At 65.4% G+C, this 55,565-nt stretch carries 57 protein-coding genes, 1 tRNA gene and 1 riboswitch (2 of these 59 running past the window's edge); of the genes, 24 read left to right on the top strand and 34 right to left on the bottom strand.

What is annotated here, in order from left to right:
- From RCH21_RS10290 to RCH21_RS10300, 3 genes are all read left to right on the top strand, one after another.
- A protein-coding gene (locus tag RCH21_RS10290) for a hypothetical protein (RefSeq protein ID WP_326964300.1) crosses the window boundary here: on the top strand, window positions 1–47 show its 3' end. Its footprint begins 322 nt before the window's first position; only the last 47 of its 369 coding nucleotides appear in the window; its start codon lies beyond the left edge, outside the window; its stop codon occupies window positions 45–47.
- 765 nt (window positions 48–812) lie between these two features.
- Window positions 813–929, top strand: coding sequence for a hypothetical protein (locus tag RCH21_RS10295; protein WP_326964301.1), 117 nt, complete (start codon window positions 813–815; stop codon window positions 927–929).
- A gap of 198 nt (window positions 930–1,127) precedes the next feature.
- Window positions 1,128–1,313, top strand: coding sequence for a helix-hairpin-helix domain-containing protein (locus RCH21_RS10300; RefSeq protein WP_326964302.1), 186 nt, complete (start codon window positions 1,128–1,130; stop codon window positions 1,311–1,313).
- Between the two features lie 68 nt (window positions 1,314–1,381).
- Here the strand turns inward: RCH21_RS10300 and RCH21_RS10305 are convergent, their stop codons facing one another.
- Together RCH21_RS10305 and RCH21_RS10310 are read right to left on the bottom strand one after the other, a co-directional pair.
- A complete protein-coding gene (locus RCH21_RS10305; protein WP_326964303.1) occupies window positions 1,382–1,957 on the bottom strand; it encodes a dihydrofolate reductase family protein in 576 nt (191 codons plus the stop codon).
- A 30-nt stretch (window positions 1,958–1,987) separates the two neighbouring features.
- Window positions 1,988–2,113, bottom strand: coding sequence for a hypothetical protein (locus tag RCH21_RS10310; RefSeq protein WP_326964304.1), 126 nt, complete (start codon window positions 2,111–2,113; stop codon window positions 1,988–1,990).
- Window positions 2,114–2,234: 121 nt separating this feature from the next.
- Between RCH21_RS10310 and RCH21_RS10315 the strand changes: the two genes are divergently transcribed.
- From RCH21_RS10315 to RCH21_RS10335, 5 genes are all read left to right on the top strand, one after another.
- On the top strand, window positions 2,235–2,399 hold the full coding sequence (locus RCH21_RS10315; RefSeq protein WP_147394355.1) for a transmembrane 9 family protein: 165 nt from the start codon (window positions 2,235–2,237) through the stop codon (window positions 2,397–2,399).
- A 225-nt stretch (window positions 2,400–2,624) separates the two neighbouring features.
- Window positions 2,625–2,879: a hypothetical protein gene (locus RCH21_RS10320; protein ID WP_120149121.1), complete on the top strand. Its 255-nt coding sequence runs from the start codon at window positions 2,625–2,627 to the stop codon at window positions 2,877–2,879.
- Between the two features lie 160 nt (window positions 2,880–3,039).
- Window positions 3,040–3,768 carry a GAF and ANTAR domain-containing protein gene (locus tag RCH21_RS10325; RefSeq protein ID WP_326964305.1) on the top strand — a complete coding sequence of 243 codons (729 nt, stop codon included), beginning with the start codon at window positions 3,040–3,042 and terminating at the stop codon, window positions 3,766–3,768.
- A 202-nt stretch (window positions 3,769–3,970) separates the two neighbouring features.
- The gene (locus RCH21_RS10330; protein ID WP_326964306.1) at window positions 3,971–4,621 is read left to right on the top strand and encodes a GAF domain-containing protein; all 651 of its coding nucleotides are present in this window, start codon (window positions 3,971–3,973) and stop codon (window positions 4,619–4,621) included.
- Entirely contained in the window at window positions 4,585–4,725 is a 141-nt protein-coding gene (locus RCH21_RS10335; protein ID WP_326964307.1) for a hypothetical protein, read from the top strand. Before RCH21_RS10330 ends, RCH21_RS10335 begins: the two co-directional genes overlap by 37 nt.
- 173 nt (window positions 4,726–4,898) lie before the next feature.
- On the opposite strand, the gene RCH21_RS10340 is transcribed toward RCH21_RS10335, so the two are convergent.
- Entirely contained in the window at window positions 4,899–6,143 is a 1,245-nt protein-coding gene (locus tag RCH21_RS10340) for an acyl-CoA dehydrogenase family protein (protein WP_442784697.1), read from the bottom strand.
- Window positions 6,144–7,664: 1,521 nt separating this feature from the next.
- On the opposite strand from RCH21_RS10340, the gene RCH21_RS10345 reads away from it, so the two are divergent.
- A complete protein-coding gene (locus RCH21_RS10345; protein ID WP_326964308.1) occupies window positions 7,665–8,699 on the top strand; it encodes an AAA family ATPase in 1,035 nt (344 codons plus the stop codon).
- Between the two features lie 305 nt (window positions 8,700–9,004).
- Here RCH21_RS10345 and RCH21_RS10350 read toward each other — a convergent pair whose 3' ends face one another.
- Window positions 9,005–9,181 carry a helix-turn-helix domain-containing protein gene (locus RCH21_RS10350; RefSeq protein WP_326964423.1) on the bottom strand — a complete coding sequence of 59 codons (177 nt, stop codon included), beginning with the start codon at window positions 9,179–9,181 and terminating at the stop codon, window positions 9,005–9,007.
- 998 nt (window positions 9,182–10,179) lie between these two features.
- On the opposite strand from RCH21_RS10350, the gene RCH21_RS10355 reads away from it, so the two are divergent.
- Window positions 10,180–10,995, top strand: a complete 816-nt coding sequence (locus RCH21_RS10355; RefSeq protein ID WP_326964309.1) for a slipin family protein — start codon at window positions 10,180–10,182, stop codon at window positions 10,993–10,995.
- Between the two features lie 201 nt (window positions 10,996–11,196).
- Here the strand turns inward: RCH21_RS10355 and nrdF are convergent, their stop codons facing one another.
- From nrdF to nrdH, 4 genes are all read right to left on the bottom strand, one after another.
- Window positions 11,197–12,171, bottom strand: coding sequence for a class 1b ribonucleoside-diphosphate reductase subunit beta (gene nrdF, locus RCH21_RS10360; protein WP_120149132.1), 975 nt, complete (start codon window positions 12,169–12,171; stop codon window positions 11,197–11,199).
- 85 nt (window positions 12,172–12,256) lie between these two features.
- A complete protein-coding gene (nrdE, locus tag RCH21_RS10365; RefSeq protein WP_326964310.1) occupies window positions 12,257–14,416 on the bottom strand; it encodes a class 1b ribonucleoside-diphosphate reductase subunit alpha in 2,160 nt (719 codons plus the stop codon).
- Entirely contained in the window at window positions 14,413–14,886 is a 474-nt protein-coding gene (nrdI, locus tag RCH21_RS10370; RefSeq protein WP_120149134.1) for a class Ib ribonucleoside-diphosphate reductase assembly flavoprotein NrdI, read from the bottom strand. Before nrdI ends, nrdE begins: the two co-directional genes overlap by 4 nt.
- A gap of 37 nt (window positions 14,887–14,923) precedes the next feature.
- A complete protein-coding gene (nrdH, locus tag RCH21_RS10375; RefSeq protein ID WP_120149135.1) occupies window positions 14,924–15,169 on the bottom strand; it encodes a glutaredoxin-like protein NrdH in 246 nt (81 codons plus the stop codon).
- Between the two features lie 411 nt (window positions 15,170–15,580).
- On the opposite strand from nrdH, the gene RCH21_RS10380 reads away from it, so the two are divergent.
- Together RCH21_RS10380 and RCH21_RS10385 are read left to right on the top strand one after the other, a co-directional pair.
- On the top strand, window positions 15,581–16,534 hold the full coding sequence (locus RCH21_RS10380; RefSeq protein WP_326964311.1) for a LysR family transcriptional regulator: 954 nt from the start codon (window positions 15,581–15,583) through the stop codon (window positions 16,532–16,534).
- 86 nt (window positions 16,535–16,620) lie between these two features.
- The gene (locus RCH21_RS10385; RefSeq protein ID WP_120149136.1) at window positions 16,621–17,664 is read left to right on the top strand and encodes an SDR family oxidoreductase; all 1,044 of its coding nucleotides are present in this window, start codon (window positions 16,621–16,623) and stop codon (window positions 17,662–17,664) included.
- Between the two features lie 64 nt (window positions 17,665–17,728).
- Here RCH21_RS10385 and RCH21_RS10390 read toward each other — a convergent pair whose 3' ends face one another.
- Both RCH21_RS10390 and RCH21_RS10395 read right to left on the bottom strand, forming a co-directional pair.
- Window positions 17,729–18,631 (bottom strand): methylenetetrahydrofolate reductase, encoded by a 903-nt coding sequence (locus RCH21_RS10390; RefSeq protein WP_326964312.1) that lies wholly within the window; start codon window positions 18,629–18,631, stop codon window positions 17,729–17,731.
- A 143-nt stretch (window positions 18,632–18,774) separates the two neighbouring features.
- Window positions 18,775–19,821 (bottom strand): App1 family protein, encoded by a 1,047-nt coding sequence (locus RCH21_RS10395; RefSeq protein WP_326964313.1) that lies wholly within the window; start codon window positions 19,819–19,821, stop codon window positions 18,775–18,777.
- Between RCH21_RS10395 and RCH21_RS10400 the strand changes: the two genes are divergently transcribed.
- The 9 genes from RCH21_RS10400 to RCH21_RS10440 all read left to right on the top strand — a co-directional run bounded on the left by RCH21_RS10400 (window position 19,820) and on the right by RCH21_RS10440 (window position 28,561).
- Complete coding sequence (locus RCH21_RS10400; RefSeq protein WP_326964314.1) at window positions 19,820–20,056, top strand: hypothetical protein; 237 nt, start codon at window positions 19,820–19,822, stop codon at window positions 20,054–20,056. The two genes, RCH21_RS10395 and RCH21_RS10400, sit on opposite strands and share 2 nt — an antisense overlap.
- Before the next feature lie 165 nt (window positions 20,057–20,221).
- Window positions 20,222–20,575, top strand: coding sequence for a hypothetical protein (locus RCH21_RS10405; RefSeq protein WP_120149140.1), 354 nt, complete (start codon window positions 20,222–20,224; stop codon window positions 20,573–20,575).
- A gap of 136 nt (window positions 20,576–20,711) precedes the next feature.
- Complete coding sequence (locus RCH21_RS10410; protein WP_326964315.1) at window positions 20,712–21,554, top strand: HNH endonuclease; 843 nt, start codon at window positions 20,712–20,714, stop codon at window positions 21,552–21,554.
- Window positions 21,555–22,632: 1,078 nt separating this feature from the next.
- The gene (locus RCH21_RS10415) at window positions 22,633–25,332 is read left to right on the top strand and encodes a LuxR C-terminal-related transcriptional regulator (RefSeq protein ID WP_326964316.1); all 2,700 of its coding nucleotides are present in this window, start codon (window positions 22,633–22,635) and stop codon (window positions 25,330–25,332) included.
- 124 nt (window positions 25,333–25,456) lie between these two features.
- A complete protein-coding gene (locus tag RCH21_RS10420; protein WP_326964317.1) occupies window positions 25,457–26,146 on the top strand; it encodes a hypothetical protein in 690 nt (229 codons plus the stop codon).
- A complete protein-coding gene (locus RCH21_RS10425; RefSeq protein WP_326964318.1) occupies window positions 26,143–26,415 on the top strand; it encodes a hypothetical protein in 273 nt (90 codons plus the stop codon). Before RCH21_RS10420 ends, RCH21_RS10425 begins: the two co-directional genes overlap by 4 nt.
- A 105-nt stretch (window positions 26,416–26,520) precedes the next feature.
- The gene (locus RCH21_RS10430) at window positions 26,521–27,108 is read left to right on the top strand and encodes a GNAT family N-acetyltransferase (protein ID WP_326964319.1); all 588 of its coding nucleotides are present in this window, start codon (window positions 26,521–26,523) and stop codon (window positions 27,106–27,108) included.
- Between the two features lie 518 nt (window positions 27,109–27,626).
- Window positions 27,627–27,998, top strand: a complete 372-nt coding sequence (locus RCH21_RS10435) for an arsenic metallochaperone ArsD family protein (RefSeq protein WP_326964320.1) — start codon at window positions 27,627–27,629, stop codon at window positions 27,996–27,998.
- 242 nt (window positions 27,999–28,240) lie between these two features.
- Window positions 28,241–28,561, top strand: coding sequence for a hypothetical protein (locus tag RCH21_RS10440; RefSeq protein WP_326964321.1), 321 nt, complete (start codon window positions 28,241–28,243; stop codon window positions 28,559–28,561).
- A 160-nt stretch (window positions 28,562–28,721) separates the two neighbouring features.
- Here the strand turns inward: RCH21_RS10440 and RCH21_RS10445 are convergent, their stop codons facing one another.
- The 5 genes from RCH21_RS10445 to RCH21_RS10465 all read right to left on the bottom strand — a co-directional run bounded on the left by RCH21_RS10445 (window position 28,722) and on the right by RCH21_RS10465 (window position 31,627).
- Window positions 28,722–29,279 (bottom strand): PadR family transcriptional regulator, encoded by a 558-nt coding sequence (locus RCH21_RS10445; RefSeq protein ID WP_326964322.1) that lies wholly within the window; start codon window positions 29,277–29,279, stop codon window positions 28,722–28,724.
- Between the two features lie 166 nt (window positions 29,280–29,445).
- On the bottom strand, window positions 29,446–29,895 hold the full coding sequence (locus RCH21_RS10450) for a hypothetical protein (RefSeq protein WP_326964323.1): 450 nt from the start codon (window positions 29,893–29,895) through the stop codon (window positions 29,446–29,448).
- Window positions 29,896–30,332: 437 nt separating this feature from the next.
- Window positions 30,333–30,530, bottom strand: coding sequence for a hypothetical protein (locus tag RCH21_RS10455; protein WP_326964324.1), 198 nt, complete (start codon window positions 30,528–30,530; stop codon window positions 30,333–30,335).
- Window positions 30,531–30,631: 101 nt separating this feature from the next.
- Window positions 30,632–31,222 carry a hypothetical protein gene (locus tag RCH21_RS10460; protein ID WP_326964325.1) on the bottom strand — a complete coding sequence of 197 codons (591 nt, stop codon included), beginning with the start codon at window positions 31,220–31,222 and terminating at the stop codon, window positions 30,632–30,634.
- 126 nt (window positions 31,223–31,348) lie between these two features.
- Window positions 31,349–31,627: a helix-turn-helix domain-containing protein gene (locus tag RCH21_RS10465; RefSeq protein ID WP_326964326.1), complete on the bottom strand. Its 279-nt coding sequence runs from the start codon at window positions 31,625–31,627 to the stop codon at window positions 31,349–31,351.
- A 25-nt stretch (window positions 31,628–31,652) separates the two neighbouring features.
- Between RCH21_RS10465 and RCH21_RS10470 the strand changes: the two genes are divergently transcribed.
- Complete coding sequence (locus RCH21_RS10470) at window positions 31,653–31,988, top strand: hypothetical protein (protein WP_326964327.1); 336 nt, start codon at window positions 31,653–31,655, stop codon at window positions 31,986–31,988.
- A gap of 313 nt (window positions 31,989–32,301) precedes the next feature.
- Here RCH21_RS10470 and RCH21_RS10475 read toward each other — a convergent pair.
- The 16 genes from RCH21_RS10475 to RCH21_RS10550 all read right to left on the bottom strand — a co-directional run bounded on the left by RCH21_RS10475 (window position 32,302) and on the right by RCH21_RS10550 (window position 52,014).
- Window positions 32,302–32,374: transfer RNA gene (locus RCH21_RS10475), tRNA-Ala, on the bottom strand.
- An 86-nt stretch (window positions 32,375–32,460) separates the two neighbouring features.
- Window positions 32,461–33,141, bottom strand: a complete 681-nt coding sequence (locus RCH21_RS10480) for a histidine phosphatase family protein (RefSeq protein ID WP_326964328.1) — start codon at window positions 33,139–33,141, stop codon at window positions 32,461–32,463.
- The gene (gene rsfS / locus RCH21_RS10485; protein WP_120149151.1) at window positions 33,138–33,548 is read right to left on the bottom strand and encodes a ribosome silencing factor; all 411 of its coding nucleotides are present in this window, start codon (window positions 33,546–33,548) and stop codon (window positions 33,138–33,140) included. The genes RCH21_RS10480 and rsfS overlap by 4 nt, the downstream gene beginning before the upstream one ends.
- Window positions 33,549–33,575: 27 nt before the next feature.
- Window positions 33,576–34,718 (bottom strand): hypothetical protein, encoded by a 1,143-nt coding sequence (locus tag RCH21_RS10490; RefSeq protein ID WP_326964329.1) that lies wholly within the window; start codon window positions 34,716–34,718, stop codon window positions 33,576–33,578.
- A 7-nt stretch (window positions 34,719–34,725) separates the two neighbouring features.
- Entirely contained in the window at window positions 34,726–35,388 is a 663-nt protein-coding gene (gene nadD, locus RCH21_RS10495) for a nicotinate-nucleotide adenylyltransferase (RefSeq protein WP_120149285.1), read from the bottom strand.
- A gap of 93 nt (window positions 35,389–35,481) precedes the next feature.
- Complete coding sequence (locus RCH21_RS10500; protein WP_120149153.1) at window positions 35,482–35,718, bottom strand: hypothetical protein; 237 nt, start codon at window positions 35,716–35,718, stop codon at window positions 35,482–35,484.
- Between the two features lie 109 nt (window positions 35,719–35,827).
- Window positions 35,828–37,150: a glutamate-5-semialdehyde dehydrogenase gene (locus RCH21_RS10505; protein WP_326964330.1), complete on the bottom strand. Its 1,323-nt coding sequence runs from the start codon at window positions 37,148–37,150 to the stop codon at window positions 35,828–35,830.
- A gap of 71 nt (window positions 37,151–37,221) precedes the next feature.
- The gene (gene proB, locus RCH21_RS10510) at window positions 37,222–38,352 is read right to left on the bottom strand and encodes a glutamate 5-kinase (protein ID WP_120149155.1); all 1,131 of its coding nucleotides are present in this window, start codon (window positions 38,350–38,352) and stop codon (window positions 37,222–37,224) included.
- Window positions 38,349–39,944 (bottom strand): GTPase ObgE, encoded by a 1,596-nt coding sequence (gene obgE, locus RCH21_RS10515; protein WP_120149156.1) that lies wholly within the window; start codon window positions 39,942–39,944, stop codon window positions 38,349–38,351. The genes proB and obgE overlap by 4 nt, the downstream gene beginning before the upstream one ends.
- 118 nt (window positions 39,945–40,062) lie before the next feature.
- Window positions 40,063–40,323: a 50S ribosomal protein L27 gene (gene rpmA, locus RCH21_RS10520; protein WP_028280075.1), complete on the bottom strand. Its 261-nt coding sequence runs from the start codon at window positions 40,321–40,323 to the stop codon at window positions 40,063–40,065.
- 57 nt (window positions 40,324–40,380) lie between these two features.
- Complete coding sequence (rplU, locus tag RCH21_RS10525; RefSeq protein ID WP_120149157.1) at window positions 40,381–40,689, bottom strand: 50S ribosomal protein L21; 309 nt, start codon at window positions 40,687–40,689, stop codon at window positions 40,381–40,383.
- A 219-nt stretch (window positions 40,690–40,908) separates the two neighbouring features.
- Window positions 40,909–42,498, bottom strand: a complete 1,590-nt coding sequence (gene thiD, locus RCH21_RS10530) for a bifunctional hydroxymethylpyrimidine kinase/phosphomethylpyrimidine kinase (RefSeq protein WP_326964331.1) — start codon at window positions 42,496–42,498, stop codon at window positions 40,909–40,911.
- Window positions 42,490–42,603: riboswitch (TPP riboswitch) on the bottom strand. It overlaps the preceding gene by 9 nt.
- A 130-nt stretch (window positions 42,604–42,733) precedes the next feature.
- Entirely contained in the window at window positions 42,734–46,117 is a 3,384-nt protein-coding gene (locus RCH21_RS10535; RefSeq protein WP_326964332.1) for an Rne/Rng family ribonuclease, read from the bottom strand.
- A 454-nt stretch (window positions 46,118–46,571) separates the two neighbouring features.
- Window positions 46,572–48,545, bottom strand: coding sequence for a 1-deoxy-D-xylulose-5-phosphate synthase (dxs, locus tag RCH21_RS10540; RefSeq protein WP_120149160.1), 1,974 nt, complete (start codon window positions 48,543–48,545; stop codon window positions 46,572–46,574).
- Window positions 48,546–48,672: 127 nt separating this feature from the next.
- Window positions 48,673–50,028 (bottom strand): class I SAM-dependent RNA methyltransferase, encoded by a 1,356-nt coding sequence (locus RCH21_RS10545; RefSeq protein ID WP_326964333.1) that lies wholly within the window; start codon window positions 50,026–50,028, stop codon window positions 48,673–48,675.
- 9 nt (window positions 50,029–50,037) lie between these two features.
- On the bottom strand, window positions 50,038–52,014 hold the full coding sequence (locus RCH21_RS10550) for an APC family permease (protein WP_326964334.1): 1,977 nt from the start codon (window positions 52,012–52,014) through the stop codon (window positions 50,038–50,040).
- A 92-nt stretch (window positions 52,015–52,106) separates the two neighbouring features.
- On the opposite strand from RCH21_RS10550, the gene RCH21_RS10555 reads away from it, so the two are divergent.
- Window positions 52,107–52,781, top strand: a complete 675-nt coding sequence (locus RCH21_RS10555; RefSeq protein WP_120149287.1) for a potassium channel family protein — start codon at window positions 52,107–52,109, stop codon at window positions 52,779–52,781.
- The gene (locus RCH21_RS10560) at window positions 52,778–53,455 is read left to right on the top strand and encodes a potassium channel family protein (protein ID WP_120149162.1); all 678 of its coding nucleotides are present in this window, start codon (window positions 52,778–52,780) and stop codon (window positions 53,453–53,455) included. Before RCH21_RS10555 ends, RCH21_RS10560 begins: the two co-directional genes overlap by 4 nt.
- Here RCH21_RS10560 and RCH21_RS10565 read toward each other — a convergent pair.
- The 3 genes in view from RCH21_RS10565 to RCH21_RS10575 are tightly spaced (at most 33 nt apart) and all read right to left on the bottom strand, a layout consistent with a single transcriptional unit that may run on beyond the window.
- Entirely contained in the window at window positions 53,452–54,348 is an 897-nt protein-coding gene (locus tag RCH21_RS10565; RefSeq protein WP_326964335.1) for a DUF3159 domain-containing protein, read from the bottom strand. The genes RCH21_RS10560 and RCH21_RS10565 overlap by 4 nt on opposite strands.
- A gap of 33 nt (window positions 54,349–54,381) precedes the next feature.
- The gene (locus tag RCH21_RS10570; protein WP_326964336.1) at window positions 54,382–54,762 is read right to left on the bottom strand and encodes a hypothetical protein; all 381 of its coding nucleotides are present in this window, start codon (window positions 54,760–54,762) and stop codon (window positions 54,382–54,384) included.
- Window positions 54,763–54,767: 5 nt separating this feature from the next.
- Window positions 54,768–55,565, bottom strand: partial view of a DUF3710 domain-containing protein gene (locus tag RCH21_RS10575; protein ID WP_326964337.1) — the 3' portion only. 117 nt of this gene lie beyond the right edge of the window; the window shows 798 of its 915 coding nt (coding positions 118–915); its start codon lies beyond the right edge, outside the window; it ends in the stop codon at window positions 54,768–54,770.

Raw genomic sequence — 55,565 nt, forward strand, 5'->3', positions numbered from 1 at the left:
AGGCAGCCTATCTACTCGGTGTCCTGGCTGATCCAGATAAGAAGTAGCGCTTCGGTGTCCTGCAGGATCTTCGACAGATGAGAGAAGAAAATGGAAAAGATCACCTATGGCAATGGACCTCTCATCGTAGGATCCCTGGGGGTGTTCTTGATCAGCATCGCGCTCATCACTCGACTTACCGACGGTAAGGGAGACGTCTGGGATTGGGTCTTCCTTGCTGTAACGTCCGGCCTCGGGGCGTACTGGATAGTCCTCGCACTCGGCAGCGGAAACCGACGACGAAGCAAATCAACGACCCGTCCGGTGGAAGAGTCAACGAATCGGGTTCCTTGGTATCAAGGTTTCATTCCATGGTTCTGAGCATCAGCTACTTCGGTTGTTTCGATGCGCCCAGAGCCAGCCAATTCCGACGCCCACCAAGCGAGACGGTCCTTCGATCGAGTAGCGGCGTTCAGTTCCTGCCGTCATTCGCCCCCACTCACTTCGCGCAACTTGTCCTGGTGCAACGTGAACACGCTCTTGTTCTCCAAAAGCTCCTCAACCTGCCAGATCAGAAGATCAGCCGCCCGCGTGACATCGAAAGAAATGCATCCGGACTCGCAGGCCTCTTCCTGTCTCGGAAACTAGCCTCACCGCACCCCGTCTTAGAAATGCTCGCTCCTGAGGTTTGCGAGTCACAATAGCGGGATGAGGCATCTTGGACACACCAGGGTCAGCACTTCGAGCCAGGACGCACAGTTGCAGCTCGAAGCGATGGTCGCAGCAGGGGTCGACAGGCATGATGTGTTTGTGCGACGTCGACGGGTCGGCTGATGCTCCACATGCTCGCTACCCTCGCTGAGTACGAGCGGGAGCTCATCGTCGAATGCGTCAACGCAGGCATCGCTGCCTCTGAACAGAACACCACTCGCTTCGGCCGGCAGCGGTGAATCCGAAGGTCATCGCGCACAAACTCGCCATCGCAGCAGGCGCCCGGACCAGGGACGCACGACAGAGAATGCACCCGTCTCGTGGGCCGGAGCTGCGCGACTCTCTACCGACACCGACACTGACACCAGCAAGCCCTGGCGATCAGCGCCTATGCCACAATCACGCCCACACCCTTTCCAGCTGAGGAGACCCGCACGATGACTACTGCCGTCCCTCTTCCCAGGATTGGCGCACCTGCGGCGAGAGCCCTCACACAACATGGCGTACTGACCATGGACGACCTGAAAGGCGCCGACCTCAATGAACTATCCAAGCTGCACGGCGTAGGCCCGAAAACGATCAAGCTGCTGCAGGCAGCCATGGGCGAACAGCAGGCTCCTTAGATCCTGCTGCGCGCCCATTAAGGCACTCTTGGCCCCCTACGCCGTGCACCCTGCGTGCTGCACTGATCTCAGTGGACTACGTCGTAGATGGCCTTAACGACACCGTTGGCGTAAGTCTCCGACTCGCGCAGGCGAAGCTGCTGCCGGTTCCTGTCCTCCGTGCTGAAGACTCTCTTGCCTGCGCCGAGCAGTACCGGAAACACCAGCAGGTTGTACCGGTCGATGAGGTTCGCGTCGGCGAGGGTCCGCGCGAGTTCAGGACTGCCGTGAATGAAGATTGCGCCACCCTCGCCTTGCTTGAGTGCCGCAACGTCTTCCAAGGAACGCAGGACACTCAATGGGCCCCACCCTTCGATGAGCCCGTCCTCGTCAAGAGTCGTAGAGACGACGTACTTGGGAAGGTCCTTATACGCTGCATGATCCTCTGATCCGACCCAAATCGGAGCGAACGCCTCATAGCTCCGACGTCCGAACATGAGGGCTGTCGTCTCCTCCAGTTCTTCGCCTTTCAAAGCAAAAGCCTCGGGTAGGAACTCGGTGCTGAAAACCCACCCGCCATTGCGGTGCCCCTCTTCAACGCCGCCGGGCGAATCCACCACCCCATCCACCGTCATGAATCCAGTCCACACCAGTTCTCGTGCCATCAAATACCTCCAATGCTCTTTTATGATTACCTACACGGTAGACGCGGCACGCAGCAGGAACTCATCGATCACCTCGAGAACGGTTTCGGGACTGAACCAGCAGATGTCGCTCAAAAACCCAGCACGTTCACCCCTGCGGATGACTGCGGCGGTCATGAACGAACGCAGTTACCGATGTATGCAAGGAGGTGCCGCACCGCCGCTCCTTTGCCACCCCAGTCATATGACAGTCTCGGGGGAGCAAACGAAGATTCAGGAAAGTGTGAAGGGTTGAGAGATGAAGACACTAGTACCGGCACTTCTTATCGTGCTCGGCTCGGTGCTCATGATTGCGCAGATCCATGCAGACAGTGAGCCCGGCGCGATCCCGCTTTCGCTGATCGTGATTGGTGCCATGTGGCTCCTCATGTCACTGGCCCGAAAGCGGCGGCACAGCGCATAGCTGCAGTAAGGCTTTCGATGGCTGGTCCTAGCAGAGCTACCGTACAGGTCTGGTCACTTCCCACGAGCGAACGGTTTCTCGGCAGAGGAGGCGCGGCAGGGCTCAGACCAGAAGGTGAGGTTGCTTATAGTACGTGCCTGTCTGGGGCTATTCCGGTTTTCCAGTGGTGTTTTGAAGAGCACGGGCATGAATCGTTTCCCGGTCAAAGCCTAAGCAGGCACCCGAATGACCGCACGGACCCAGCAACACAGCACCTGGCTTGCAGCACTCCGCGCTGATCTCAGCGCCGACGACCTGTGGGTCCATTACTACGGTATCGGCGGTTACCTCGGGGTCGTCGAGTTGGACGCCTACCTGCACGGCATGTATTTCCTGCCGCAGGGCGAACGGAACACCGTCGCTCTGGCCCTGAATGAACTGATCGACGATCTCCCTGAACGCCTCAAAGCTGAATTCGTGCACACTCCGCCCCTGGATTAGCACCATCCGCACGACACGCCGAACACGCACCAGGAACGATGGGGTGTTCGGTCACGAAAGCTGACACGCCATGTCGACACCCGATAAAGCACGGTCCCGCCCCACCACCGATCAAACCGCCAGTCATGATGTTCCCATTGCTGCCCACGATGCTGGTTCAGTGAGTGTAGGGGCGGGGTCGATCTCTGATGAGCTTCAGGACCTGGTTCTGAACAGTCCCGACATTGCCGTGTTCCTGAAGGAGATTTCTGAGCGTGCGGCGGCCGTCTTCTCCGCCCCGGGCGCTGACATCCGTCGCGCGGTCCTGCTGGTGCGGCCGCGGATGCAGTCGACGATGACCGGTAGCAGCCCGGAAGCCATAGCGATGGATGAGATTCAGACCAGGTACGACGACGGGCCGTGCCTGCGGGCCGCCAGATACCAGGAACCGTGCGTGGTCGAGGACTTCCGGAGCGATACACGCTTCGGTCGATACACCACCAGCATCCTACATACCGGAATCCGGTCCGCGCTCGGGGTTCCCATCCAGCTCGACGGCACTGCGGCGGCGGCCCTTGACCTGTACTCGACACGGCCCGGCGAGTTCGACTCGAGCAGCGTACAAGATGCCTTACGTCTTGCCGGGGAAGCATCGCGGGCGCTACGAACCGCGGTGCGGATCGCTCACTTCTCCGACGCCGCGAAGAACCTTCGGCTGGCGATGGACAGCCGGGCAACGATCCAGATCGCAACCGGCATCATCATGGGGCAAAGCCGGTGCAGCCACGACGCCGCGATGACCATCCTGAGATCCGCGTCGAGCAGCCGGAACACGAAACTCAGTGACATCGCCGCCTCGGTCCTGCTCTCCATCGGGCAGGAACCACCCACCGCCCATTTCGACTACTGAACCCGACCATCACGCCCCCCGGGAGGGCATTGCTTCGGAGGTCATGGTTCCGAAGACATGGCTGGTGAACAATCTCCTGCCGCCGGGGCGGCAGCAGTACAGTGAGAAGCAGATGTTGCGCGAGCGAGGTCTATCGGGGTTGAGCCTCCAGCCTCCTACCCGCGGGGGTGACACCCCTGCCTCGGACAGCTGAAGGCCTACCGTGAACACCACACCCACCTCCTCAACGCCCGGCTCCTCACCTGCTCGCGAACTCCTGGCGATTTTCGGCCGTAGCAACGGATACCTCCTCACCGAGCAGACCGCCCACGACGCCGTCGACGGGCTCGCAGGGATCGCCCGGGACATCATCACCTCCGCCGAGGGCGCCGGCGTGAGCATCATCGACACGGACGGCACCCGCACCAGCGTCGGAGCCACCAACCCTGACGTCCTCGAAGCCGACAACCTACAATACGAATTCGGTCAAGGACCCTGCATGAGCGCCTGGTCCACCGGTGAGCCGACCTACATCGCCGACACCCACACCGATGACCGGTTCCAGAAATGGACGTCCGCAGTGGCCGCGCTCGGTATCCGCTCGTGTCTGAGCGTGCCCCTGCTGAACAGGCCGACGGGACTCGGGGCGATGAAGGTCTACTCCACCACCGTCGACGCCTTCACCGACGAGGACCGGCGCCTGCTGATGAATCTCGCACGATCTGCCGCAGCCCTCCTGGGACACATCCAGGCCAGCGACACACCGCAACGCATCAGCGACGACGTCAAAGCATCCCTCGCCGATGGGACACGATCGGAGTCGCCCGCGGCATCCTCATGGAACGCTTTGATCTGGATCGGCAGGCGGCCATGAACCACCTGATCGACCTCGCCACCGACGCCAACACCACCATCGGCACGATGGCCGCCATTATCAGTGAGCGTCAGGACGGTCCCTACCCCAGCGGTAACTCATGACGATCACCACACTGCGGAGGAACAACGCCTGAAGTGCGATCCACGGATGAGGCTGCCCGTTCAGCAGGGGTAACTGCTGGGATCCAGTCCCCGTGCAGGCAGGGGGTGTGATTTCTGCACGGGGAGCGACGGCGGTCATCTCGGCGGTGTTAGTGAATTCGTCAGATGGTGAATCAGGTGTACCAGGTGGGTTCCGGGATCTGGTTGAGCAGGACGTACTCGCCGACCTCGCGCTTCTTGTAGGCGATCGGATCGTGGAGGCTGTGGGTGCGGAGGTTGCGCCAGAAAATGTCGAGGCCGACGTGGCTTGCGGAGGCGCGGGCGCCGGTAAGTTCGTACACCTTCGTCGCGATCTCCAGGCCATCGTCGACTATACGTAGCTTTCCGGCGGCAATCCGGACCGCGAGCTCACCGCGTTGGCGTTGGGTGAGGTCCTCCCGGGGCGCATGGAGCACTGCGCTGATCTCCGCACCGGCGGCGTCAAGGAGCGCTTCGTCGGCCCAGAGCTTGGACTGCAGTTCGCCGTAGCCTTCGAGGAGGTACCACTCTTCACTCGCGTGCTGCTTGTTGTCGCCGCCGTACGGCCATGCGCGTGTTGTCGTGCGGGTGTAGGCGGAGGCGGCGGCAAGTGCGCCTTGGGCGATGCCGAGATAGAAGTTCGCGAAGACGAGCTGGATGGTGGGAACGTTGAGGGTGTTGTAGACGAGCGGATTGAATTGTTTCTCGACGAACCCTGCGGCCGCGGCCCATGGGACACGAACGTCACGGATTTCGACCGAGCCGGATTCGGTAAGACGCTGGCCCAGGCTGTCCCAATTGTCAGCGAAGATGATCCCCTCTTGCGCGGTCGGGACAATCGCGAAGATGTGAGTTTCGGTTCCCTCCAGAACGCCCTCGAGTACGGTGAGATCGGAGATCTGCCCGCCAGTGGAGAATGACTTGTTTCCCGAGTAGACGAGCTCGCCGCCCTCTTCTCGGATAGTGAGGTCGGAGTCGCGCGGGTTGACGGCGCCTCCGAAGACGAAGTTGTTGCTCGTGTAGAGCTCCTCGACAGCTGCAATCTGCTCGTCCGTCGCGACGAGGCGTGCCGCCCATGCCCACAAATAGTGGTAGCCGAGCACCTGACCGATCGAACCATCACCGCGTGCGACGGCCCGGATGACCTTGTATGCGGTGTCCCAACTCTCTCCCGCGCCGCCGTGCTCCTGGGGTCCGAGCAGGGTCACGAGACCAGAGTCCTTGAGCAGCTGCACCTCTGCATGCGGGGTCTCATTCGCACGATCGCGTTCCAGTGCGTCCGACGCCAGAATATCCGCGACTTCCTGCGCCCGCGCGATCCACCCGATGCTATTTTGAGGAGCCTCTGCGTTCCGCCATCGATTCGTAAAACCTGTTGTCGATGAATCCGTAATTGTCACGTTCTTACCTTTCGGTTTGTTTGATGTGGAGCCCCATTCACGATGCCAGCGGCTACCGGTGTCGCGATGGTTCTCGTTCGAGCGACACGGGACGCAATCCCGTGCTCTTACGCTCCAGTTCGGCCCCAAGCTCCCCTGCGATCGGAATGACATAAGTGCCGAAAGTCTCGATTTCTTCAACTGGGTCCGGAAATCGTCGTTGTACTTCATCAGGTCCTCGAAATGAGGAATCGGCCCATATCCCTTTCTCACAGTAGAGAGCGATCGAGGCAGGAACACGTCTATTAATGACCGTGACCGGTTGTTACCGAGCGTGACGATTTGCGTCGGAAGGTTAACAACCGTTGGTCCGAGGGGCTGCTAGGAAAGTCAACGCATGCAGGACCCACACGATGATATGCGCGCTGAGGGCGCGTCGACGTCAACACTGATTCGATGAAGATTGACCATGCGCGTGCATCGGCGAACGAACGGGACCCCACCGCTCAGCGCAATTGCTTGGTAGCCCTCGGCGTAGCACTCGATGACATCGACAACGACCACAGACGGACCGGGCAATTCATTCTCGCTCGGGTCGTCGCGAAGCGATGGCAGCAGTCAGGAGAGGTCACACTCTCGTTGTCGCCACATTCGACCACTTCGCACGTTCTCTCCCAGACGCTCGCTGAGCCGGAGCGCCAGCGTCGACGGCCCCACCGATCTCGCTGAGCATCTTCTTCTCAACGTCCCTGGCATGATCGCTGAGTCCGAAGCCGACCTCGTCCGCATGAGAACACGTGAGGATCCGGCAGTAGCCAAAGGTCAGCTGCGAGGTAAGACGCCGAAACTATCCGCATCACAGCGCCGGCATTTGCTCGAGCTGAACCCCGCGCGAAAATCCGAAGGCGCGACCGGTTCGAGGATGCCGTCTACCTGACCGGCGTCACCCTGAAGGACATCGAAGCGCTAGTACCCCACCTTCCGCAAGGCACCTTCTCCGGGCTCGATCGCGATTTCGACCGCGTGTGCACAAGTGCCGGTGCTACCACGTGGCTACCGGACCTCGAACGCTGGGCACTCGCGAACCTACCGGTCGCGCATCCCCTGCCCGAGATCATCAACTCACTCATCGGCGCCTGCAACGGCATCCATCGGATGGGTGAGGGCACATCACTCCCCTGGTGTTTCGGACCTGCCGGGAAGGAGCCGGCGACGGTCCGTGGGCCGAAACCGGGGAAGGATAGATTTCCCTGCGCCGAAACGGTCGGCGCGTAAAAACCCTATAGGGACAGTTACGAGCTGCTTCACACCCATGTGCGAAGGGGCCCGGTCGGCTGCATGAGAACAATCATCACGTTTCCGCGGGTGCTTCAGCATATTTCGGCGTCAAGTTGCGCACGTAGCCTGTACCACCCTGTCCGTGCGTAGGCCGGAGTACTACAGTTGCGACGCGCGCACCAGAGGGCAATGCTCTCCCAGCACGCCCGATGAACCCCCGCGAATCACCCACTCGCGGCCCAACAGTCTCCCCAGGAGGAACGCATGGCTGCCAGCCGCAACCCACTCGAGGATCTGCGCGAAACACTCAGTCATCTCACGGAGCAGCTCAAACTGCCAGGTTCGGAACGGGTCGATGACCTGGTCGGTGATCTTTTCGGTGGGCGTCCAGGGCCGGCCCGGCCACTCTCCGAGGTGCAGGCCGAACTCGACGCTCTGGTAGGGCTGGAAACCGTGAAGGAACAGGTGCGGGCCCTCGTCGCCTTGCTACAGGTCCAGGCTCGCCGCAAGGCGCACGGCCTTCCAGAGGTGGCTACGTCCCAACATCTGGTGTTCCTGGGGAACCCAGGCACGGGCAAAACCACCGTCGCACGGCTCCTGGCCGAGATGTACCGCGCGGTTGGCCTGCTGCAGAAGGGCCATCTGGTTGAGGTTGACAGGTCAGGCCTGGTGGGACAGTACGTCGGCGCCACCGCCATCAAAACTGATCGCGTCATTCGGCGGGCACTCGACGGCGTTCTGTTCATCGACGAGGCATATGCGTTGTCCCCCGAGGACGGCCGGATGGACTTCGGCCCCGAGGCCATTGAGGTCCTGCTCAAACGGATGGAGGATCACCGGCACCGCCTTGTGGTGATCGTGGCCGGCTACCCACAGCTAATGGAGGCATTTCTGCTCTCGAACCCCGGCCTGCGTTCCAGGTTCGCACGTGAAATCACCTTTCCCGACTACTCGGTCGACGCCCTCCAGACGATCTTCAACCAGATGCTGGTCCAACACGAGTACACCTTGGAGCCGGGCGCGGATGAGATGCTGCGCCGTATCCTTTCCGGAATTCACGCCGGCGAGGACTCAGGCAACGCTCGCTTTGCCCGCACGCTCTTCGAGCAGGCGCTCAACCGGCAGGCACTGCGGCTCTCGCTCGACGAAGACCGGAACCTCGACACCCTCGATCGTGACGAGGTAATGACGCTTACGACGGACGACCTTGACGAGGCCGCCCGAGCCCTGGGTGCGGGACCGGCACCCGAACCCCAGTCCGAACCCGAACCGTCACGGTGGTGGCACTGGCTGACGTAGGAAGCGCTTGACCGATGGAAATCTGTGCCCCTGACGTTCTCAGCGAGCGAGGTGGTGAGTGATACGCGTGCCCCATCCCCCGGACTCACCCGGACGCCCCTCGGGGCGCCCGCCACCGGAGGTGGGGCCGTCCTTCACTGCATCGGACGACGTCGAGCTGATTGGCCGACGATCACGATGGCCACGACGTACAGGTCCATCGCGACGGTTCGACAAGCTACCGTTCAACCGGACGCGACCCTTCTCACCCTGCGCTTCGATGAGATGGGAGCTTTACTGATTGCGGAACCCGGACGGGCCGTGAATCAGTGTCCTGAATTTACCGATTCCAGGTATTGCTGCATAGACGTTTCCGATACCCGGTAGGAACGGCCGAACCGTATACCGGTCAGGGCTCCGGACTGCACCAAGCGGTAGACCGTCATTTTCGACACCCGCATCTGAGCGGCTATCTCCGCAACTGTCAGAAGGTTCGTCGTCATGATGTTGTCCTGTTCTATTGCCACATCTGCTCCTCGAGACTCGGCTGTCACTACGGTGTCTCTGTTAACAGTGAGCACATCCTGTACGCACCACACGAGTAGTGGCTACCTGCTTTACGCCTCACCTCATAGGTAGGGCACATCGAAAGCACCCGATCCAAGTGCTGGGGATGCCACCACAATCACCTGGCAACATCAGCACACGCCAAGCCAGTAGCGCCACATCCATCCACTTCCTTTCCGACCCACCAAGAACCTGTAGTGGAGGAGAACCAGCAACGCTCACAGCTGCAAAGGGAGCGGACGCGCATGTCAGTTAACCGCAAGATGGTTCGAGACTCCCGCTTCATGTCCCGATTCGCGCTTTACCCCGACCTGACGTTGACGGCATCCATCATGCACACCGTGGACCATCAGCGCCTTCACCTCACGTATCTCTACGGCCATCAGAAGTTCCACGGCGGCGACTCAGACCGAATCCTGATTTAACTAATCATGCGCAGCGCTCAGCAGCGCCGGCTCAGCGTCAACGCTGAATGCAAAGCGGCACGAGCGTTCCTGCTGGAGAATCCCGCACCACATCCTCCTTCGCGGCCAAGATCTGCAGCTTGCCGTGCCAGCTGCATTGCTTTCTCGTCGTGGGCCGGAGGAGCCTGTGGACATCACCCAAGTAGATGAACCGCCCGGCGCTAACCAGGCCCGTAGGAGCTGACCGACTCCTGGGCAGCCTCGAGCTCGCCCTCGACGGCGAGTGACGCATGGAACATTTCGGCTCCGCGCGATGCTTCGGACTGCGGTGTATGTTCGCGGTTTCCGCCTGTGACTGGACTCCCCATGCGTTTTCATGTGGTCAGCCTCAGTAGCGCCTGCGGCCCAGGTCCGACCACGGGGTCAAGGCCCATTTCCGACCATTGGTGGGACGATAGAGAAAGGACACCTGTCACGGCGCCGACCCGGCGTCGGCAGGTTCCGCTCAAGGAAATCAGGAGGGGATCCTGATGGACCCCACCACTATTGTCGTTGCCGTCGTCCTCGTCCTACTGCTGCTCATCGGTGCGAAGCTGTCGATTCACATCGTGCGTCAATACGAGAAGGGCGTGCTGTTCCGACTCGGCAGGGTCATCGGAGTCAGGGATCCCGGGCTGCGGCTGATTATCCCGGTCATCGACCGGCTGCCGTTGGTGAGCCTGAGGATCGTGACCATGCCGATCCAGTCCCAGGGCATCATCACTCAGGACAACGTAAGCGTCGACGTGTCCGCTGTCGCGTACTACAGGGTGGTCGACGCCGAAAAGTCCGTGGTTGCGATCGAAAACGTGGCCGCGGCCATCAACCAGATCGCTCAGACGACGTTGCGGAAAGTCGTCGGCCGCCACACCCTGGACCAGACCCTGTCCGAAACCGAACGGATCAACCTCGACATCCGGGAAATCCTCGATGTACTCACTATCGAATGGGGCGTCGAAGTCACCCTGGTCGAACTGAAGGACATCCAGCTGCCCGACACCATGAAACGCGCCATGGCCCGCCAAGCTGAAGCCGAGCGCGAGAAGAGGGCTAAGATCATCGCCGCTGAAGGCGAGGCCATCGCCGCAGCAGCCCTCGGAGACGCCTCCGACACCATGATGGCTCACCCGCTGGCTCTGCAGCTGAGGAACCTGCAGTCCCTGGTCGAGATCGGCGTCGATAAGAACACCACGGTCGTCTTCCCTGCCCCGCTGATGAGCACCATCGGTGAGCTCTCCGCATTCCTCGCTCGCGAGAACCAAGCCGCGGCATCCTCGAACAACACGACACCCATCAAAGCGGCGTAATCCTCAGCCGATGGACGCACCTGTCCGGCGGTCCTCCGAAGAAACTGGACGAACCACCCCTTCAGCCCTCCGTGACCTGAAGGATGTCCGGGAACCTAAAGCCACGGGTAAAAGGGTCTACGGTCCTTCCCTGGCACGCCGTCGGCGGAGTGACAGCTTCAGCAGACCATCCTTCCAACCAGGCCTGTAGCGAGTCCGCGGTTAGAAGTCCCAGTCCTCGTCCTCGGTGTTCACGGCCTTGCCGATCACGTACGAGGAACCCGAGCCGGAGAAGAAGTCGTGGTTCTCGTCGGCGTTCGGGGACAGTGCCGAGAGGATCGCCGGGCTCACGTCGGTCACGGAGGACGGGAACATCGCCTCGTAGCCCAGGTTCATCAGCGCCTTGTTGGCGTTGTAGTGCAGGAACTTCTTGACGTCCTCGGCCAGGCCGACGGAGTCGTAGAGGTCGTGCGTGTACTGGACCTCGTTCTCGTACAGCTCGAAGAGCAGCTCGAACGTGTAGTCCTTGATCTCCTGGCGGCGCTCCGGCGTCGCGCTCTCCAGGCCGCGCTGGAACTTGTAGCCGATGTAGTACCCGTGCACTGCCTCGTCACGGATGATCAGGCGGATCAGGTCCGCCGTGTTCGTCAGCTTGGCGCGTGAGGACCAGTACATGGGCAGGTAGAACCCGGAGTAGAAGAGGAAGGACTCGAGCAGCGTCGAGGCGACCTTGCGCTTCAGGGGGTCATCGCCGCGGTAGTAGTCCGTGACGATGCTCGCCTTCCTCTGCAGGTTCACGTTCTCCGTGGACCAGCGGAACGCCTCGTCGATCTCCTTGGTGGAGGCCAGCGTGGAGAAGATCGACGAGTAACTCTTCGCGTGCACCGACTCCATGAACGCGATGTTCGTAAGGACGGCTTCCTCGTGCGGCGTGATGGCGTCGGGAATCAGACTGACGGCGCCGACGGTCGCCTGCACTGTGTCCAGCAGGGTGAGACCGGCGAACACGCGCATGGTGAGTTGCTGCTCTTCCGGCGTCAGCGTCGCCCACGACTGGACGTCGTTCGACAGCGGCACCTTTTCGGGCAGCCAGAAGTTGTTCACCAGGCGGTTCCAGACGTCCACGTCCTTGTCATCCTGGATGCGGTTCCAGTTGATGGCCTGGACCTGACTGACGAGCTTCAGCTTCTCGCTCATGTGGTGTTCCTTGTCTGGGTAATGACGATGCCGGTGGTGCCGAGAATGCCAGGCCAGGCTTCGTGCCTGGCCTGGCGGATACTGCCTAGAGCATGCAGCTGACGCAGTTGTCCACCTCGGTGCCCTCGAGAGCCAGCTGGCGGAGGCGGATGTAGTAGATGGTCTTGATGCCCTTGCGCCAGGCGTAGATCTGGGCCTTGTTGATCTCGCGGGTGGTGGCGGTGTCCTTGAAGAACAGCGTCAGGGACAGGCCCTGGTCCACGTGCTGCGTAGCCGCGGCGTAGGTGTCGATGATCTTCTCGAACCCGATCTCGTACGCATCCTGGTAGTACTCCAGGTTGTCGTTGGTGAGGTACGGCGCCGGGTAGTACACGCGGCCCAGCTTGCCTTCCTTGCGGATCTCGATCTTCGACGCCACGGGGTGGATGGACGACGTCGAGTTGTTGATGTACGAGATGGAGCCGGTCGGCGGAACGGCCTGGAGGTTCTGGTTGTAGATGCCGTGCGCCATGACCGAGGCCTTGAGCGCACGCCAGTCCTCCTGCGTGGGGACGTGCACATCGGCGAACAGCTCACGCACGCGCGCCGTCGTCGGCTCCCAGACCTGCTCGGTGTACTTGTCGAAGAACTCGCCGCTGGCGTAGGTGGAACGCTCGAAGCCGGCGAAGGTGCGCCCGGTCTCGATGGCCATCAGGTTCGACGCCCGGATGCAGTGGTACACCACGGAGTAGAAGTAGATGTTCGTGAAGTCCAGGCCCTCCTCCGAGCCGTAGTGGACGCGCTCACGGGCCAGGTAACCGTGCAGGTTCATCTGGCCGAGACCGATGGCATGCGAGGCATCATTGCCGGCGGCGATCGACGGGACCGAGCTGATGTGGCTCATGTCCGAGACGGCCGAGAGGGTGCGGATGGCAGTCTCGATGGTCCGGCCGAAGTCGGGCGAGTCCATGGTCTTCGCAATGTTCAGCGAGCCGAGGTTGCAGGAGATGTCCTTACCCACGGAGTCGTAGGACAGGTCCTCGTTGTACGTGGTGGGCTGCGAGACCTGAAGGATCTCGGAGCACAGATTGGACATGATGATCTTGCCGTCGATCGGGTTGGCCCGGTTCACGGTGTCCTCGAACATGATGTACGGGTAACCGGACTCGAACTGGATCTCCGCGAGGGTCTGGAAGAACTCGCGGGCCTTGATCTTGGTCTTCTTGATGCGGGCGTCGTCCACCATCTCGTAGTACTTCTCGGTGACCGAGATGTCGGAGAACGGCATGCCGTAGACGCGCTCGACGTCGTACGGCGAGAACAGGTACATGTCCTCGTCGCGCTTGGCGAGCTCGAACGTGATATCGGGGACGACGACGCCGAGGGACAGCGTCTTGATCCGGATCTTCTCGTCCGCGTTCTCACGCTTGGTGTCGAGGAAGCGGTTGATATCCGGGTGGTGTGCGTGCAGGTACACGGCGCCGGCACCCTGGCGGGCACCGAGCTGGTTGGCGTACGAGAAGCTGTCCTCGAGGAGCTTCATCACGGGGATGACGCCGGAGGACTGGTTCTCGATCTGCTTGATCGGCGCGCCGACCTCGCGGATGTTGGTGAGGGCGAAGGCCACACCTCCGCCGCGCTTGGAGAGCTGCAGTGCCGAGTTGATGGACCGGCCGATCGACTCCATGTTGTCTTCGATGCGAAGCAGGAAGCAGGAGACCAGCTCACCGCGCTGGCGCTTGCCGGCGTTGAGGAACGTCGGGGTGGCGGGCTGGAAGCGGCCGTCGATGATCTCGTCGACCATCTGCACGGCGAGTTGTTCGTTGCCGCGGGCCAGGTGCAGGGCGACCATGCAGACGCGGTCCTCGTAGCGCTCGAGGTAGCGCTTGCCGTCGAACGTCTTCAGCGTGTACGAGGTGTAGTACTTGAAGGCTCCGAGAAAGGTCTCGAAGCGGAACTTCTTGGCGTAGGCGCGCTTGAAGAGGTCGCGGATGAAGTTCATCGTGTACTGGTGGAGCGTCTCCCGCTCGTAGTACTCGTTCTTCACGAGGTAGTCGAGCTTCTCCTCGAGGTCGTGGAAGAACACCGTGTTGTTGTTCACGTGCTGCAGGAAGTACTGGTGCGCGGCCTCACGGTCGGCGTCGAACTGGATCTCCCCGTCCGCCCCGTACAGGTTGAGCATGGCGTTCAGCTCGTGGTAGCCCATGTCCTTGAAGCGGTCCACCGTGGCTGCGGGTGCGCCCGTCTCCGTCTCTGCAACGCTCATGTCCAAAACTCTTCCAATCCTCTGGTTACTCGGTCTACGTCCTCGGACGTGCCCATGACTTCAAATCTGTACAGGACGGGGACATTGCATTTGGCGGCGACGATGTCGGCGGCAAGGCAGTAGGTCTCACCGAAGTTGGTGTTACCCGCCCCGATGACCCCCCGAAGGAGGCTGCGGTTCTGCTGGTTGTTCAGGAACTTCACGACCTGCCGGGGCACCGCACCCTGACCGGTGATTCCTCCATATGTGGGAAGAACCAGGACGTAGGGCTGGGCTGCCCGCAGGGTAGGCTCCTTGGTGAGCAACGGCATGCGTGCGGCCCGGACGCCCAGCTTCTCGACGAAGCGGTGAGTGTTGTCGGAGACCGACGAGAAGTAGATCAGCGAGGCATCGGTGACAGGGCCTTCCGCTGACCCGGCGTCTGCCGGGTCAGCGGTGGTGGCTCGGTCTTCCACGGTGAGGGTGGTCATCCTGATGCCTGGTCCGCGAATCCCCTGGCGGGGTCGGTCAGGCTACCGAGCTGATGGCGGAGCCTGCGATGGCGCTGATCTTGTCAGGACGGAATCCGGACCAGTGGTCGTTGTCCGTGATGACGACCGGAGCCTGCATGTAACCCATGGAGCGCACGCGCTCGAGAGCGGCGGGGTCCTGCGAGATGTCGACGCTCTGGTAGGCGATGCCCTTCTTGTCCAGAGCGCGGTAGGTGGCATTGCACTGTACGCAAGCCGGCTTCGTATAAACCGTGACCGTCATGTCCTAGTCCCCTTTTCGTTACTGCTGTCGTGCTGTGTCATGAGTGGAGCGCGGCCCCGGATAGGGGAAGAAATCCGGGGATTCCCGCGCCTCCGGGCCCATGCCCGTTCAGCGGTTGTTCTGTCCCTCGATACTACATCTAGTGCGACCCGCACGTGCAAACCCCTAGATGATGTATTACAAGTATGTCATTACGGGAGTGAGTAGTCCACACGATGCCCACAGATCAGGTCTCCTCAAAACCCCGGAAACCAGCCGATCTTGGAGCCGAAACGAGGGCCGGTCCACAGCCTGTGGAGTACTTGCACACAGGCTGGAAAACCTTCGTGTCGGACTCGGATGGGCGTGTCGCAACGGTCCGGTGTACAAGACTGGGCTGAGCAACCGGCCGACTGGAAGAGGTAAGTGCTGATGGTCAACCCGATCCACCTGCGGACACTGCTCGAGGTGATCCGTCACGGATCTTTCAGTGCAGCCGCCACCAGTCTGGGGTATACGGCGTCGGCGGTCTCGCAGCAAATGTCTGCTCTCGAACGCGACACCGGCGCCACGCTCTTCACCCGGTCCCCGCGCAGTGCCATTCCGACTGATGCCGCCATCGCGATGTCACGCCACGCGTCGAAGGTCCTGACGGACATCGACGCCCTCCTTGCCTCGACGGCCCGCGCCGACGCCGGACCGGCGCACGAATTGCGGCTCGGCATCTTCCCCAGCCTCGCGACCTTCGCACTCCCCCGACTGCTGCGCATGGCGGAGTGGCAGCGACTGAGCGTCTCGCTGCGACTCTTCGTCGGAGAACCCGCACACACCATCCAGGGGCTGCGCACGGGCGGTGACCTGGATCTGGCCCTCGTCTACCAGGTCGGGCAGGCGGGACTCGCCTGGCCGTCGACGCTGAGCCGCCAGTGGATCGGGGACGACGATTTCCGGGTCATCCTCCCAGCGAGCTGGGGCATCCGCAGCGGCGCCCGCGTGACGGCGGACCAGCTTGCCGACATGCCGTGGATCATGCACCACCCGGGGACTGCGGACGCCACGGTCATCGAGCGCCTCTTCGCCAGCTGCAACCTGCACCCCCGCATCGCCGCCTACTGCGACGACTTCAACGCGACCCTCGAACTCACGGCCGCGGGCCTGGGCGCGGCACTGGTGCCCGAACTCGCCATGATCAGCCGACCCGCGGGTATCGTGGCCCTCGACGTCCCGGAGATCCGGCTTGCACGCAGCATCTTCGCCCTCCGCATGGGAGACGCCGACGACGCACGCGTGCGCTTGTTCATGGATCAGCTCGCCGACATCCTCAGAACCCAGAGCATCGGGCCCAAGCACATCGAGCAGCCATACGCATCCACCTCCGACCACTGATTTCCCGTTGCAGCGCATCCCACCGCCTCCGTACCTTCAGGACAGCGGCGGGTGCAGGCCTGCCCTGCACGAGTCGGAGGAAGCGCATGCGGATCAAGAACAGCGTCGTCGTCATCACCGGAGCAGCGAGCGGCATCGGACGCGCCACAGCCCTCCGCTTCGCACGTCGTCACGTGAGCCTCGTTCTCGCGAGCAGGCGCCTGGAGGCACTCGAATCGCTCGTGGCCGAGTGCACGGCCCTCGGCTCGCGGGCGATCGCGGTGCCGACGGACACCTCGGAGCACGACGCCGTCCAGGAACTGGCGAGCCGGGCCGTCGAGGAGTTCGGGCGTATCGACGTATGGGTCAACAACGCTGCGGTCTCCTTCTTCTCCCCCTTCCTCGAGGTACCGCTGAGGGACTTCGAGCGCGTAATCGATGTGAACCTCATGGGCTACGTCTACGGTGCCCGTGCCGCCCTCGAGCGAATGCAGGATCAGGGCGCGGGCGTCCTGGTCAACGTGGCATCGATCGTCGGGGAGGTGCCACAGCCCTACACCTCCGCCTATTCGGTCTCCAAAGCCGCCGTCCGCGCCCTCGGTGTCAGCCTCCGGTCCGAGCTGATGCTCGACCGGAAGAAACACATCCACGTCTGCACCGTGCTGCCTCCCACCATCGACACGCCCTTCTTCCACCACGCGGCGAACTACACAGGACGCCGGGCCGTAGCGATGCCCCCGGTCTACACTCCCGATCGCGTCGCCAAGGCGATCATGGGCGTCGTCGAAGCGCCGACCCGCGAGGTCGCCGTCGGGCGGATCGGCCGCTCCATGGTGCGGCAGCACCGGCTCATGCCGGGCCGCCTGGAGAAGGTGATGGCTCACCAGGTGGAGCACACGCACCTGTCCAGGAAAGAAGCGGCGGAGGACTCCAGCGGGAATCTGTACGGGCCCTCGCTCGACCCCGCGGACGCGCGTGTGACCGGCGGGTGGAGCGGCAGGCGACGTACCGCCCAGCGCACCATCATGGGTACCGCGCTCCTCGGAGCCGGAGTCGGCGCCGTCGTCTTCGCCGAGCCCCTGAAGGCCGCTGCTCCGGTGCTCGCGAAACGGGCGGCTGCCCTGGGGCGTGCTGTCGTCGGGAATGCCTGATCCGCTGACCCACCCATCTCGTGGCGGCTGTCGCGGGTACGTTGATTAAGTCCGATTCGTCGGGCTACAGGGAAGCGGCGAGGCCTGCTTCAGGCGGACGCTCGAGATCGAGCGCGTCGAGCACTTCGAGGGCCGCGGCGTGTTCGTTGAAGGTGTAGAGATGAATGCCGGGTGCGCCGTCGTCGAGTGCTGCCCTCGCCAGGTCCACGGTGGCCGAGACCCCGACCGTCCGGCGCTCCTCGTCGGTGCGTGCACCCTCGAGCCGAGCCCAGAGGTCCTTGTCGACGTCGATGCCCGCGAGCGCACCGACCTTCTTCAACCGCCGCGTGCTGGTGAGGGGCATGACCCCCGGGATGATCGGGATGGTGACGCCTGCCCTGTCCGCGCGGGCCACGAGCCGCGCATAGTCGGACGGCTGGAAGAAGACTTGGGTGATCGCGAAATCGGCGCCCGCCTCCTCCTTGGCGAGGAGGACCTCGATGTCCTGCTCGAGGTTCGGCGAGTCGGGATGCCGCGTGGCATAAGCGGCCACACCGACCGACACCTTGCCGGCTGCGAGTTGGGCAGTGCGTCGTGCCTCGACCTCACGGATCAGGCGGACGAGATCGTCGGCGTGCTCGACGTCGCCGGAGTGGGTGCCGACCCCGTCGGGTGCGTCACCCCGCAGCGCCAGGATGCCGCGTACCCCTCCGCCGATGAGGCGATCGATGATGTCGGTCAGTTCGGCGCGGCTGGAACCGACACAGGTCAGGTGCGCCAGCGGCTTCAGTGTCGTCTCGGTGAGCAGGCGGCGCAGGAGGTCGATTGCAGTCTCCCTGTTGCTGCCGGCCGCACCGTAGGTCACCGAGACGAAATCGGGACGTGTGTCCTCGAGCCGGCGAATGGTCGTCCAGAGTGAGTCATCGGCATCGGCGTTCTTCGGCGGATACAGCTCGTAGGACAGGGCGGGATAGGTGGGCGACGACATGCGGGTCCTCTTCGTACATACCAGCTACCGCGCGACGCCGCAGCTCAGGCAGGAAAGGTGCAGGAAGGCGGTCGGGGGAACCGCCGGCAGTACTGCGTGCGAGTGCCGTTCTTCTCAGGAGGTGCGGAACGCCGAACGCCGGGTCAGTCAGTTTCCTCGGGTACATCGGCCGAGCGCACTTCGCTGTGGATGAGGCCCAGTTCCTCGAGCCGTGCCGACATCCCCGCACCGTCCGGAGCATAGATCCAAGGAATCCCGGGGGTCGCAAGCGCCCCTGATTTCGACCGACCGCCGGCAAGTACGGCCTCCCCTGCGGACAGCTGGCGGATTGCGATGGCGCGCACATTCTGCGGGTGGCGCTGCGCGAACGCCGAGTAGATGGCCTCGTCATGCTGGCCGTCGTCGCCCACCAGAAGCCATTTCACACCTGGGAACTCCTCCGCCAGCCTCTCGAGCGAGATGCGCTTGTGTTCCTGGCCGCTCCGGAACCAACGGTCCCGCGTAGGACCCCAATCCGTGAGCAGCTTGGGTCCTGCGGGATACAGGTTGCGGGAGAGGAAGCGGGAGAGGGTCGGCGCTACGTTCCAGGCACCGGTCGACAGGTACAGAACGGGAGCGGATGGAAGCGTCCGGACGATCCTCTCGTACAGCACCGCCATGCCCGGGGTCGCGGTGCGCGCGTGCTCGTCAAGCACGAAGGTGTTCCAGGCCGCGAGGAACGGCCGCGGCAGCGCCGTGACCATCACGGTGTCGTCGATGTCCGACACGACGCCGAAATCCGTACCATCCGCGACGACACGCACCGGTGCCTCCACGGCGCGCGAGCTGCCGGACTGCAGCGTGATCGTATGCCATCCGGCATCGAGGGAGACCGGGATGCGCGCATCGACGACTCCGCCGCGGTCCGCCTGGACATCATGCACCGTGTCGCCGACGGTCACATGCATGACGGCGTGGGCCACAGGCGCGCTCGTGAAGTTGCGCCATCCGCGCATGCCCTCCTGAATGGGCTTGAGCGGGCCCGAGTCCGCTCCGCCTCCCGTGTCCCTCGGGTCTGCGAGGACCACGCGGGCGAGCACCCGCACCCAGGCCGTCGTGCCATAGCCCGTGTAGGGGATGACGGTCTCCACTCTGCCGCGCCGGACTGCCACGCGCGTCTGGAAGCGGAGCCAGGCGTCGTCGAGGCGCATGGCAACATGGTTGTCCCTGGATGCGGTGCCTGTCCTGTCGGGTTCATGCGGACTGCCCCCGGTCGAAATGGTGTCAGCAGACGGGATGGGAGCCGACGTCGAATCCGTCGACGTCGTGTCAGCAGACGGGATGGGGGCCGACGTCGTGTCAGCAGACGGGGTGGGAGCCGACGCCGCGGCAGGCGACGTGCTGTCTGCCGGGGTGGCGGAGGAACTGGAGGGCTGTGCTGAGTGAGGACACATGCGTTCCAGTCTGGCACGCCGGACTACAGCAGACGAGTGCGATGCGTGGAGGTCACGGGCCGCTAACGACTCTCGCCGTCCCTCGAGGGGGGCTTGTTGTTGCCGGCGATGGCTGCGACGCTGGGACCTCGGATCAGCCAACGATCGTGGGGGATGCATGACTGAGGAGTGGGAGCGGACCGGTGCTCTGCTGAAGGCAGAGACGGTCCTGCAGGGGTGGGATTCCGCCGCCGAGCAGGATTTCGAGAGGACCGCCGCTGACCTGGCGCACGCCATCCTCTTCGGCAAGGCGCAGTCCGGTCTCGAGGCCGTTGCCGCCGGCGGAGCGGGTCTCACTGCGGCACACGCCCGCGCCATTCACTTCGCGAATGAGATGGCCCAACTACGGCACTACCGCCCGCTGATCGCCGTCGAACACGGTCTTCCCGTGCTCGCGCCAGGCGTCCGGCAGCTAATCGAGGGGTTCGAGGGCCTGGGTCTGTGGAAGAACGAGCGCTCCTGGGACCTGTGACCGTCGCTCCCCCAGCCTCCTCCGTGGGATCCCCGATGCGCAGGTAATTTCCCAAGACCCGGAACATGGCGGTTCGGGCGGTCCCGCAGCCCTGACGACAGCGCCTTGCGAGCTCACGCGTGGCAGACTCGGAACCATGGAGGCCGTCATCCTCGCGTGGACAACAGCGGGACCGCAGTGGTCCGGCGCCTATGTCACGGCCCAGGACACAGTGCGGAAGACGGGCATCGCTCGGCAGCACTGGCTCGTCACGTCCGACCTTCCCCTGTCGGTCGGCATGGACGTGTGGCTGCTGGTCGTCGATGGAGGAGCCGCCATGCGGGGCGTGGTGGGGCACGGCACCCTCGCCCGCATCGCGCCCGTACCGCGTGAGGACGGAATGCAACTGCTCGACGTCGACTTCGATCTCCTCCTGCAGCATGGTGACCAGGTGCCTTTCACCCTGATCGAGCAGCGGTTACCCGGACTGCTCACGGGCGAGACGACTGCAGTGACCGTGGACGGATCGGTCGCGGCGGAGCTGAGGAGAATGTGGACCGAAGCCGTTGTTCCCGATCAGGGCTGGGTCGAACCGCCACCAGGGGCATTGCCGTCGCGTCTGACCAGGCGAGTATCCGCGGACGGGGTCGAGCGCGACCCGGACTTCCGAAGGACAGCACTGGCTCATCGCGGTTCCGCATGTCATGCCTGTGGGCTCGACATGGAACAGACATATGGAGAGAAGGGCCGTGACCTGGTTCAAGTACACCACCTCACTCCTTTGGCGCACCGGGGTGCCGAGTGCGACATCGATCCCCTCATAGACCTGGTCCCGTTGTGTCCGACCTGCCACGTGGTTGCTCATAGTCGCTGGCCCGATTCCTACAGCGTCGAGGAAATCCGAGCGATGCTGCGTAAAGGAGGTTTCATGCGAGGCACGATCATGACGAAGGAGCAATTGGAAGCGGAGTCAGCGGCGGCGCGCATCCTCCGAGGGTGAGGAGTTGTGGACGATCGAATGAGTCGCCGATCAATATCGGACACGACACGGCGGACGGCCCAGCGTCGGCTGCACCCGCCGACAGCAGGACCGCCGCACATCGGCGTATCCCGGCAATAAAAGATTGCTCCACTCGCGTGCCCGGACGGTATGCTGGTCGACGCAGGAGCAGGTCCTGCAGACTGGGGAGTAACGTGAGCAAGCCTCTGACGCGGACACTGTCCGCTACCGCCGTCGTCATGTTCGCCAGCCTTACCTTCGGCGCAACCGCGGCGTTCACCGCCGAGGAACCGACTCCCCCTTCGCAACCAGCGCCGGTAAACCCCACGACTCCTCCGCCCGCTCGTTCAACGAAGCCGGCGGATCCGCCGCCGGTGATTCCCGAGCCACCTCCCACCGTCGATCCTCCGGTTCCGTCGCCAACACCGACCACTCCCCCTCCGCCACCCGCACCGGAGCCGACAACGCCTCCTCCCTCCCCTGCGCCGGAAACCCCTCCAGCTCCCATCGAAGAGGCGCCGGTTCCTGCGCCTCAGCCTCTCCAGCCACTCCAGCCGCTTCAGCAGGTCGGTCCCTCACTCCTTCCGCCGCCAGCGCCGGTTCCCGAGTACTTCGTCGAGGAGGTGCTGCCGCCTGCGGAGGAGGAGCCCGCTGTAACGGCACCGCCGACGACGCAGCCGGCCAAGGTCGTGCCCTCGGCCACACCGTCTGTCTCAGCAACCGCGAGTCCCACCGCGTCGCCATCGACATCAGCCAGTGAGGAGGCAATTGCGACGGAGCGAACCGACTTCCGGCAGGGCCCGAACATTCCGCTGCTCGCCGTTCTCTCCGTCGTCATTGTCGGCTGCATCGCCGGCTTGGTGAAGGTCATCGGATTACCGCGCAGCCGCGCATCCCACTGATTCGCCGGTGACGCCGTATGCATCGCCCATCGCCGCCCTTAGGTAGCAGCACCTAGCCGGACGTCCAGCACCAGCCCCTCTGATGTGGTGCCCCGTTCCTTCGGTCCGCTCCCATCAGTGCACGAGAGCGCCTCAGGTTTGCTTACGCCTAGGTAGGAAGACCATAGGATGTGCCCATGGTGATGGCGATCCTTGCTACGAAGCTCTTCGTCCCGTCGCCTCGTTCCACCGCACTCCCCCGTGGTCGGCTCATCGAGCAACTGACCAGGGGCCGTGAATCGGGACGAGGTCTCACTCTCGTCTCTGCACCTGCCGGATTCGGCAAGACCACCCTTTTCAGTGAGTGGATCGCGCAGCTGCGCCGACAGGATCCGCAACTGCGTATCGCTTGGCTGTCCCTCGACAGCAGCGATAACGACCCTGTCCGATTCCTCGGCTATCTGGCTGCGGCAATCCACCCGCTGAACACCTCATCATTTCCGGATGATCGCGATGTACGGCTGTCGGCCGAAGCGACCCTCACGTCCCTCCTGAATGACCTGTCCCGCGATCCCGAGCCGATGATCCTTTTCCTGGACGATGTGCAGGTCGTCGAGAACCCATCTGTTCGCGATGCCATCGCCTTCCTCCTCGACCACAAGCCGCCTCAACTGCACGTCGCCCTGGCGAGCCGCTCCGATCCGCTCCTCCCCCTGGCGCGCTTGAGGGCCAGCGGTACTCTGACCGAACTGCGCGCCGCAGAGCTGCGCTTCACCCTCGACGAGGCATCCTTCTTCCTCAACGAGGTCATGGGTCTCGCACTTTCTCCCGAAGATGTCGCAGCTCTCGAAACCCGCACCGAGGGCTGGATAGCCGGACTTCACCTTGCAGCGCTGTCCGCGGATGCCAGCTCGGATGCTTCCGCCTTCGTCGACGCCTTCACGGGCAGTAATCGGTACGTCATCGATTACCTCGTCGAGGAGGTACTTCATCGGGCTTCCCCCCACGTTCGTGAGTTCCTCAGCCGGACCGCGGTCCTTGACCGGCTCTGCGGTCCGCTGTGCGACGCGGTGACCGGGGGCACCGGCAGCACACAGATGCTGGAGTTCCTCGAGCGCGCGAACCTCTTCATCGTCCCCCTGGATGACAGGCGGCAGTGGTACCGATACCACCACCTGTTTGCCGATGTGCTGCGCTCGAGGTTGCTGGTGGACGGCCCGGCGCAGGTCGCAGCGCTCCACAGCCTCGCCAGCGAGTGGTACGAGAACAACGACCTGCCCGACGAAGCGGTGAGGCATGCGCTCGAAGCAGCGGACTTCCCGCGGGCTGCACGAGTCATTGAAGCGACGATTCCGGGCGTCCGCAGGAGCAGGCAGGATGCGACACTCCAGGGCTGGCTCGCGGCGCTGCCTGATGACGCCAAGAAGCGCAGGCCCGTGCTGCGGGTGTTTTCCGCATGGTTCTCGCTCATCGCCGGCGACCTCCCCTCCGTCGACCGCCAACTGAGCGAGGCAGAACGTCTCCTCGCGGCAACACCCGACGGTGGAGCGCGCGCCCACGATTCGGAGCCGGGCGAGGAACTCCTGACCCTCCCCGTCACGATCGAGCTCTACCGTGCCTCGCTTGCCCTGGCCATGGGGAACCGTGCCGAGATCACACGCCATGCCCGTCGCGCACTCGATGCCGCTGCGCCGGAGGATCACCTGGGGCAAGGCGCGGCTGCCGGCTTCTTGGGCGTTGCGTCCTGGGCCGACGGCGACCTCGAGGCCGGTGTCGCAGCTTTCGCCCGATCCGCCAGGAGCCTTCGCGTTGCCGGTAACCTGACCGACGCGTTGAGCACCACCATGGTGATCGCCGACATGCTGCTGACTCTTGGCCGGCTGAGGGAAGCCCGGACGATGTATGAAACCGCCCTACAGCAGTCGATAGAGCACGGCAACGGTGGCCGGCCGACGGCGGACCTGCACGCGGGTCTCAGCGATGTGCTGCGGGAGCGCAACGAGCTGCCGCTTGCCAAGGATCACTTGGCGGCCAGCACCGCACTGGGCGACATCGCCCTCTCGCACGAACATCGATACCGGTGGTTCGTCGCCATGGCCGGAGTGCTCGAAGCCGAGGGTGAATCCGATCTCGCCCTGGATTCGCTCGCTCATGCAGAACAGCACTACCGCCGCGGATTCTTTCCTGATGTCCGCCCGATCGGCGGCCTTCGAGCGCGCGTTCTCATCAGGCAGGGGCGCCTTGCTGAAGCGCGGGCGTGGGTGGAGGAACAGAAGCTGTCGTGTACTGATGCGCCCGACTACCTCCGTGAATACGGCCACCTCACGCTGGCCCGGTTGTTGATAGCGGAGCACAGCGCGAAGAGGTTGCCGGGCAGCTCCCTCGACGGCGCGCGCGAGCTGCTCGATCGTCTCCTCGTCGCAGCTGAAGCCGGCGGGCGGACGGGGAGCGTCAACGAAGTCCTGATGCTGCAAACCATTGCCCTGCACACGCAGGGGGAGACAGCCCTCGCGCTCGTACCCCTCGAACGCGCCATTGCTCAGGCCGAGCCCGAGGGTTACGTCCGACTGTTCGTGGACGAGGGAGCACCGATGCTGGCCGTCCTCCGCAACGCCGCCGGAGCGGGCATTCAGCAGGACTCCGTCCGTCGGATCAGCCAGGCGTTCCGCAACACCGACGCCGCCCTTCATCCGGACCAACCCGACGAGTCGCTGAGCGAACGTGAACTGCACGTGCTCAGGCTCCTGGCGACCGAGCTGTCAGGCCCACAAATCGCCCGCGAACTCTTCGTCTCGCTCAACACGATGCGCACCCACACGAAGCACATCTTTCTCAAACTCGACGTGAGCAGCCGTGCCGCCGCCGTAAGACGCGCCGAAGCATTGGGCCTGATCTAGCACCCACCGCAACAATCACCACGTGAACAAGGGATGTGGTGATGCCTGCTCACCACATCCCTGCGTACATTGCCGAGTATGCCCGGGCGACCGCCCGGCAGATCCGGAACAAGAGGAACCCATCATGAGCATCACGACGTCGACCCTCACTCGAGGGGCAGCGGTCGCAGCAGCCCTCGCGGGACTTGCCTACATCGTCATCCAATTCATCCACCCATCCGACGTCGTCGCTTCCCTGTCCACTCGTCGGTGGGAGTTCGTGCACATCCTGAGCTTTGCCGAGGCGGTACTCGCCGTCGTCGGACTCACCGGCATGTACCTCAAGCAGGTACGGCAAACCGGGATCCTGGGGCTCATCGGGTATCTGATGTTCGGCTTCTTCTTCATCCTGCAGTCCTCCTTCACCTTCGCCGAGGCGTTCATCGCACCCCTGTTCGCCGCTGATGCACCCCAGGTCTCCGTGGACGTCGTCGGGCTGTTCGGCCGGTACGAGGCCGTGACCGATCTCGGCCCACTGGCCGCACTCCCCACCATCGGGGGATTGTTGTATGTCGGCGGGGCACTGCTCTTCGGCATCGCAGTCATCCGCGCCCGAGTGCTGTCACGTGGAGCAGGCATCCTGCTGGTCGCCGCAGCCGCCATCACACCGGTTGCCGGCGCACTGCTGCCCCACACGCTGGAACGAATGGCCGCAGTCCCCATGGGCCTCGCCCTGATCTGGCTCGGCTACTCCCTCTGGTCGGATCAGCGTGCAGGTACCGCGGAGTCTCGGCAGCCTACTGACGAAGCCCGTATCAAGCCCGCAGTGGCATGAGCAGCTACGTCGTCCGCCTCGGCGGGCAGCTTGATCCGGGATGGAGCCAATGGTTCGCGGGCCTCGCAGTCTTGAGTGATGCGGACGGAAACACGACTCTTACCGGTCCGATCATCGATCAAGCTGCCCTTCACGGGCTGCTTCGCCGGGTGGGCGATCTGGGCGTTCCACTGATCTCGGTCTTCATTCTGGACGACGACGCGCCCGATCACCCGTCACCCGTACCCGATACCAGGGAGCACGCACCTGAACAAACAGAAGACTCCTGAGGTCCTCGGATTGCTGCTCTCCAAGCAGCTCCAGCCTCGAATGAGCAGATGTCCTCCACGAACGCAGCACCCCCATCTGCGAACCGACATCTGTAGTCTGGCGCCATGGTGATCGAGGTTCGGCCAGCGACGTCGTTCGAGGACATCAGGACGATGGTCGGCCCAAAGAGGCCCGATGCGAACGTGTGCTGGTGCCTGAGCTACCGCGTCCCGTCGAAGCTGAACCTTGCACTACGTGGTCCTGAGCGCGGAGCTCTCGTCAAAGGATTGATAGCACAGAACCCTCCACCAGGAGTGCTCGCATACGACGGTGACGAAGTAGTGGGATGGGCAGCCGTACACCCACGCGCCGACACGAGCTTCGCCCGGAATCGGAAGATCCCTCATGTGGACGACAGTGATGTGTGGTCGATCTGGTGCATCAGGGTCCGCCCCGGACACCGTGGACAAGGTATCTCGCACCACCTGCTGAAGGGGGCCGTACAGTTCGCTCTCGATCGGGGAGCTCCAGCGATCGAGGGATACCCGGTCGATAACCAAGGCCAAAAAGTCGACCTCACCATGGCCTATGTGGGTACACGTGCGCTGTTCGAACGAGCCGGTTTCACCAAGGCCGCTGCGACGGACTCGGTCATCAACGGATTCCCGCGAGTACTCATGCGATACGAGCCGGGCCTGACCGGCAACCACTGAACACCTGTTGGACACCACTGGCCGCTCAGTGATGGCTTCCGCCACGTAAGCGGCTGGTTGGCCTTAGACCGTCGGTCAATGCTCGTGAACCGCTGACTGCTATCGCTGACACAGTACTGCCATGACCGTGATCATCTGGAGCAACGGCACCCACGGTGTGGGCAAGTCAACGACGAACCTTCTCGTTCAAGAGCTAGTTCCTGACGCGCAGGTATCCCAAATCACAGCCAACACGACCGCAGGCACAGATTTCTGTTCCTGACCACAGTGCCGCTGTCCTTCCTGCACCCTGGTCATCCATCCAGACTGTCCATCCCGAGCACTCATTCCGAGTCCTCGGTGAAGCAGATCGAATCAGGCAGCGAGGCCCAGTGTCAGGCCAGGGCAATTAGTGAGGAACTGAAGAAAGGCAATATTGACGAGGCAACTACAGCACCGCTTCGATATATAAACAAACACAGGCATATGACCTGAAGGCAGAGCTTATAGTGGTCACGGCGTCCTGGACGATAGCATTGATGAGTGAGACCGCGTGGTTCGGCATCGAATCACTTCGAAAGTCAAGGGAGACTGACATGCCTGCTATCCGAATCTATGAAGCCCACGCCGACACCGGTGCCGCCGGGCCCGACACGGACCAGACACTGATGGACTTGGCGGACAATGTGCGCCATCTCCAAAGCCTCGGCGCGGACATTGTTCGCCATGACCTGGCCCGCGAGCCGGCCGCCTTCACCCAGGGCGAGATTGTCCGCATGTTCATGCAACACATCGGATCCAAAGGCCTTCCACTGACGACCGTGGACGGTATTACGGTCGGCACCGGCACCTACCCCAACAGGCAACAGTTGCTGACTTTCGCTGGACTCGACAAAGCTACACAGGAGTAGCAGTAGCGCCCATCGGGACCAACATTCCCGTTCAATACTCGGTTGTCCGGGAAGTTCCAAGCCATCCTCGACCAGGCCGTTGAATTCGAGGGCGTCACCGTTCGAGACGCGGTTGGAAAGGCAATCCGTAGCCGTTGGGGTACCAACAGCTAGAGGACTGATGAGACAAGAGGCAGCCAAGACCGCTCACGGATGAAGCCGGCGCATTGCGGGCGGAGCGAGCGCTTGATACGGGAAGCGCGATGACCCCTAAACCCCCGACCACCTCGGACGAGACCCGTCCGCCCGTTGTCCGGGTCACGCCAGTCCCCGCCGGCAAGGACTACGTGACGCCGCTCGGAGTCACGACCGTCGCAGCCCACGACGTCGTCCTCCTGGACCTTCTCGACAAGGACGGGAACCCCAAAGCGTGCCTCATTCAGCCCCCGGACGCCGCGATCGGCCTCGCCCTGTTCATCCGTGACGCCGCGACGGCCCTCATCAAGCAGGAAATCGACGACGACGGCAAGAAACTGTCCCTGCCCACGGGCATCAAACGCCTCAACAAAGCCTTCGACGTATGAAGGCCGACCCCACCTAGAACAGCTGCGCCCACCGCTGCCTGTTCCGTATGCGCCGGGTGCCGTCTCAGGAGCCGGCCCGACGTTATCCGCCGCGACCGAACCAATGCACGGCGGGCCCTCAGACTTCGTTCATCTCTCCGGGCATGAGCTGACACTGCAGTCAACGTCGCGGCGTCTCGAGGTCGGAAAGCTGAGCGAGTGCTTCATTCGCCCAGGCGATCGTGGCGCGGGCAGAGTGCTCCCCCGCAGTTATGGTGAGGAGGATGTACGGAGCGGCCTGGACAAGATCCGGATCATGAAGGACCTCTGAGCGTGCCGCCTCCATGTGCGTCAGGGTGCTTTCGGCCTGCTCACGGGCGTCGAGCACGAGTTGCTTGCACGCTTCGGGCCCCAGTTGAGCGCCGAAGAACAGGCGAAGCATCAGTCCGTTTCGCGGTTTCGACGGTTGGGGTGCTTCAGCGAGCAATCCCCGGAGGTGAGCGATTCCAGCGTCGGTAAGGCTGAACGTGCTGGAGCGCGAGCCTTCGACCTGCCGTCGCTCAACCAGCCCGTTTCGTTCGAGCTCGGCCAGTGCCGGGTAAATCTGGCCGAAGCTCTCGCTCCAGAAGTGACCCAGGGTATCCCTGATTTCCTCCCGCAACGCATATCCGGTCATCGGCATGATGCTGAGGGCGCCAAGTATGGCGGTCTGTGACTGATCCGAACGCGGCACTGTCATCCCCTTCCTATAACGTCGGGCTTTCCTGGAACGGGCGGCGGGGTATGGCGCGGTTCAAACGGCGTGAGGCGTGCCGACTCCTCTAGGGCGGCAGTGCCCACGAGTGGCGTTGTGGGTGCGGGGTGGACGGCGCGATCGTGGTGGCAGAAACGTGTGATCACGAGTGTCAGACAGCGCGGGTTGGATAACTGACGTGCGATCGCGGCCCGTCGGAGAGCGAGTCGTGACGAGCTGCTCGCCATAGGGCGATGACAAGAGCAACTGTCACCGGCACCCAGAGCATTCGCTCCACGAAGGAGGTGGAAGCGAGATTCATCAGGGCCCCGATCACCATCAAAGCGGTTGCACCGTACAACAGGCGCCGACGAAACGTAGTTCCCGCCCAACTCGTCCCAACGGCAATGGCGAGCAGGAGATAGATCACCCCCTGGACGGCGGTGCTTACCCGGAGCTCGTTCGGAAGCACTCCGGGATGGGATCCGCCAAGGGCGGCCGCGCCCCACGGTGCGCCACCGGCCAGAGTCATCTGGAAGGCCGCCACCACGAGAAGGAGAACGGCGGCTATTTTTCCGGCCGTACTTGCCGGCGGGTGATTCACGGACGTTGTTCGGGTCATCAGGGTTCCTCGCTAGGTAGCGTGCAGACGCGAGTGCGTTGCGATCCGCTGTATCTGACAGATATAGTAATGCTCTGAGCGTGCACATATCTACTAGCAATAACATTGGGTACCCGTATGCGTGGTGGCGCCAAAGAGTGCAATGTTGAGCCTCCAGGTGCGGGACGACGTACCCAACGGTCCGACGATTGCACCGAGGATCTCGACCACGCCGGCTGCAAGGGTTTTCCCTGACCTCTTCCAGCCAATCGAGGTCGTTGTGCATCGGAGGAGGAGGCTGCCCATGTGGGTCGTGATGGGACATGATCGGGGCTTGTTTCTAAGGTGAGCGGCGCACGCCAAGCACTGGACAGACGAGTTGTTGGCCAGCGCCCTGTGCATCCCCTCATCGAGACACACAGCAGGCGCAGATCGTGCCAGCGGGGGGTTACATCTCGTCAGTCCGGGTGTCGACGACCGCGGCGAGGTTCCCGGTACCGGTCGACCCGGCGGGTGCCCTGCAGGTAGGTCTGGTCCGGGCGCGCCAGAGCGTCGGTCAACTCGGTGTGGCGGATGTTGCGCTCGATCATCTTCCTGGTGGCACGGTCGGTCAAATGCACCACTCCGTCGACCTGGCTCTCGTGGACGGCACTCATCACTGCTCCCTGCGGGTCGCAGCCGGGTTTCCCCGCTCGTACGGGATCTATGTACGGCCGAGGCACCAAGGGGCCGATGAGGTGGAGTTTGCTTCCCGGGGCTACGCTGGGACGACCTCGATCGTGGCCCAGCGCCGGGTCTCGGATACGGCCGGACCGGGCTCCAGACCGTCGGGCGTGGAGGTGACGACGGCGTAGGTTCGGGGCTCGAGATCGGGGTCAAGCGTGATGGTGAACGAGTAGTTGCCCACCGCGTCAGCCAGGGCCGACTGGTCCTGGAAGACGAAGGCGTCGGACTGCGCGATGCCGAGGGCGATGCTGATCCTCTGCCCTGGCGCGTACCCGCTGCCGGTGATCGTGAAGGAGGAGCCCTGTGCGACGGTGGCAGTCGCCACGCCCCACTCGACCTCCGGCGTGACAATGATGCCCACCGGTGCTGCGGGCTCGCTGCTCGCCACCGGCGTCGGCTCGGGTGTGGCCGATGCTGACGGAATGGCCGCCTCGGTCGAGGGCGCTGCTGAAGCGCTGGCAAAAGGGGTAGCAGAGGCTGTCACGGAGGGACTGGGCGGGGCTGACGCGGCGCTGGTGGCCGGCTGAGGGTCGGCCTGCGGTCTGCCACTGGGCGTGACCGTGCAGCCCGTGAGGAGGGCGGCGATGGAAGCGAGAGCGAGGAGGGAGGTCAGCTTGGGCACGGGCGCATTCTCCTGAGGAAGAAGTAAGGTTGACGGCGAGGAATCGCCCGGCAAAACCCTGCACTGCTTCATCCCCCGAACCGGACACTACCGCCGAACACGGCTCACGACTACTGGGGGACGCGGCTACTTTTCCTGGTGCCGGGGCGCGTGGCTGGTGGCGTTCTCGCGGGCGTGTACGAGGACGTCGGCCGGGTTGATTTTGAGGAGCGCACAGACCTCGTCCAGTTGTGCCAGGTCGAAGACGTTGTGGCCCTTGAGCAGGTGACTCATCATGGGCTGGGACATCGACGTGTCGCGAACCAGGTCGGCCTGAGTGATTTGGAGGACGTTCATCTGGGCGCGGATGACGGCAGCGGCTGCGCGCGTCATCGGCGTCGGGTTGGAGTTCTCGCCTCGTGCCATCGGATCAGGCTATCGCGGCGCAACTGTGACCGAGTCGATACGTGTCGTCAGCCGCCTCGTGACCGTCCAGTCGGGCACTTGGAGCATGGCGCTCCTGGGGATCGAACCGGCAGGACCGACGCAGTGGTTGAAGGCGAACAGAGGGGCCCTGCCGTCGATTCTGGCGCTGGGCGCAGTGGCTGTGTTCTGGGTCGTTGGAGCGGTCGGCGGCATCGGGTACCTGTCCGAGGCCAACTCCCCCATGGCGATGCTGACCGAGCTCTACGTCGGGCTCGCCTCGGTCGCAGCGTCGATCATCGTCGCCACCCTGGCGCTCAACCATCTCGTGAGCCGGTACTCCCGGCCGCAGACTCACCGCTGACGCCCAGCGGGACGACAGGGTGTGGTCGTCAGTCTTCGTGGTGGCCGTGCCCGGCACGAAGTGGTGGCCGGTAGGGACGAGGTCTGTGCCAGTGGCGTCGAGGATGTAGCGGGAGACCGCCGCGTGGAGCGCCCGGAACATCTCGCGGCTGCGGATGTCCGTGATGACGGCGTCGAAGGCATCACTGATCTGCCTCGATGCGATGTGTCTCACACCTTGAGCTCAGAACGGTGGGAGAACGGTGCACGGGCCCATTCTGGGCAACAAAAAACCGCCGGACCAGGACTTTGCCCTGGATTCCAGCGGTTCGTTGTGGAGCTAAGGGGATTCGAACCCCTGACCCCCTGCATGCCATGCAGGTGCGCTACCAGCTGCGCCATAGCCCCGTACTGTCACGCCTCGAGGGGCTTGCACCCGGCCGAAGCAACTTGATTAGTGTAGTAAATTCTGGCGGCTTCGCCAAATCGCAGGGTCAGCCTTCCAGGGGCTCAGCGGGCAGCGAACCCAGTCCCACGTTGTGCTCGGTCAGCTGCCAGGAGAAGAGTGCGTCGCTCCGTCCGACAACCTCGTGGACCTCGGACCAGTGGCAGTTCGACAGTCCGGCCAGGGCGCCCCAACGCGCCGGTGGCAGTCCCATCAACGCGGCCAGGGCGGCCCTGATCGATCCGCCGTGGCTGACGACGACCAGGGTCTCGGCAGGAGCGATCCGTGCGACGGCGTCGGTCACCGCTGCCAACATGCGCTCCCCTACCTCGATCCGGTTCTCCGCACCTCCGGCGCGCACGTCCGGGTCCCCACCGCGCCACGCGGCGTTGTCGTCAGGGAACTGCTCGTCGATCGCGGCGAACGACAGCCCCTGCCACTGCCCGGCATCCGTCTCGCGCAGGCGCTTGTCGTAGGACACCGGCAAACCGGTACGTTCCGCGAGGGCTGTAGCGGTATCTGCTGCGCGCCGCAGATCGGAGGAGATGATCGACGACGGACCGCGCGCCATGAGGATTTCGGCCGCCCGCGCGGCCTGGTCACGACCGGTGTCATCGAGGTCGATGTCCTCCTGGCCCTGGAACAGTCCCGCATGATTCCACTCGGTGCGTCCATGCCGCCAGAAGATGATCCGGCGGGCCGCCGGATCAGCGTGCGCGTATCGCGTCACCCCGGAACGACGTCTGACGCCGCGACCTGCGGGGAGCTCTGCAGTGCGCCTTCGAGCTGGAGGTCGACGGAAGGGCAGTCCTTCCACAGTCGGTCGAGGGCGTAGAACACGCGGTCCTCCTCGTGCTGCACGTGGACGACGACCTCGACGTAGTCGAGGAGCACCCAACGACCCTCGCTCCGGCCCTCACGACGTACGGGCTTCAGCCCCTGCTTGGACAATTCCTCCTCGATGCCGTCGACGATGGCGTTGACCTGGCGCTCGCTGGGAGCCGACGCGATCACGAAGATATCCGTGATGGCCAGTCTTTCACTGACGTCGATGGCGACGATGTCCTGGGCGATCTTGTCCACTGCGGCGTGCGCCGCGGTGCGGGCAATGCCAATGGACTGTTCGGTAGCGCTCACTGATCTCCTTGTGTGTGGTCAGCATTTTCACCCATTGAGGGAGCTGACAGTCATTATTATCCCAGTTAGGAGCGCGGCTGCGCCCACACCGACCAACGAGTACTGGATATAGCGCAGTCGGCGCATTCTTCCGAGCCCAGCCGTCATCGCATCGAGCGGCTCGAGGCCGAACGCGCTGCTCGCCCCGATGGGCGCTGCCTCCGCAGACGGCTGCGCCTGGACGAGCAGGTCGGAACCATTGCCGCTCTGGTCCGACGGCGTTTTCGTCCCCGCCACCACCTGCCTGGGCCTCGGGATCACCACAGGGATGTGCGAGGTGGTCGGTGCCCGCAGGACGGCCTGCGCGCCGCCCGGCGCCCGGATGAACTCCGGCGGAGCGATGATCGACAGGTTGTGGGCCGCCGCCGGGTCATTCGTCGCCGGTATGCGCTGCTGGTTCTGCTCCGACAGCTCCTGCATCCTGCGCGCGCGGGAGTTGAGGATGGCAGCGCGCTCGGCAAGCGCCTTCTGCTGCGCCAGCACGTCGGGGTCGACCACGAAAGGATCGTCGTTCCCCTCGCTCTGCATCCGCACGGCGAGCTTCCGAGCATCATCGACGAGTAATTGCCGGGCAGCGACTGCTTCCTCGATGCTCGTGACATCGACAGCACCGCGGAGATCACCGGCGTTGGGGTCCGCTCGGCCCGGCCCGCCCGACGACGGATCCACCACGGTCGGAGTAGGCGCAGTCCGGTGCCGCCGGTCCCTGCGACCTCCGGGAAGCGGATCACGTGATGAACCATCGACGAAGGCTTCGGACAGCGTCCCGGGAGCGATCGCGCGCCCCTGGACTTGCTGGAGCCTCAACTGGCGTCGCGTAGGCGTCTCGACACGGGCTCCGTCGTCGATCCGAACGGCCTTGCTCTCGGCGAGGGCGCGGTACGCCCTCAGCGCCTCGCGGTCGCGGGCCCGTGCCTGTGACTGGCGCTCGTGATCCGGCTCGGGCACGGCGTCGACAGGGGCCTCCGCTGCGCGCCTGCTCCGCCGGACTACCGGCCCTGTTGCCGGACCGTCCGATTCGCCGTCGACAGGTCCCGAACCGCCGTTACCGGCCAAGTCCGAGACCCCGGCGTCCGTTCGGTCCGCCTCGTGGGACCCGGAGACCCGTGTGGCGTCTGTCGTCTTGCTCATCGCTGATTCACCCAGTTGGTTGTTGTACGGAGCTGGGGTTACCCCCGTGCTTTCCTTTCGCTGGAAAGACTTCCTCGTTGTTCATCCCCAGGGACAGTTCGCCCTCGAGGTCGGTTCTTCGCCGGTAGAGCCGGTGCTTCGCGATGTACTGCACCACTCCGTCGGGCACGAGATACCAGACGGGTTTGTCCTCCCCGACCCGTCGTCGGCAGTCCGTGCTCGAGATCGCCATGGCCGGCACCTCCAGCAAGCTGACATCCCGTCCGCGGCCGTTGAGCTCGTGGCCCGGCCGTGTCACTCCGATGAAGTGGGCGAGGGACCACAGCTCCTCGGCGTTCTTCCATGTCAGGATCTGGGACATGGCGTCAGCACCGGTGATGAAGAAGAGCTGCGCTTCGGGCCGCTCCACCTTGAGGTCGCGCAGTGTGTCGATGGTGAAGGTGGGTCCCGGCCGATCGATGTCGACGCGGCTGACGGTGAAGCTGGGGTTCGACGCCGTCGCGATCACCGTCATGAGGTAGCGGTGCTCGGCGGCCGTGACGTCCTTATCCGCCTTCTGCCACGGCTGCCCGGTCGGGACGAACACCACTTCGTCCAAGTCGAACACCGAGGCGACCTCGCTGGCCGCCACGAGGTGGCCATGATGGATGGGGTCGAAGGTGCCGCCCATGACTCCGAGGCGCCAGGGCGAACCGTCACGATGCCGTTGCCGCGGACCACCCATGACGTCCCGCTCGATGCTGTCCACTTTTGACCTGTACGGCTAGTGCCGGTTCGCTTCGCCGTGATCGTGGTTGTTGGCGTGCTGCTTGTGGGGGTCGAGGTGTTCCTCGACGGCCTCGTGGCGGTTGCGGACGTTCGAGAAGGAGACCGTGACGAGCATGAGGGTGAGGAGGATGCCCATGGCGATCAGCCCGTATGCGATGGCGGGCATCGGCAGTTCGGTGTGCTGTTCCAGGGCTTCGGTCGCCAGCAGTGCGCTGCCGAGGGAGTAGAGCATCGTGTGTCCTCAATCAGGTCGGATCCGGCCGGACCAGTCCGGCCGGCGTGGGCGTTACCCCAATGGTACGCGTACAGGGGCAGCGGGTTCCCCGGAGGGGCAGGAGCCGTCAGCGGCGGATCTGCCCGTCACCGTTCAGGATCCACTTCGTGGTGGTGAGTTCAGTAAGCCCCATGGGTCCGCGGGCGTGCATTTTCTGGGTGGAGATGCCGACTTCGGCTCCGAGGCCCAGCTCCCCGCCGTCGACGAAGCGGGTCGAGGCGTTCACGAGGACCGCGGCCGAGTCGACCCCGGCAACGAAGGCTTCCGCGTTCCGCAGGTTGTTGGTGATGATCGCTTCGCTGTGGCCCGTGCTCCAGCGCCGGATGTGTGCGAGCGCCTCGTCCACGGAATCCACCGTTGCCACCGCGAGATCCAGCGCCATGTACTCCTCGCCCCAGTCGTCGTCGGTGGCTAGCTGCATGGAAGCTCCCTTCGGCAGCAGCTGAGCGGTCCGCTTGTCGACGTGAAGGTGCACTCCAGCCTCCGAAAGGGCTCGCAACACCTCCGGAGCGGCTTTGGCACCACTGTGGATGAGCAGGGTTTCCACCGTGTTGCAGACGCTCGGCCGCTGGGTCTTCGCATTGAGCAGGATGTCGACGGCCATGTCCTCGTCAGCCGATTCGTCGAGGAAGATGTGGACGTTCCCCTCCCCCGTCTCGATGACCGGTACTGTCGCGTGACTGACCACTGTCTGGATGAGGTCCCGCCCGCCGCGTGGAATCAGCACGTCCACCCGACCCCGGGCTTTCATGAGAGCTGTGGCACCCCTTCTGCCGAACGGGTCGATGGTCTGCACCACGTCTGCCGGGAAGCCGTGCTCGATGAGGGTGTCACGGAGGATCCCGATCAGGGCGGCATTGGTGTGGTTTGCGGCATTGCCGCCCCGGAGGATCACGGCGTTGCCGCTCTTGACTGCGAGGCCGGCGATATCGATCGTCACGTTGGGACGCGCCTCGTAGATAGCTGCCACAACTCCCAGCGGTACCCGGATCTGACGCATGCGGATTCCGTTGGGAAGCGTCTGGGCACGCACCGCCGAGCCGACCGGATCAGGCAACGCCGCCAGCTCTTCGAGCGCCGTGGCCAGGCCCTGCATCCGCTCGGGAGTAAGCGTGAGGCGGTCCAAAATGTAGGCGGAGGTGTTGTTGGCGCGTCCTGCGGCTATATCACGGGCATTCGCCTCGAGGATGGCAGCCTGCCGCTGGACCAGGGCGACGGCGACGGCCTGGAGCACGCGGTCCTTGCGGGAGCGGTTCGCCCGGCCGATCACCCGGGCGGCCGACCGGGATCGGTCGGTGATGTCGTGAATTGCAGCCGTGAGGTCACTGGCTCTGGCGGCTGCGGCTGCGGCATCGGTGTCCGGGGCATCCCCTGTCACTAAATCAGTCATCCTGCGAGTTTAGCGAGCTACCGCGACGCACCCCACTGTTGTCCGGCATGTGAGAGTGCAGCTGACGATTGCTAGAGGACCACCAGATCATTGACGTGGACGATGGAGCGTTCGTATTCCGAGCCGAACTCCCGGGCGATGTCGCCGGTGGACCGCCCCAGCATGCGGGGAAGTTCGACCGAGCTGTAGTTCACGAGTCCGCGGGCCACCACGCGCCCGGTGCGGTCCACCATCTCCACGGGGTCACCCGCCTCGAACGTTCCGGAGATCCGATCGATCCCGGCTGGCAGGAGCGACCGGCCACCTTCACCCACGGCCCGGGCGGCGCCGTCGTCGAGGACGAGGCTCCCGTGGATCCGAGCTAGATGAGCGAGCCAGAGCAGCCGGATGGGTTGCCGCCTGCCGGTCGAGCTGAACCAGGTTCCGACATCGTCGCCCGCCAGGGCTGCTGCCGCGTTGGCCGTCGACGTGACGAGCGCCGGGATCCCCGAGCTCGCGGCGATGGTCGCGGCTTCGACCTTCGTGGCCATGCCGCCTGTGCCTACACCGGCCTTGCCCGGGCTGCCGATGGTGACGTCCTCGAGGTCCGCCGGCGATCTCACCTCGGGAATCCGTAGCGCACCATCCTTGGGCGGTCCGTCGTACAGTGCGTCGACGTCGGAGAGCAGGATCAGGGCGTCGGCCTTCACGAGGTGCGCGACGAGGGCGGCGAGGCGGTCGTTGTCGCCGAACCGGATCTCGTGGCTTGCCACTGTGTCGTTCTCGTTGACGATGGGCACGACGCCGAAATTCAGGAGGCGCTCCATGGCACGGTGGGCGTTGGCATAGTGGGTGCGGCGGATGAGGTCTTCGACCGTCAGCAGCACCTGGCTCACCGTCACACCGTGGGCACCGAAAGCCTCCGTGTAGCGAGCCATGAGGAGTCCCTGACCCACGCTCGCGGCCGCCTGCTGCGAGGAGAGCTGGGTCGGCCGCCGCAGCAGGCCGAGCGGCGCCAGTCCGGCAGCGATCGCGCCGGAGGAAACCAGGATGATCTCGGTTCCGGCGTTCCTCCGATGGGCGAGCACGGTGGACAGTCGTGTCAGTGCCTCCTCGGAGATACCGCCGGACACCGACGTCAGGGAGGACGATCCCACTTTGACGACTATGCGCCTGGCCGTTGCCAGGCCCGAGCGGTTCGTCAGGGTTTCAGCTGCGGTCATTGATTCCTTGACTCTTGATCTTCGGCGTCACCCGGCGAACCTGCCGACACGTGCTTCTTGCGGTCCTGCACCGACTCGGTCCAGACACCGGCCTTGCGGTCCGCTTCGAGGTCCGCCCGGGCAGCAGCCTTGGCGTCCTTGCGCTCCTGGTACTCCTCACGCTTCTGCTCGCGAGTCGGCCGGATGTACTCTGCGAGGCGCAGGTCGCTGCCGCGTGGACCTGCCAGCAGCTCGGCGCCGCCCATCATCGTGGGCTCCCAGTCGAAGACGACGCCGTCGCCCTCGCCGATCACCACGGTGTCGCCGGGTTTCGCGCCCGACTTGAACAGCTGCTCCTCGACACCGAGCTTGGCGAGGCGGTCGGCGAGGTAGCCCACGGCCTCGTCATTGGTGAAGTCGGTCTGCTTGACCCAGCGCTCGGGCTTCTCGCCGAGTACGCGGTAGAGCGGCAGTGCGTCCTTCTCCTCGTTGCGGATGCGGAAGGAGGCAGCGTTGACGCCGCGCGGACGCAGCACGGGGGGCGCTACCACGGGCGGTGCCGTCGCTACCGCCCTGCGGGCATCCTCGACGATCTCCGCCATGGCGAATCCGAGTTGACGGAGGCCCTCGTGGCTGGACGCCGACACCTCGAACACGCGGTAGCCGCGGGACTCGAGCTCGGGACGGACGAAGCCTGCCATGTCCTTGCCGTCGGGGACGTCCACCTTGTTCAGTGCGATCAGGCGGGGCCGCTCGTTGAGCGGGATGACGTCGCCGTCCGGTCCCGCGAAGCTCATGTCCACGGCATACTTCTCGAGCTCGCGCTCGATAATGGCCAGGTCGTTCAGCGGGTCGCGGTCCGCCTCCAGCGCTGCACAGTCGAGGACGTGCACGAGGGCCGCGCAGCGCTCGACGTGGCGCAGGAAGTGGTGCCCGAGACCCTTACCCTCGCTGGCGCCTTCGATGAGGCCCGGGACGTCGGCAATGGTGAAGCGGGTGGACCCGGCCTCGACGACGCCGAGGTTGGGCACGAGCGTGGTGAAGGGGTAGTCGGCGATCTTCGGCCGCGCCGCTGACATGGCAGCGATGAGGCTGGACTTGCCTGCAGACGGGAACCCGACGAGGGCGATGTCCGCGATGGACTTGAGTTCCAGGACGACGTCGCGCTCGTCCCCGGGAATGCCGAGGAGGGCGAAGCCGGGAGCCTTGCGCTTCGCGGAGGACAGCGCAGCATTGCCGAGCCCTCCCTGGCCGCCGGCGGCGGCCACGAATTCGGTGCCCTCGCCAACGAGGTCGGCCAGGACCTCGCCGTCCTTGGTCTTGACGACGGTGCCGTCCGGGACGGACAGGATCAGGGTCTCGCCACTCTTGCCGCCGCGCCAGTCACCCATCCCGTTGCCGCCGTTCGTGGCATGCCGGTGGGGCGCGTGGTGGAAGTCGAGGAGCGTCGTCGTCTGGTGGTCGACGCGAAGGATGACATCGCCGCCGTCGCCGCCGTTACCGCCGTCGGGCCCGCCGAGGGGCTTGAACTTCTCGCGATGGACGGAGACGCAGCCGTGGCCACCAGTGCCTCCGGATACGTGCAGGACTACGCGGTCAACGAAGCTCGCCACGTTGGTCTCCTTCTACAAATGCTTCACTGTGCCGGGTCTGGCCGGCTTAAAAGAAGGTGGGGCGAGCCGTAGAGACTCACCCCACCCGAATGCTTGGTGCACTGTTGCGCAGGCAGAACTACTCTGCTGCCGCGCCTACGATGTTGACGACCTTGCGACCGCGACGGGTACCGAATTCAACGGCACCTGCCTCGAGTGCGAACAGGGTGTCGTCGCCGCCGCGGCCGACATTGGCGCCCGGGTGGAAGTGGGTGCCGCGCTGGCGGACGATGATCTCGCCGGCCTTGACGACCTGGCCACCGAAGCGCTTGACGCCGAGGTACTGTGCGTTCGAATCGCGGCCGTTACGAGTGGAGCTTGCGCCCTTCTTATGTGCCATGAGTTATGCCTGCCTTCGCTGAAGTTTCGTACGTGACCGATCGTGAGTCCAAAGGGACTACGCGATGCCTGTGATTTTGACGCGGGTCAGTTCCGAACGGTGACCCTGGCGCTTCTTGTAGCCGGTCTTGTTCTTGAACTTCTGGATGACAATCTTCGGTCCACGAAGATTCTCGATGATCTCGGCAGTGACGGCGACCTTCTCGAGGTCCTCCGCTGCGGAGGTGATCTTGGCGCCGTCAACCAGAAGGAGGGCGGGAAGCTTGAACGTGCTTCCTGCCTTACCGGTGACGCGGTCAAGGGTAACTAGGTCTCCTACAGAAACCTTTTCTTGGCGGCCGCCTGCGCGGACAATCGCGTACACCACTTGGGAACTCACTTCTCTCGACGATCTGACTTCTGATGAAAAAACTCGGGTGCGTCTCGGCGGCGAGCCGTTGAAGGCTCATGGTGCCGGACCCGCTCTGTGCGACCAGAACACCGCAACCCTGGGGCTGCTCGTGTCCGGTGGACATCCTTCAGGGGAAACCCCATATGGTTGCCGCCGGACATGCCGGTTAACAGGCGGATGCACCGAAGATCCAGATTACGGCAGGACGGCGCCTTCCCGCAAATCCGCGGCGCGGAGCGACCCGGCCCGCATCCGAGAGGACCGGGCTGCGTCGAAGAAGTCCCGCTCGTAGACGGAGGACCAGTGGAACGCCCTCAGCATCGCGGCCCGTTCGGTGGGCGAAGCGCATCTGTGTGCGCGGTCGGCGACACGCTTCGCCTGCGCGGTCGCCTCGGCGAATCCAGGGTCCGCGTAGGTGGCGATCCACTGTGCGTAGGGATGGACACCGTCGGGACCACGCTCCACCCCTTCGTCCCGCACCTGTTCCTGCACGTAGTCCCCCACCACGGCGTAGAGCCAGAAGCAGGGAAGGACCGCGGCCACGAGCTCCGCATAGGAGCCCCGGGCGGCCGTTGCCATGAGGTGGTCGCAGTACGCGCGCGTGACCGGATCCGCCGAACCCTCGCCGAAACGCGTCCCGGCCTCCCTCGTGAGCCACGTCCGGTGCAGCTCCGCCTCGGTCTCCAGGCACGACGTCGCGGCCCGGAGCCAGAACAGCCGCTCGTCGTCAGCGGGCGCAAGGGCCGCTGTCCGGGCGAGGACGCCGGAGTACTCCCGGAGGTACAGGGCGTCCTGCTGCAGATAGTAGGCGAAGTCGGCAGGCCGCAGGCTGCCGTCGGTCAGCCCGGCAACAAAGGGAAGCCCGAGGACGTCCCTGCGGATCGCTGCGGTATCGCGCCACGCGAGGTCGGTGAAGAGCTGGTGATGGCGGGGCTCGGGCATCGAGTGGAAGTGGTGGACCGGGCCGCTGCCACGTCCCACATCCAGGGAACACGAGGACTCGAGCGCACCTTCGAGCCAGAACTTCGCCTCACGCACGGCCTCCGGCCAGTCGGCCGTGACCGCATAGCGCGTGGCGATGGCGGACGAGAGCGAGCATCCCGTCCCGTGTGCATTCTCGGTATCCACCCGCCGGCCGTCGACGACGACCGTCTGCTCTGGTTCACCCGGCCCCTGTGGACCAGGGATGAGGGCGTCGGGGCAGCGTTCGCCGGGAAGGTGCCCGCCCTTCACGAGGACGCGCGTCCCGAGGAGCGCGGCCAGCACCTCACCCTGGTGCAGGGCCTCGGGCCAGGAGGCCGCCGGCTCGGCACCCACGAGGACGGCGAGCTCCGCGATGTTGGGGGTGACGAGGGACGCGCGGGCGGCCAGGTCGACGACGGCCCGCACCGCGTCGTCGTCGAGCAGTCGGGCGCCGCTGGTGGCAACCATCACCGGATCGAGCACGACGACGGCCGGGAGCACGTCGTCGAGCCACTGGGCGACGCAGCGGGCGACGTCAGCGCTACCGAGCATTCCGATCTTCACGGCGTCGAGCGCGACGTCGTCGGAGACGGCGTCGAGTTGCCGGCGCAGGAACTCGACGGGCGGCGTGTGCACGCCCGTGACGCCGAGCGTGTTCTGGGCAGTCAGGGCCGTCACGACCGCCAACGCATAGCCGCCGTTGGCACTGATGCTCTTGATATCCGCCTGGATACCCGCCCCACCGCTGGGGTCCGATCCGGCGATGCTGAGGATGTTGGGGATCCTGGAGCCTGCGCTCCTCGATGTTCGGGCAGCTTCCATGTGTGACATCCCTCCGCTAGGCCTGAGGCGCAGCGCGCCCACTAGATCAGGTTCGACGGGTTTGATCTCAGCCCTGCATCCGGCAGGGCACCCCGTGTCACGGGCCAGCATAGCCCAGCCGCCCTCGGGGTGGAGGCCGCGCACGGGCGCCGCACGCGCGGGAGGGCCGGAGCCCTGGTGGACTCCGGCCCTCCCGACCGTCGTGTCCGGACCTGCCGGTGCGACGGCTGCAGCCCTACAGCTCCGAGGCCGGTACTCCGACGCCGAAGATCAGGGGCTCGGCCGCTGAGGCGTCGGGCGTACGGGCGGGCGCCTGGGCACGTGACACGTGCCGCGTGCCCGACGGTTCGGCGGCGTTGTCGGTGCCCTGCGTCTCGATGGCGGTGTCCGCCGCGCCCTGTGCGCTGCGGGCGACACGACGGCGCGGACGGCGAACCGGAGGCTCGACCGGTCCTGCCGCGGGCACGTTCTGCACCGAGGCCTGCGCCGGCCTCGAATTCCCCGTGCCTGCGGACTCGGCGGGGTGCTGGACAGCATCCTCGGGATGGGAGCCGGATTCAGGGACCGACACCCGATTGAATGCCTCGCTGAGGCTGTCGAGCGTCAGGCGGGTCGACGACGGTGCCTCCGCCTCCTCCTGCACGGCCTGGCGGCGGTTCTCCGCCCGGGGCAGCGTGACCGTCTCACCGTTGATGGTCAGCACGGCTTCCGTCACCTGGATGTCCGCCTGGGCTACCGCATGATCTGCCGGCTCCTCGTGGGCATGATGGGTCGCTGCCGCGATGCTCGCCAGGGCCGCACGCGCAGCCTCCGCCTTCGCGACGCGGTCAGGGCTGTCCGCCACGGGGGCGGGAGGCGGGGTCACGACGTCGTCCTGCTCCTGGCCACCCCGGCCGCGGTTCCGCTTGCGCTCGCTGCGCGAGAGCTTGTCCTGGCGGGACTGCTGCTGGTTGTCCGGCATGGGAGGGGAACCGCGGAATTCCACGGGCTCCATGTGGGTGACGACGCCACGGCCGGCACAGTGCTCGCAGTCCTCGCCGAAGACCTCCAGCAGGCCGGTGCCCATGCGCTTCCGCGTCATCTGGACGAGGCCCAGCGAGGTCACCTCGGCAACCTGGTGCTTGGTCCTGTCCCGTCCGAGGCATTCGACCAGGCGACGCAGGACGAGGTCGCGGTTCGCTTCCAGCACCATGTCGATGAAGTCGATCACGATGATGCCACCGATGTCGCGGAGTCGGAGTTGGCGGACGACCTCCTCTGCTGCCTCGAGGTTGTTCTTGGTGACGGTCTCCTCGAGGTTTCCGCCGCTGCCGGTGAACTTGCCGGTGTTGACGTCGACCACGGTCATGGCCTCGGTCCGGTCGATGACGAGGGAACCGCCCGACGGCAGGAAGACCTTGCGTTCGAGGGCCTTGGAGATCTGCTCGTCGATGCGCGACGCCGTGAAGATGTCCTCCTCACTGGTCCACTTCTCGAGCCTGCCCACGAGATCGGGCGCCACGTACATGACGTAGGCCTCGATGGTGTCCCAGGCGTCCTCACCCGAGACGACGAGCTTGGAGAAGTCTTCGTTGAAGACATCCCGGACCACCTTGATGGTGAGGTCGGGCTCGCCGTAGAGCAGTTCGGGGGCCAGCGTCTTGGTCGAGCCGGCCTTCCGTTCGATCTCCTCCCACTGAGCGCGAAGGCGGTTGATGTCGTGCGTCAGCTCCTCCTCGCTCGCGCCCTCCGCCGCGGTGCGGACGATCACGCCGGCGTTCTCGGGCAGGCGGTCCTTGAGGATGCGCTTGAGGCGGTTGCGCTCGACGTCGGGCAGCTTGCGGGAGATGCCCGTCATGGAACCGCCGGGGACGTACACGAGGTAGCGCCCGGGCAGGGAGATCTGGCTGGTCAGGCGGGCACCCTTGTGTCCCACGGGATCCTTGGTGACCTGCACGAGGACCGGATCACCGGACTTCAGCGCGAGCTCGATGCGACGCGGCTGCCCGTCGAGGCCCGCGGCGTCCCAGTTGACCTCACCGGCGTAGAGGACCGCGTTGCGGCCGCGTCCGATGTCGACGAAGGCCGCTTCCATGCTGGGGAGCACGTTCTGCACCTTACCGACGTACACGTTCCCGATCAGGGAGTCCTGCTGTGTCCTCGAGACGAAATGCTCCGCGAGGATACCGTCCTCGAGCACGCCGATCTGGATCCTGTCGTCGCTCTGGCGGACGATCATCTGGCGGTCCACTGATTCGCGGCGCGCGAGGAACTCGGCCTCGGTGATGACCTGCCGACGCCGGCCCGTGTCCCGGGATTCGCGGCGGCGCTGCTTCTTCGCCTCGAGGCGCGTGGACCCGCGCACGCTGGTCACGCCGTCGGAGGCGGGCTCGTTGGCCTGACGGGGAGCCCGAACACGCGTGACCGTGTTGGGTGGATCGTCGTCCTCGCCACCGGTCAGCTCGAGGTCCTGGTCGCCTCGGCGGCGGCGGCGCCGACGGCGCGACGTCACGCCTGCGGCATCCTCGGGGCCGTTCGTACCCGAGCCCTCGTCGGCGTCGTCCGCCCCGGACGCCGCGGCGTCGCCGGACTGGTTCGAGTTCGACTGGCCCTGGACCGACTGGCCGGCCTCGCCGCGGGTACGGTTCCGCGTGCGGCGGCTGCGGCGCGAACGGGGACCCGAATCCTCGGTCTCCCCTTCTTCCGTCGCCTCGTCCTGCGGTGCGGCGACCCTCACGGACGGGACGGTGACGGTACTGAGATCGGGAGCCTGGAACAGCAGCGACAGCGGTGATTCAGGAATCGCGAAGGGGTCGAAGCGGTTTGCGGCAGAATCTTCCGCGGATTCGTCCGTGGCCTCTCCGGCGGGCTCCTCGGCGGCCTTGTCAGCTGCGTCCGCGGCCGGAGCCGTCACGGCGGCAGGCGTCGACGAGGGTGCGCCGGGGTCGGTTGATGCCGCAGCGGGATCGGGACCTGCTGTGCCGGCTGAATCCTGGGATTCGGCACCCGCGGTCTCGACGGGCTCGGACGCCCGGCGGGTTCGGCTCCGGGTCGATGTCCTGCGTGCGCGAGCGGGCTTCTCCTCGGCCGCAGCGGACGCATCGGCGCTGCCGGCCGGGGCGTCCGTCGCCGTGGTCGAGCTCGCGACGGGGGTGGAATCGACGGGAACCTCGTCGGCCGCGACCGGAGTGGGCTCGACGACGCGGGCCGGCCCGGCCTCGGCCGAAGCAGCACGCCGGCGTGTGCGGGGAGCGCGGACGGCGGCGGGTGCCGTCGTGGACTGCTCTGCTGCTGCGCCGGTGGTGGCTTCGGCGGCTTCCGCCGTGGATCCGGTGCCCGGTTCTACAACCGCCTGTGCATCATCGGATACCGCATCGGTGGTGCCGGCTGTAGCTGGGGCGGTCTCGTCCGTCACGACGACGGGCTTGCGGGCGCGCGTGGCCCTCTTCCGGACGGGTGCAGCAGCAGCGTCGCTATCAGCGGTTGGTTCCGGCGCTTTCGGTGGTGCTCCCGCCGGCGCGCTCGCCGTGCGGCGCTTCCTCGGCGCCTTCGCCGGTGCGGCAGCCACCTGGGGTTCCTGGGTGGGAGCGGCTGCTTCCGCGACGTTCTGTTCGTTTCCCTGCTGTTCTGACTGATCCATGGGTCTCGCTCCAAACCCCTGCGGCACCGGCCACATTCCAGCGCCCGCCAGGGCGGTATGTCGGCCGGCCGCGGGCCCTTCGCCCGGCGGCTGACCGGAAGTCGTTGTCATGTCGTCCGAGGTCACACCGTCAAGGGGGTGCGGAATCACTCGGAGACCAGTGGCGCTTTTCCACCTCAGCCGCCCTTGCGGACGGTGGGTTCCTCCAGCGGATTCCGCCTACTTCCGCCGACGGGGCGGACTCGGTAGGGCAGAAGCATCGCTCGCGGAACGGAAGCCTGTCACTGGACCGGCGTGGGAATGTGGTTCCCCTGCCAGCCTTCGTCATTGTCTCACACCACCCCTTGGAAGGGCCTGCGGCGCGGCCTGGACCCGCTCGGCGTCGGGTTCGTTCCACGTTACATCGGAAGCGACCGGCGAAAGCCGCTTGCGATGGCTGGGACGGCCGGGACCGTCAGTGCTTCGGCAGCTGTCCCGTGACCGGCGCCGTTTCATCGGCCAGCGGGCGGGCGACCGGCACCTTCGTGCCCAGGACCTGAGCGACGACGTCGTGGGTGATTTTCTGCGCGGTCAGGCCGACCCGCTCGAGCACCTGGCTGCGGGACCCGTGGTCGAGGAACTCGACCGGCAGTCCGACCTCGTTGAGCGCGGTGTCGACCCCCGCGGACCGCATCTCCTGGCGGATGCGTGAACCGACACCGCCGGCCCGGACACCGTCCTCGATCACGATCACGATGCGGTGCTCGGCGGCGATGTCGATCACGGAGCGACGGACCGGCAGGAGCCAGCGCGGATCGATGACGGTGGAGCTGATGCCCTGCGCGCCGAGCCTGTTCGATACGTCGAGGGCGAGTTCACTCATCGCTCCCACGCTGATGATCAGGACGTCGTTGTGGCGGGAGCCGGCGGGCCTCCGGGAGAGGACGTCGACGCCGTCGCCGAGCCTCTCGACAGCTTCCACTTCCGCACCGACAGAACCCTTGGAATAGCGGACCACGCTCGGTGCGTCCGAAATGGCGACGGCTTCGCGCAGTTCCTCGCGCAGCCTGGACGCGTCACGCGGCGCAGCGAGGTGGAGGCCGGGCACAGCCTGCAGCAGGGCGAGGTCCCACATGCCGTGGTGGCTCGCGCCGTCCGGTCCCGTGACGCCCGACCGGTCGAGGACCACTGTCACGCCGGCCTTGTGCAGGGCGACATCCATCAGGAGCTGGTCGAAGGCACGGTTCAGGAAGGTCGCGTACAGGGCGATGACCGGATGGAGGCCGCCGAAGGCCATGCCGGCGGCACTCGTCAGGGCGTGCTGCTCCGCGATGCCGACGTCGAAGACGCGGTCGGGATGGCGGGCCGCGAAGCGGTGCAGGCCGACCGGGATGAGCATTGCGCCGGTGATGCCGACGATGTCGGGGCGCTCATCGGCGATGTCGGCGATCTCGTTCGCGAAGACCGACGTCCAGGACTGGTGGCCGGCGGCGTCGATGGGCTCACCGGTCTCCGGATCGATGATGCCGACAGCATGGAACTGGTCCGCCTCGTGGGCGCGTGCCGGCGCGTAGCCGTGCCCCTTCTCCGTGATGGCGTGGACGATCACCGGGCCCTCGTAGTTCTTGGCAAGGTGCAGTGCCTGTTCGACGGCGGACTGGTCATGGCCGTCGACCGGGCCTACGTACTTCATCCCGAGGTCCTCGAAGAGTCCCTGCGGGGCCCACCAGTCCTTGATGCCCTTCTTCATCGCGTGGAGGCTCTTGTAGCTGAATTCGCCGACGGTGCCACCGTTCTGCATGCGCAGCTTGACCCAGTCCAGCGTGCGCTCGTAGACGCGGTGCGTGCGGACGGAGTCGAGCGTGGGACGAAGTGAGGCGAGATAGTCGGCGACGCCGCCGATGGTCGGCGCGTACGAGCGGCCGTTGTCATTGACCACGATCACGACGCGGCGGCGCTTGTCCGCGGCGATGTTGTTCAGCGCTTCCCAGGCCATGCCGCCGGTCAGCGCTCCGTCTCCGACGAGGACGACGGTGTAGCGGTCGCCCTCGCCGCTCAGGACACGGGCGCGGGAGATTCCGTCCGCCCACGAGAGCGAGGACGAGGCGTGGGAGCTCTCGACGACGTCGTGAACGGACTCTGCGCGGGAGGGGTACCCGGAGAGACCGCCCTGCTGGCGGAGGGTGCTGAAGTCCTGGCGTCCGGTCACCAGCTTGTGCACGTAGGACTGATGCCCCGTGTCGAAGATGATGCTGTCGCGCGGTGAGTCGAAGACGCGGTGGATACCGAGCGTCAGCTCCACCACCCCGAGGTTGGGGCCGAGGTGGCCGCCGGTCCTCGAGACGGTGCTGACCAGGAAACTACGGATCTCCCTCGCGAGAGCCGTCAGTTGCAGGTTGCTCAGCTTGCTCAGGTCCTGTGGGCCGTGGATTGTTTCCAGAAGTCCCATCGGCGCCTCCTTGGTTCGTTCGGCGTGGCGGCAGGTCGCCCTCGATTGACCTTAACTCTAACGTTCGGGCTTCCTGCAGGGTGCCATCGACGGCACCAGGCCGCAGCGCTTGATTCTCCCCGGGGCGTCAGGCCGCGGGCGGCAGGAGGCGTGCGAAGGACTCCATGTGGTGCGTATGGGGGTAGAGATCGAACACGCGCAGCGTGTCGAGGGTCCACCCGGCAGCGAAGAAGTATCCGAGGTCGCGAGCGAAGGACGCGGGATCGCAGGACACGTACCCCACGGCCCTGGGCCGGGCAGCAACGATCTGCCGGACGACCTTCTTTCCCGCCCCGGCGCGTGGCGGATCGAGCAGGACGACGTCCAGCGGCTCGTTCCAGCCTCCGAGTACTGCGTCCACCCGTCCCTGGACGATGGACACGTGGTCCTGGCCGTGCAGGTTGCGGCGTGCATCACGACTGGCGCCCGCCGAGCCCTCCACGGACAGGACGGCACCGTCCGGTCCGACGGCGCGGGCCAGCGGCACGGTGAAGAGACCGGCGCCTGCATACAGGTCCGCGAACCGCTCCCCGGCTGCGGGCTGGAGCCCGTCGAGCACGGCCGACACAAGGGCTTCCGGCGCGGCGCGGTGGATCTGCCAGAAGCCCGCCCCGGTGACGCGGTAGTCGATGCCGAGTACGTTCTCCTGGAGCCAGGTACGGCCCTTCAGCCGCTGCACCTGCCCCGATTCCGGACCCAGGACGCCCACCGACGCGCCGTCGATCGAGGAGGCCACCGCGGCGACTCGCCGCGGTGTTGTTCCCGATGCGGGAACGAGCAGGACGAGCGGCTCTCCCCCGCCGGACGGGACGGCGACATCGACGCGCTCGACACCACTGAGGTCGAGTGTCCACAGCCGTAGCGCGTTGATCGCGGGGACAGCCAGCGGCATCTCGCGAACCGGGAGGACCTCGTGCGAGCGGTGCAGGTGCATCGCGAGGCGACCGGCGGCATCGACGGCGAAGGCCGCGCGGCTTCGCCAGCCGAGCCCGTCCTCGGACTCCCCCGGAGCGGGCTCCACCAGCACCGTCCTGTCGGTCTTCGCCAGGCGCGTGAGTTGTTCCTCGAAGATCGCGGCCTTCAGGCGCCTCTGCTCCTCCAGCGCGATATGGCCGAATTCAGCGCCGCCGACGGCGGAACGGTTCCTAGCCGCAGCCCGGATGGCGTTCGCGACGGGCCAGGGATGCTCCACCCGGTGCGGTGACGCCTCGAGCACCTCGACGACGTCGGCTCGCCAGAAACTGGCGTCGGCGGCGGTATCGCTGAAGCGCACACGGACCCGCTCGCCCGGCAGGGCGTGCCGCACGAAGACCACCCGACCCTCGTGACGCGCGACGAAGTGGCCTCCGTGCGCGGGCCGCTCGATCGTCAGTTCCGCCGTGGTGGAAGTATCCTGCTCGCTTCCCGGGGTGGACGGGGCGGTGGCTGGTACGGCGTCGGTCATGATGTCTTCCTACTTCAGGTCCTGGTAGATCTGCGCCGCATCGGAGGATGCGAGCTGCCACGGCACACTGGCGACCATCACGCCCGGAACGAAGTGCAGGCGCGCCTTGATGCGGAGTGCGGTCTGGTTGTGCACCAATTGCTCCCACCACTTTCCCACCACGTACTCGGGGATGTAGACCACGATCAGATCGCGGGGCGAGTCCCTGCGCATGGTCCGGATGTAGTCGAGGATCGGCGTGATGGTGTCGCGGTAGGGCGAGGCGAGGACGGTGATGGGCACGGGAATCTCGTATTTCTCCCAGTCGGCGAGGGTCCGGCGTGTCTGCTCGGGATCGACGTCGACGGTGATGGCGTCAAGGCGAGACGGCCGTGAGGCGCGCGCAAAGGCAAGCGCCCTCAGCACCGGCTTGCGGAGGTGTGAGACGAGGATCACGGCGTGGACCCGCGAGGGGAGGGCCCTCAGCCGGACGGCGTCGTCGATCGCGAGCTCCGCGGCGACGGTGTCGTAGTGCTTCTTGATCCTGCGCATGACGTTGAACAGGATCGCCATCGCGAGCACCGCGATCCACGCCCCGTGCTCGAACTTGGTGACGAGGACGACGACGAGGACCGCGGCGGTGAGACCGAATCCCAGTGTATTGATGGCCCGTGACTTGTGGATCGCCCAGCGGTCCTGTTTCCCGACGGTGCTGCGGAGGATCCTGTTCCAGTGGCGGATCAGTCCGAGCTGGCCGCCCGTGAAGGAGACGAAGACACCGACGATGTACAGCTGCACCAGGGCGGTGACATCCGCCCGGAACACCAGGATGAGGACGACGGCGCCGAGCCCGAGCGCCAGGATGCCGTTGCTGAAAGTCAGCCGGTCACCCCTGGTCCGGAGCTGACGCGGCAGGTAGCCGTCCGTGGCGAGGATCGATGCGAGGACGGGGAAGCCACTAAAGGCGGCGTGACCGGCGAGCATCAGGATGAGTGCGGTCGCGGCGACGACCAGGTAGAAGGCGGGCGAACCGGCGTCGAAGACGGTGCGCGCGAGCTGGCTGACCACGGGCGCCTGGATGTAGTCCTCCGGCACGGGCCGACCGTCCAGGAGCAGCTGCGCCGCCGGATTCTGGACCACGTGCACCCGTGTGGCGTTGGCGAGGTAGATGACGCCCGCGAGCATCGCCGAGGAGATCACCCCGAGGATGAGGAGCGTCTTCGCGGCGTTGCGGCTCTGGGGTGCCTCGAAGCGGGGGACGTTGGAGCCCGGTCCCTCGAGACCGGTCAGTGCCGCGGCGCCCGCCGAGAAGGCGCGGAGGATCAGGAGTGCACCGGCCAGCCCGACGAGTCCGGCGTCGAGTGCCGGGTCCGGCACGATCTCGAACCGGGCGCTCGGCGCCTGGGCCAGGGTGCCGGTGAACGCCTGGATGATGCCGGTCAGGCACAGTGCGCCGATTCCTGCGAGGAATGCATAGGTGAGGACCGCCCGTGCCCGCACTCCGCGCGTGATGCCGCGCAGGTTCAGCAGCACGAGGACGGCGACACCGACGACGGCGAGGGTAACGCGCGCCCCCTCGATCGCCGGGGCGAGCGAGACGACGTACTGTGCGGCAGCAGAGACGGAGACCGCCACCGTGAGCAGGTAGTCGATCATGAGCGCCGACGCCACCGTGGCGCCGGCGCGGGGGCCGATGTTCTTCTTGGCGATCTCGTAATCGCCCCCACCCGAGGGGTAGGCGTGCACGGCCTGGCGGTAGGAGGCCACGACGACGAGCAGGACGGCGATCACGGCCAGGCCCACCCAGGGTGAGATGGCCACGGATGCGACGCCGGCGAGCGCGAGCGTCAGCAGGATCTCATCCGGAGCGTAGGCGACCGACGAGAGGGCGCTCGCGGAGAAGACGGGCATGGCGAAGCGCTTGGGAAGGCTCCTGTTCCTGAGCCTGTCGCTGGCGAACGGCTTGCCCACCAGTATCCGTTTGACGGCCTCGAGAAAAGTCAGCACAGCCCACAGACTAGCGCGTCCGCGCCCCCGGGCAGCCACTAGGCTGGGTGCTGGTACGGCAGGATCTACACCAAGAATCAGGGGTGCCCTCGGTGGCTCATTTTGTGATCATGGGATGCGGCAGGGTGGGTGTCAGCCTCGCGCACACGCTCGACGAATCCGGACACTCGGTGGCGATCATCGACCAGGACGACCGTGCGTTCCGGCGACTGCGCTCCTCGTTCGGCGGACGCAAGGTCACCGGTGTCGGCTTCGACCGGGACACCCTCAAGTACGCGGAGATCGGCAATGCCTACGCCTTCGCCGCCGTCTCGAGCGGGGACAACTCGAACATCCTCGCCACCCGCGTGGCCCGCGAGACCTTCCATGTCCCCCACGTCGTCGCCCGCATCTACGATCCGGGACGCGCCGAGATCTACCAGCGCCTCGGCATCCCCACGGTGGCGGCGGTCCGTTGGAGCGCGGATCAGGTACTTCGGCGGATCCTCCCGGAACAGACCATCAACGGCGACTTCCGGGAGACCTCCGGTCGGCTGATCCTGGCGGAACTCGTGCTGAGCGACGCGTGGCTCGGCAGGTCGCTGAGAAGTATCGAAGCGGCGAGCGGTGTGCGGATCGCCTACATCACGCGCTTCGGCGAGGGCACCCTGCCGACCTCCGAGACGAGCTACCAGCAGGGCGATATCCTGCACGCCATGATGAGCACGACGGCGACGGACGAGATTGGACGCGTCCTCGCCGCCGCACCGAAGGAGGACGGATCATGAGGGTGGTCATCGCAGGAGCAGGAAGTGTCGGCTCCTCCATTGCCCGCGAACTGCTCGGCAACAAGCACGAGATCCTGCTCATCGACGAGAAGCCCGAGGTGATCGGCCGCAGTGGGCTCAAGGGCGCCAAGTGGCTCATCGGTGACGCGTGCGAGCTGACAACGCTCAAGGACGCCCGGCTGGACGAGGCCGACGTCGTCGTGTCCGCAACCGGCGACGACAAGGTGAACCTCGTGGTCTCGCTCCTGGCCAAGAGCGAGTTCGGCGTCGGGCGCACGGTGGGACGCGTCAACAATCCCAAGAACGACTGGATGTTCGACGACTCCTGGGGCGTCGACGTGGCCGTGAACACTCCGCGCCTCATGACGGCGCTCGTCGAGGAGGCCGTGGAGGTCGGCGACCTCGTGCGACTGCTGACCCTCCAGACCGGGGCGTCCTCCATCGTCGAGTTCACGGTGCCGCAGGACTCACCCCTGGTCGGCAGCATGATCGGCTCGATCCACCTGCCCGAGGACTGTGCCGTCGTGGCGATCCTGCGGGACGACTCCCCCGTCACACCGAGCCCTGACGACGTGGTCGAGGGCGGCGACGAGATGTTCTTCCTCGCGGCGATCGCCGCCGAGGACGAACTGAGGGTGGCCCTGTCCGCGCGGAGCGACGGGGACGAGGCCTAGACCCCCTGCGGCCCGGTACCGGCGTCGTGCGCCGCACCGGGGGCTGCCGTCGCCGGCCGCGGACGGGACACGATCCATGCGAGCCACAGACCGAGGGCGTAGAGGGGCAGGCCCATGGCGACGCGGGTGGAGCCCAGGGCTGCGATGTTCTCAGCCAGGTAGAGCGGCACCTGCACCACCAGGCGCAGGGCCAGGACCGAGACGATGATCCATGTGGCGATCGAGTAGGCGCGAACACGCACCGGGTCCTTGCGCCACTCGATGCCCTCATTGCGGATGAAGCCGAAGAGGAGTCCGGCAAAGGGCCACCGGAAGATCACCGACGCCGCCATCGCTACGATGTACCCACCGTTGATGAAGAAGCCCGGGAGGAAGAAGTCCTCGGCATTGCCCGTCCGTAGTGCCACGAATGCACAGAACGCCACGCCGACGAGCCCGGCAAGCGCCTGCGTGACCGGTGTCTTCGTGATGAGGCGGATGACGGTGAAGACCGCGGAGGCCGCGAGCGCGGCGATGAGCGACACGGTGAGGTCCATCGTGAAGGTGAAGAGCAGGGTGAAGACGAGGCCGGGCACGATACTCTCCGCGAGGCCCTGCATTCCACCGATCGAGGACAGGACGTCGATCTGCCCGTCGTCGGCACGCCGTACCCCCGACTTCGCAGCGTACTGCGTGGCGAAGTCCGCTGCAGTGGGTCCTGCCTGCTGTCCCTTGCCCGGCTCCGCTCCGCGCGCCGACGCCGGATCCGCGGCTGCACCCGTGGGGTAAGAGGGTCCTGGATCGGCGGCCGAAGAAGGCGCGGGCTCGTTCCCGGACGCGGCCGCCGGCGGGCTCGTCGTTTCTCCGCCCGGGGCCTCGGAGGCGGGGAGGGGCTGATTCTCGGGGCGGCTCATGTGCGGACACTCATTCGTACTCCTCAGTAATCCTCAGTAATCCTCGGGGCGGCCGATGATCTCGTAGCGGGGGTTGTACACCGTGGGCGTGCCATCGACCCGGCTCAGCATTCCCTCGAACCGTAGCCCGACCCCTGCCTCGATGCCCGGTACCCGGCGCTGCCCCATCCAGATGAGGAGCACACTCTCGTGAGTGCCGTTCCAGTCGATGCGGGCGAGGGCCCTGAACGACGGCGACGCCGTCACCGGCGCGATCGTCATCCTGTCGATGATCCCGTGTGCCTTGATCCTGCCGCGCGTCGGCAGCGCGGCGGCCGCCGGGTCGGCGGATCGGACGGGTGCCTTCCCCGGTACGGACCGGGCCGCTGGGTCGTATGGGCCGACCGAGCCGGGTTCATCCTGCCGGGAGGGCACGGGCGCTAACGGGTCTCGGTGATCTCGGGCCCGCGCTCGAGGGGGTTGAGGTCCGGGCGCTGGGGCTCGGGGGCCGCCGGCGGTCCGGCTGCCGCGTCCTTCGGCAGCTTCAGCGGCAGGAGCTCGCGCGGTGGCAGGGGGTGGTCGCCGCGCACCACGACCACGCTGCGGAACAGACTCTCGATGGCCGCTCCGGCGTTCTGCTCGAGCGCCGCGGGTCCACCGAATACGCCGCGGAGGAACCACCGGGGACCGTTAATACCTACGAACCGCGCGACCCGGAAGCCTGGTTGACCGTCCGGCAGCTCGGCCGGCAACTTGGCCAGGAGCTCGGTGCCGAGCCGGCCGGGACGCTCCTCGACCGTTCCACCCTGCGACCCCACCGAGGCACCGATCTGCTCCCGGATCTCGTCCCAGAGCCCCTCGGTCCTGGGAGCTGCGAAGGCCTGCAACTGAAGCGTGGAGCCGCCGAGGTCCAGTGTCACCGCGATGACGCGCTTGCTGCGCTCCTCGACCTCGAGGCGCAACTGCAGACCCTCCGCGGCATTGATCCTGAGGGCGCCGAGGTCGATGTAGCCGTTCTCGGTGTCCTGCTCCGATACGTCGAACGGCCCGAGGGTCGTGCGGTCGTACTCTGCACTCGAGACGTGTCCGGCTGGAACGACCGGCGCCGCTCCAGCGCTCGCGACGCCGTCGGTCGCGGCCGGGGCTCCTCCTGCGTCCTGGGTCCCCACTGCCTGTCCACCGTCGACAGGCGCAACCGCATCCTGGCCCGGCGCCTGCTCCGGCCCCGGGCCGGTCTC

The sequence above is a fragment of the Arthrobacter sp. PL16 genome (assembly GCF_035985055.1).
Classification (GTDB): domain Bacteria; phylum Actinomycetota; class Actinomycetes; order Actinomycetales; family Micrococcaceae; genus Arthrobacter_D; species Arthrobacter_D cheniae.

What these genes read in the sequence shown, in the direction of transcription:
- RCH21_RS10440 (WP_326964321.1), top strand. Translation starts at nt 28,241, where the DNA reads ATGACCCCTAAACCCCCGACCACCTCGGACGAGACCCGTCCGCCCGTT.
- RCH21_RS10305 (WP_326964303.1), bottom strand. Translation starts at nt 1,957, where the DNA reads ATGGCACGAGAACTGGTGTGGACTGGATTCATGACGGTGGATGGGGTG.
- RCH21_RS10450 (WP_326964323.1), bottom strand. Translation starts at nt 29,895, where the DNA reads ATGACCCGAACAACGTCCGTGAATCACCCGCCGGCAAGTACGGCCGGA.
- RCH21_RS10335 (WP_326964307.1), top strand. Translation starts at nt 4,585, where the DNA reads ATGGAACGCTTTGATCTGGATCGGCAGGCGGCCATGAACCACCTGATC.
- RCH21_RS10560 (WP_120149162.1), top strand. Translation starts at nt 52,778, where the DNA reads ATGAGGGTGGTCATCGCAGGAGCAGGAAGTGTCGGCTCCTCCATTGCC.
- RCH21_RS10425 (WP_326964318.1), top strand. Translation starts at nt 26,143, where the DNA reads ATGAGCAGCTACGTCGTCCGCCTCGGCGGGCAGCTTGATCCGGGATGG.
- RCH21_RS10505 (WP_326964330.1), bottom strand. Translation starts at nt 37,150, where the DNA reads ATGACTGATTTAGTGACAGGGGATGCCCCGGACACCGATGCCGCAGCC.
- RCH21_RS10490 (WP_326964329.1), bottom strand. Translation starts at nt 34,718, where the DNA reads ATGAGCAAGACGACAGACGCCACACGGGTCTCCGGGTCCCACGAGGCG.
- nrdE (WP_326964310.1), bottom strand. Translation starts at nt 14,416, where the DNA reads ATGAGCGTTGCAGAGACGGAGACGGGCGCACCCGCAGCCACGGTGGAC.
- nrdF (WP_120149132.1), bottom strand. Translation starts at nt 12,171, where the DNA reads ATGAGCGAGAAGCTGAAGCTCGTCAGTCAGGTCCAGGCCATCAACTGG.
- RCH21_RS10565 (WP_326964335.1), bottom strand. Translation starts at nt 54,348, where the DNA reads ATGAGCCGCCCCGAGAATCAGCCCCTCCCCGCCTCCGAGGCCCCGGGC.
- proB (WP_120149155.1), bottom strand. Translation starts at nt 38,352, where the DNA reads ATGACCGCAGCTGAAACCCTGACGAACCGCTCGGGCCTGGCAACGGCC.
- RCH21_RS10420 (WP_326964317.1), top strand. Translation starts at nt 25,457, where the DNA reads ATGAGCATCACGACGTCGACCCTCACTCGAGGGGCAGCGGTCGCAGCA.
- RCH21_RS10355 (WP_326964309.1), top strand. Translation starts at nt 10,180, where the DNA reads ATGGACCCCACCACTATTGTCGTTGCCGTCGTCCTCGTCCTACTGCTG.
- RCH21_RS10435 (WP_326964320.1), top strand. Translation starts at nt 27,627, where the DNA reads ATGAGTGAGACCGCGTGGTTCGGCATCGAATCACTTCGAAAGTCAAGG.
- RCH21_RS10465 (WP_326964326.1), bottom strand. Translation starts at nt 31,627, where the DNA reads ATGGCACGAGGCGAGAACTCCAACCCGACGCCGATGACGCGCGCAGCC.
- nrdH (WP_120149135.1), bottom strand. Translation starts at nt 15,169, where the DNA reads ATGACGGTCACGGTTTATACGAAGCCGGCTTGCGTACAGTGCAATGCC.
- RCH21_RS10445 (WP_326964322.1), bottom strand. Translation starts at nt 29,279, where the DNA reads ATGACAGTGCCGCGTTCGGATCAGTCACAGACCGCCATACTTGGCGCC.
- RCH21_RS10415 (WP_326964316.1), top strand. Translation starts at nt 22,633, where the DNA reads ATGGTGATGGCGATCCTTGCTACGAAGCTCTTCGTCCCGTCGCCTCGT.
- RCH21_RS10405 (WP_120149140.1), top strand. Translation starts at nt 20,222, where the DNA reads ATGACTGAGGAGTGGGAGCGGACCGGTGCTCTGCTGAAGGCAGAGACG.
- dxs (WP_120149160.1), bottom strand. Translation starts at nt 48,545, where the DNA reads ATGGGACTTCTGGAAACAATCCACGGCCCACAGGACCTGAGCAAGCTG.
- nadD (WP_120149285.1), bottom strand. Translation starts at nt 35,388, where the DNA reads ATGGGCGGCACCTTCGACCCCATCCATCATGGCCACCTCGTGGCGGCC.
- RCH21_RS10310 (WP_326964304.1), bottom strand. Translation starts at nt 2,113, where the DNA reads ATGACCGCCGCAGTCATCCGCAGGGGTGAACGTGCTGGGTTTTTGAGC.
- RCH21_RS10315 (WP_147394355.1), top strand. Translation starts at nt 2,235, where the DNA reads ATGAAGACACTAGTACCGGCACTTCTTATCGTGCTCGGCTCGGTGCTC.
- RCH21_RS10345 (WP_326964308.1), top strand. Translation starts at nt 7,665, where the DNA reads ATGGCTGCCAGCCGCAACCCACTCGAGGATCTGCGCGAAACACTCAGT.
- RCH21_RS10395 (WP_326964313.1), bottom strand. Translation starts at nt 19,821, where the DNA reads ATGCGCCTCGACGACGCCTGGCTCCGCTTCCAGACGCGCGTGGCAGTC.
- RCH21_RS10400 (WP_326964314.1), top strand. Translation starts at nt 19,820, where the DNA reads ATGGCAACATGGTTGTCCCTGGATGCGGTGCCTGTCCTGTCGGGTTCA.
- RCH21_RS10380 (WP_326964311.1), top strand. Translation starts at nt 15,581, where the DNA reads ATGGTCAACCCGATCCACCTGCGGACACTGCTCGAGGTGATCCGTCAC.
- RCH21_RS10385 (WP_120149136.1), top strand. Translation starts at nt 16,621, where the DNA reads ATGCGGATCAAGAACAGCGTCGTCGTCATCACCGGAGCAGCGAGCGGC.
- RCH21_RS10410 (WP_326964315.1), top strand. Translation starts at nt 20,712, where the DNA reads ATGGAGGCCGTCATCCTCGCGTGGACAACAGCGGGACCGCAGTGGTCC.
- RCH21_RS10320 (WP_120149121.1), top strand. Translation starts at nt 2,625, where the DNA reads ATGACCGCACGGACCCAGCAACACAGCACCTGGCTTGCAGCACTCCGC.
- RCH21_RS10350 (WP_326964423.1), bottom strand. Translation starts at nt 9,181, where the DNA reads ATGACGACGAACCTTCTGACAGTTGCGGAGATAGCCGCTCAGATGCGG.
- RCH21_RS10455 (WP_326964324.1), bottom strand. Translation starts at nt 30,530, where the DNA reads ATGAGTGCCGTCCACGAGAGCCAGGTCGACGGAGTGGTGCATTTGACC.
- RCH21_RS10300 (WP_326964302.1), top strand. Translation starts at nt 1,128, where the DNA reads ATGACTACTGCCGTCCCTCTTCCCAGGATTGGCGCACCTGCGGCGAGA.
- RCH21_RS10500 (WP_120149153.1), bottom strand. Translation starts at nt 35,718, where the DNA reads ATGCTCTACTCCCTCGGCAGCGCACTGCTGGCGACCGAAGCCCTGGAA.
- rpmA (WP_028280075.1), bottom strand. Translation starts at nt 40,323, where the DNA reads ATGGCACATAAGAAGGGCGCAAGCTCCACTCGTAACGGCCGCGATTCG.
- RCH21_RS10430 (WP_326964319.1), top strand. Translation starts at nt 26,521, where the DNA reads ATGGTGATCGAGGTTCGGCCAGCGACGTCGTTCGAGGACATCAGGACG.
- RCH21_RS10535 (WP_326964332.1), bottom strand. Translation starts at nt 46,117, where the DNA reads ATGGATCAGTCAGAACAGCAGGGAAACGAACAGAACGTCGCGGAAGCA.
- RCH21_RS10390 (WP_326964312.1), bottom strand. Translation starts at nt 18,631, where the DNA reads ATGTCGTCGCCCACCTATCCCGCCCTGTCCTACGAGCTGTATCCGCCG.
- thiD (WP_326964331.1), bottom strand. Translation starts at nt 42,498, where the DNA reads ATGGAAGCTGCCCGAACATCGAGGAGCGCAGGCTCCAGGATCCCCAAC.
- nrdI (WP_120149134.1), bottom strand. Translation starts at nt 14,886, where the DNA reads ATGACCACCCTCACCGTGGAAGACCGAGCCACCACCGCTGACCCGGCA.
- RCH21_RS10295 (WP_326964301.1), top strand. Translation starts at nt 813, where the DNA reads ATGCTCCACATGCTCGCTACCCTCGCTGAGTACGAGCGGGAGCTCATC.
- RCH21_RS10545 (WP_326964333.1), bottom strand. Translation starts at nt 50,028, where the DNA reads ATGACCGACGCCGTACCAGCCACCGCCCCGTCCACCCCGGGAAGCGAG.